Here is a 57,211-nt window from a genome sequence, read left to right as displayed (position 1 = left end):
CCGATCGCGGTCGTCCGCCCGGCCCGGGCGCCGTCCGCGTCCCCCGCCGGCCGCGTCCGCCTCGGCTCCTCCAAGAAGGCGGCCCCCACGCCGACCGCGAGGAAGCTCATCCCCGCCGCCGCGAAGCTCGGCAGGGAGTACGCCGTCGCCGGCACGAACGCCGGGAAGAGGGCGTCGGCGCGGGCCACCACGGGGTCGGCGGCGAGCAGGCCGCCGATCGCCGGGCCGAAGACGAAGCCGAGCGCGAACGAGGCGCCGACGAGCCCCAGCGCGCCCGCCCGCCGGTCCCGCGGCGTGATGTCGGCGACGTACGCCTGCGCGGCGGCGATGTTGCCGCCCATCGCCCCGGCGAGCGTCCGCGAGGCGAACAGCGTCCCCAGCGCCGCGGCGGTCCCGAACCGCGCGCCCGACTCGCCGGCGTAACCGAACGTCACCCACGCGACGCCGGCGGTCGCCAGCGACGCGAGGAGGACGGGTCGGCGCCCGATCCGGTCCGAGAGCCGGCCGAGCGTGGGCGCCGCGAGGAACTGCGCGAGCGAGTACGACGCCGCGAGCAGGCCGATGAAGGCGTCGCTGACGCCGAAGGATCTGACGTAAAATGGGAGGATGGGGATCACGATCCCGAAGCCGACGAGATCGATGAACACGACGCCGATCACGACCGCGAGCGCGCGCCGCGGGTTGGCGACGGCGGGGGGATGCGGCGGGCCGTCGCCGGTTTCCGCCGCGACGTCGGCGTCGTCGAGGGCGTCTGCTTCGATCGACGCCGAGCCGGCCTCCGGGTGTGTCACGGTGGCGAGACGCCGCGAAGGAACTTAAACCGGGCTACAGGTGGCGCTCGATGACGCGCTTCGCGGACTGTCCCTTCTCCTTCCAGCCGTACCCCTCGTCGTACACGTGGCGCTTGGCGTCGACGAGCTCCTCGGGGGTCGACTCCTCGAAGCCGCCGCGGTCCCACGCGCCGGACTCGCGGAGCCACTCGACGACGTTCTCGCGGGTCTCGGGCCACGAGAGCCCGACCATCTCGTACCACGCGACCATCGCGAAGACGGCGTTGTCGTGGCAGCCCGGGACGGAGCCGTACTCGTAGACGGTCCGCATGGGGTCGCGGGTCGGCTCGGAGACTAGCTCCTTGAACTCGGCGGCGGTGAGCAGCCGGAGTCGGCCCCCCTCCTCGACGACCCGCTGTTCGCGCTCCAAGGCGTCGAGCGCGGCCTTGTGGAGCCCGCCCCACTCGCCGTGGACCGCCTCGCGCAGCGTGGACTCGGCCATCCCGTCGGGCTCGGCGGTGAGGACGGTCAGAAGATCCGTGTACGCCTTCTCGATGGTCGGCCAGCTCACGCCCTCGAAGTCGCAGTCGGAGTCGTGGAGGCTGTTGGTCGTCCGACAGCCGGGACACGGGTAGCGGAACGTCGGCACTGAGTGGGAGTGCGCGGCCGCGGGAGTTAGGGTTTTCGCGACGGTTCGGCGCGGTCGGCGCCCCGCACTGCCGCCGCCGCTCCCGTCCAACGCGACCGATCACGAGGTTCCGAAACGTTTACTCGCCGGCCGACCGCGGTTTCAGACGGTATGACAAAAGTGAGCGTCATCGGTGCGGCGGGGACCGTCGGGGCCGCGGCCGGCTACAACCTCGCGTTGCGCGACGTCGTCGACGAGCTCGTCTTCGTCGACATCCCGGACCAGCGCGAGACGACGATTGGGCAGGCGGCCGACACGAACCACGGGATCGCCTACGACTCGAACACGACCGTCCGGCAGGGCGAGTACGCGGACACCGCCGGCTCGGACGTCGTCGTGATCACGGCCGGGATCCCGCGGCAGGAGGGGCAGACCCGGATCGACCTGGCGGGCGACAACGCGCCCATCATGGAGGACATCGGCTCCTCCGTCGCCGAGCACAACGACGACTTCGTCACCGTCACCACCTCGAACCCGGTCGACCTGCTGAACCGCCACCTGTACGAGGCGGGCGACCGCGACCGCCACAAGGTGGTCGGCTTCGGCGGGCGGCTCGACTCCGCGCGCTTCCGCTACGTCCTCTCCGAGCGCTTCGATGCGCCCGTGAAGAACGTCGAGGCGACGATCCTCGGCGAGCACGGCGACGCGCAGGCGCCCGTCTTCTCGAAGGTTCGCGTGGACGGTCGCGACCCCGCCTTCGACGCCGACGAGAAAGAGCAGATCCTCGCGGACCTCCAGGAGTCGGCGATGGACGTGATCAGCCGGAAGGGCGCTACGCAGTGGGGTCCGGCCACCGGCGTCGCGCACACGGTCGAGGCGATCCTGAACGACACCGGCGAGGTGCTCCCCTGCTCGGTCGTGCTCGACGGCGAGTTCGGCTACGAGGACACCGCGCTCGGCGTTCCCGCGAAGCTCGGTTCGAACGGCGTCGAGGAGGTCGTCGAGTGGGACCTCGACGAGTACGAGGCCGACCTGCTCGACGAGGCCGCCGAGAAGCTCTCCGAGCAGTACGAGAAGATCGCCTGAGGCGCGGCGGACGCCGAGTCCGACGCCGCAGTCCCGTTCTCGTTTTTCGATCGATCCGCGGACCGTTGACTGTCGATCTGATTTATAAGTAGCCCTGAGTGTCGGTGGTGATCGATCGGAACTCAGGATCGCGGTGGCGCGCGCCTCCGAGTGGCCGCCCGTGGCGGCCACGAGGAGCGTGCGCGAGGGAGGAGCGAGCGAAGCGAGCGACGAGGTTGGGGAGGTGTGAGGCTGCGGTTGCTGTGCGGGATGGGACTCAAAGGGGCAGTCGCCGGCGGCTTTGCCGCCGGCTGCCAGAGGCGCGAAGCGCCTCGCTGCCGCGAGGGCGAAGCACGGCGACGCAAGCACTGCAAGGAGCGAGCGTAGCGAGCGACTGAAGCGCGCAGCGAGCCGCGCGAGCCCTCGAGGCTGGGGCTTTGGAGATGTTCACCGACGATCCGCAGCTGTCCGCTTATAAACGAGCGACTCCGTGTTCCCGTCTCACTTATTCGCCGTCGGCGTCCGCGAGGAACGCCACGTCGCCGGCGATGACCGCGCTCGCGACGACCGCCCCGCCGACCAGCAGCGCGACGACGAGCGTCGTCAGCGTCGCCGTGAGCGCGCTCCCGCCGACCGCGACGCCGACGAACGCGCCGACGGACCCGCCGACGCCGCCGGCGATGATCGCGAGCGTCTGTGCCTCGCTCATAGCTGTCGGTTCCTCAACACTCCTAATAAGCGTTCGCGTCGGGCTCTCACGGGTGATAACGCGGGTGGCCCCTCACCACGGGCCGCACGCGTCCGCCGCTCAGCGCGGGTACTGCCGCCCGAGGTCGAGGTCGCCGCCCCCATCGCTGTCGCCGTCATCCTCCTCGCCTCCCTCGCCGTCCGCGCCTCCTTCGGCTCCTTCGCCTCCCTCACCGCCCGGGCTCACGCTGCCGGTCCGGTAGCCGGCCATGTCGAGGGTGACGTAGTCGAAGCCGAGGTCGGAGAGGTGTTCGTGGACCGCGTCGGCGAACGCCGGATCGAGCGCGCGCTCCAGCTCGTCCGGGGCGATCTCGACGCGCGCGAGCCCGTCGTGGTCGCGGACGCGGAACCCCTCGAACCCCCACTCGCGGAGCACCCGCTCGGCCTTCTCCACGCGGGTCAGCCGCGCCTCGGTCACCTCCAGCCCGGTCGGGATCCGCGAGGAGAGGCAGGCCATCGACGGCTTGTCGGCGACCGACAGGTCGTACGCCTCGGCGATCTCGCGGACCTCCGCCTTCGAAATTCCGGCGTCCAGCAGCGGCGAGAACACGTCCAGCTCCTCGACCGCGCGCAGGCCGGGGCGGTGCCCCTCGCCGGGGTCGTCGGCGTTGGTCCCGTCGCAGACGGTGCCGATACCCAGCTCCTTGGCCGCATCGTACATTCGGCCGAGCCGCATCGTCCGGCAGTGGTAACAGCGGTCGCCGTCGTTGGCGACGAAGTTCGGGTCGTCGAGCTCGGAGAACGTCACGGTCTCGTGGCGGATCCCGATCTCGCCCGCGACTCGATTCGCGTCGTCGAGCTCCGCGGCCGGCAGGGTCTCGCTCCGCGCCGTGCACGCGACCGCGTCGTCGCCGAGGGCGTCGCGCGCGATCGCGGCGACGACCGCGGAGTCGACGCCGCCCGAGAAGGCGACGAGGACGCCGTCGCGCTCGCCGAGGGCGTCGCGCGCGGCCGCCGCCTTCGCCGCCGTCTCCGGGTCGAGTTCGTCCCCGTCGGCGGCGAGGGTGTGGTGGCTCATGGCCCCGCGTTCGGGGGCGGCGGGAAAAAGCGCGTCGGCCGCGGCTCGAAACCGATCCGCCGACCGGAATCCGCTCGTCCAGGTCCGATGGCGACCCCCCATCCTTTTGCGCGTTGCCGCGATAGCCGCGAGTAGATGGAGCTGGAGGCGATCCCCGGCGTCGGGGCGAAGACGGCTGACGCGCTGCGCGAGCTCGACGACCCGGCCGGGACCGTCGAGTCGGGCGACGTCGCCGCGATCGCCCGCGCGCCCGGCGTCAACGAGGCCCGCGCGGCCCGGATCGCCCGCGGCGCGATCCGCCGGCGACACGGCGACGACGGCCGCGTGCTGGCGACCGACCGCGCCCGCGAGGTGTACCGGGAGGCGATCGACCTGCTGCGCGAGCGCACCGTCACCGACTACGCCGCCAAGCGGCTGGAGACGTTCTACCCGAGCGCCTCGGCCTCGCGGATCGACGAGGCGCAGTCGTTCGTCGAGGCGGCGGTCGAGCGCGACCCCGACCCCGCGGTCCGCGAGGCGCTCGCCGGCGTCGAACCCCTGACGGACCCGCCGACGGTCCGGGTGCGCGACCGCTGTCTCGCGACCGCCGACGCCGAGACGCTCGCCCGCGCTGAGTCCGCGGTCCCGGAGCTCTCGGTCGAGACCGTCGAGAACGCCCGCGACGTCTCCGAGCTCGCCCGATCGTACGCGACCGTGATCGTCTTAGACGAGGAGTTCGCCGGGCTCGACGTCGAGGGCGACGTCCACGTCCGGCCGGACGCCCTCGACGAGCCCGCGGAGACCGTCCCCGAGCGCCTGCTCGCCTTCTTCGCCGCGAACCGCGAGCGGCTGGAGGCGGCCGCGGCGGTCCACGAGGCGGCAGCCCTCTCATCCGCCGCGGACACGGACGCCCTCCGCGACGCCCTCGCGCGGCTCGACGACGACGGGACGATCGTCGGCGACGAGGAGCTGGAGCGACTCACCGCCGCCGTCGACGACCTCGACGCCGCGGTGTCGACCGCGGAGTCGGTCGCCGACGACCGCCTCAGGGAGGCGATCCGCGAGCGCGACGTGACCATCGAGGGGACCGACTTCCTCTCCTTAGTCGAGCAGGGCGCCCGCGTCGACTCGCTTCTGGACCGCGAGCTGGCCGACGAGTACGACGAGGCGATGGCCCGCGCCCGCGAACACCTCGCGGACGCGCTCCGCTTGGAGCCGGAGGAGGCGGAGCTCGCCGACCGCGTCTTCGGCGACGACCCCTCGTTCCCGGTCGACCACGACGAGAGCGCCGTCTCGCGGCTCCGCACCGAGCTCGCCGCGTCGCGCGACCGGCGGGCCGCCCGGCTGAAGGCGGAGCTGGCGAGCGACCTCGGCGACCTCCGCGAGCCGGTGGAGGCGCTCGTCCGCGACGCCCTCGAACTCGACGTCGAGCTCGCGATCGCGCGGTTCGCCCGCGACTTCGACTGCGTCATGCCCGAGGTGGTCGGGCCGAACGCGGGCCCCGACGGCGACGCGGGCTTCCGGATCGAGGGCGGCCGCTCACCCCTCCTCGACGTCGACTTCGCCGACGCCGAGCCGGTCGACTACGCCGTGTCGGGCGCGACGCTCCTCTCCGGCGTCAACTCCGGCGGGAAGACCTCCACGCTCGACCTCGTGGCGCTCGTCGTCGTCCTCGCCCAGATGGGGATGCCCGTGCCCGCCGCGTCGGTGACCGTCGAGCGCTTCGAGGAGGTCCACTACTACGCGAAGTCGCAGGGCACCCTCGACGCGGGCGCGTTCGAGGCGACGCTGCGCGACTTCGGCGACCTCGTCGAGGGCGCCGACGGCCGACTCGTCCTCGTCGACGAGCTGGAGTCGATCACGGAGCCCGGCGCCTCCGCGAAGATCATCGCCGGCATCCTCGAAGCGCTCGACGGCCAGGACGCGACCGCCGTCTTCGTCTCCCACCTCGCCCGCGAGATCCGCGACGCCGCCGACTTCGACGTCGCCGTCGACGGGATCGAGGCCGAGGGGCTCGTCGACGGCGAACTGCAGGTGAACCGCTCCCCGAAGAAGGGGCACCTCGCGCGGTCGACGCCGGAGCTCATCGTCGAGAAGCTCGCCGGCGACCGCGACACCGACTTCTACGGGGACTTACTGGAGAAGTTCTGAGCCGGGAGCCCCCTCCGGCTCGCCGGCGACGCGGCCGCGCCTCGCCGGGTGCCGCCCTCAGTCGTCGCCGAGCTCCGCCGTGACCGTGATCTCGACGTCGAGCGGCGCGGGGAGCCGGGACACCTCGACGCACGTCCGCGCCGGGTACGGCGCCGAGAGGAACGACCGGTACGCCTCGTTCACCGCGTCGTAGTCGTCCATGTCGGTGAGGTAGACCGTCGCCGACACGATCGCGTCCGAGGTGGTCCCGGCCGCCTCCAGGATCGCGGCGACGTTTTCGAGCGTCTGCGTCGTCTGTTCGGCCACGGAGTCGGGGGCCTCGCCCGTGTCGGGGTCCACGCCCGTCTTCCCGGAGACGTGGACCGTATCGCCGGAGACGATCCCCTGCGAGTACGGACCGAGGGCCTCCGGCACGTCGTCTGTCGTGATCTCTCGCATCGCTCGGAGCGACGGCGCGCCGCGGTATCAAGGTGCGGGTCGCCGCGGACGGACGGCGGGACGACCCGTGCGGAGAGAGGAGCGTTCAGTCGTCGTCCGCGGCCGCGGGCTTCCGGCGGTCGTCGCGCGGCCCCGCGATCTCGACGTCGGGGAGCAGGTCGCGCAGGTACCGCCCGGTGTGGGAATCCTCCTCGCGGGCCACAGCCTCCGGGGTCCCGCTCGCGACGAGCTCGCCGCCGCCCTCGCCGCCCTCGGGCCCGAGGTCGACGATGCGGTCGGCGTTCTTCACCAAGTCGAGCTCGTGTTCGATGACGACCACCGTGTTGCCGCCGTCGACGAGGCGGTGGAGCACGTCGATCAGCTTGCGCTCGTCCTCCTTGTGGAGCCCCGTCGTCGGCTCGTCGAGCAGATAGAGGGTGTCGCCGGTCGCCTTCTTTCCGAGTTCCTCGGCGAGCTTCACGCGCTGGGCCTCGCCGCCGGAGAGCGTGGTGGAGGGCTGGCCGAGCTCCATGTAGCCCAGCCCGACGTCCTTCAGCAGCTTCAGCCGGCGCTGGAGCCCCTGGTGGCTCTCGAAGAAGTCGTACGCCTCGTCGACGCTCATGTCGAGCACGTCGGAGATGGTCGCGCTCTTATACGTGACGTCGAGCGTCTCGTCGTTGTAGCGCGCCCCGCCGCACTGCTCGCAGGGGACGTACACGTCCGAGAGGAAGTTCATCTCGATCTTGACGGTTCCCTGACCGCCGCACTCCTCGCAGCGCCCGCCCTTCACGTTGAACGAGAAGCGGCCCTTCTCGTAGCCGCGGCGCTTCGAGAGCTTCGTCTCCGCGAACAGCTCACGGACGTAGTCGAACACGTCGGTGTACGTCGCCGGGTTCGAACGGGGCGTCCGGCCGATCGGCGACTGGTCGATGAGCCGCACCGTCTCGACCCCCTCGATCCCCTCGATCGCGTCGTGCTCGCCGGGGTCGACGGAGGTGTTGTCGTTCATCTCGCGGGCGAGTCCTTTATAAAGGACGTCGTGGACCAGCGTCGACTTCCCGGAGCCGGAGACGCCGGTGACGGTCGTCAGCGTGCCGAGCGGGATCGACACGTCGAGGTCCTTGAGGTTGTGCTGGCGGGCGCCCCGCACCGTCAGCTCCCCGTCCGGCTCGCGGCGCTCCTCCGGCACGGGGATCTCCTTCCGGCCCGCGAGGTAGTCGGCGGTGACCGACTCGTCGGCCGCGACGATGTCGTCGAAGTCGCCCTGCGCGACCACCTCGCCGCCGCGCTTGCCGGGGCCGGGCCCCATGTCGATGATCTCGTCGGCGCGGCGCATCGTCTCCTCGTCGTGCTCGACGACGACGAGGGTGTTCCCGAGGTCTCGGAGCCCGGTGAGCGTGTCGAGCAGGCGGTCGTTATCGCGCTGGTGGAGCCCGATCGACGGCTCGTCTAAGACGTACAGCACGCCGACGAGCCCGGAGCCGACCTGCGTCGCGAGCCGGATGCGCTGGCTCTCGCCGCCCGAGAGCGTCGACGCCTCGCGGTCGAGCGTGAGGTACTCCAGACCGACCTCCTCCATGAAGCCGAGCCGCGCGCGGATCTCCTTCAGGATCTCCTCGGCGATCGTCGTGTCGCGCTCGCCGAGCCGCGCCTCCATCCCCTCGAAGTGCGCGCGCGCGTCGGCGATCGACATCCGGTTCACCTCGGTGATCGGGGTGCCGTCGACGAGGACGTGCCGCGACTGCTCTTTCAGGCGGGTGCCCTCGCACTCCGGGCACGTCGTCACGGCCATGAACTCCTCGATGTGGTCGCGGGCGCGCTCGGAGTCGGTCTCGACGTGACGGCGCTCTAAGTTCGGAATGACGCCCTCGAAGCGCTCGGTCTTCTCGCGGGTCCCGTTCTTCGTCGTCCACTCGAAGTGGACGAGGTCGTCGGTGCCGTAGAGGAACTGCCGCCGGATCGCCTCGTCTAACTCCTCGAAGGGCGTCTCCAGCGAGACGCCGAAGTGGTCGGCGACGTTGTCGAGCTGGCGGGAGTAGTAGGTGCGGTCGTAACTCCACGGCTCGAACACGTGCTTGAGGGGTTTGGAGGGATCCTCGATCACGAGGCCCTCGTCGACCTCCTTGGTGGAGCCGATCCCCTCGCACTCGGGACAGGCGCCGTACGGGCTGTTGAAGGAGAACGAGCGCGTCTCGATCTCGGAGAACTGGAAGTCGGAGTTGGGGTTGCCGAGCTCCTCGGAGAACTCCACGACCAGCCGGTCGTCGCCGTCGGCGTCCTCGGCGAGCGACCCGGTCGAGCGCGTGTTGGAGGCGAAGGGGACGTCCTCGGGCGGGTCCGGGACGATCAGCTTGAGCGCGCCGCCGGCCTCCTCTAAGGCGGTCTCGACCGAATCGGTGATCCGCGAGCGGGCGTTGGGAGAGACGGTCACGCGGTCGACGATCACGTCGATCGTGTGGTCGTAGTTCTGGTCGAGCTCGGGGTCGTCGAGCGTCAGGTCGACGGGCTCGCCGTCGACCTCGACGCGGGCGTACCCGTCGCTCACGAGCTCCTCGAACAGGTCCTCGAAGGCGCCCTTCTGGTCGCGGACGACCGGTGCGGCGACCTTCGCGCGGGTCCCCTCGGGGAGTTCGAGGATCTGCGCCACCATGTCCTGGGCGGACTGCTCGCCGACCTCCTCGCCCGTGACGGGGTCGTACTGGGTGCCGATCCGGGCGTACAGCAGGCGGAGGTAGTCGTGCAGTTCGGTGACGGTCCCCACGGTCGAGCGCGGGTTGTTCGCGGCGTTCTTCTGGTCGATGGAGATCGCGGGCGAGAGTCCCTCGACGGCCTCCACCTGCGGTTTGTCCATCTGTCCGAGGAAGTTGCGGGCGTACGCCGACAGCGACTCGATGTACCGGCGCTGTCCCTCGGCGTACACCGTGTCGAACGCGAGCGACGACTTCCCCGACCCGGAGAGCCCGGTGACGACGGTGAACTCCTCGCGCGGGATCCGGACGTCGAGGTCCTTGAGGTTGTGTTCCTCGGCGCCGCGGACCTCGATGTAGTCCTTGCTCATTTCGTCCGCTCTTAGCGTGCGCGCGCGGGAATACTCGTCGGTCGCGGCGGCGCTCGGTCGGTATCGACCCCCGCGCCGGTCAGGGCTCGATGACCCTGGAGGGCGGCGAGAGGTTCCGGCGCCCGCCGAACGTGACGAGGAACAGGACCCCCACGCCGACCCCGTACGCCGCCATCAGCGGGAGGGTCGCGAGGATCATCGTGATCACGTCCGCGGGGGTGAACACCGCCGCGAACAGCATGATCCCGACGGTGACCTCGCGCCAGCGCTCCCGGAAGACGCGGTAGGGGACGCCCGCGTTGTTCAGCAGGATCATGAGGATCGGGATGTCGGCGAGGAAGCCGATCCCGATCGTCGTGTAGACGACGAGCCAGAGGAAGTCGCTCACTTGGTAGGTGATCACCATGTCCGCGAGCCGCGCGTCGGTCACGAGCCAGCCGATAAGCCCCGGCGCGATGTAGGCGTAGCCGAGCGCGAAGCCGCCGAGCAGCCCGCCGAGCAGCGCGCCCGCCCAGAGGTACACCTTCCAGATCCGTCCGGCGACGAAGCCGCGGTCGCGCAGGGCCGGCCACGCGTAGTAGAGCGCGACCGGGAACACCGCGACGATCCCGAGCAGGATCGAGAACTTCACCATGAAGATCAGCGCCTCGACGGGGTGGAGCGTGATGATGTTGATCCCGCCCTCGATCTCGGCCGGAACACGCGACTCGAGGTCGTTGCGCACGGTCGCGAGGCCGCCGAGGTACAGCCACGTGAACGCCGCCGCCATCACGCTCCCGAAGACGGCCACGAGCCGGAACGACCGCGAGCGCAGCGAGTCGAAGATGAACTTCAGGTCCGTGTAGTAGCCGCCGATGTCGTCTTCGGCCTCTTCCTCCTCGCCGTCGGTGAGCTCGGAGAGGAACGTCGAGCTCGCGCGGGAGGTCCGATCCTGCATCGTGCCCACCAGGCCGCCCTGGCCGCCCTGACCGCCGGCGCCGCCCGCGTCGCCTGCCCCCCCGTCGCCGCCCGATCCGGTCGCGTCCGCGTCGTCGCTCTCGTCGCCGTCTTCTCCGTCCCCGTTCACCTCGTCGAAGCGGTCGAGGATCGCCTGCGCCTTCTCCGGGTCGTCGTCGTCGATGGCGGCCTGCGCGAGCGAGAGCGACTCCCCCTCGTCCATCTCCGCGAAGGCGGCCGCGGGCGCTGCCCGCACGCCGGCGGCGTCGAGCTCGCCCACGTCGATGGCGGCCGGGTCGCCGTACTGGTACCCCGCGCTCGTCGTGTCGAGGTCGGCGTAGACGGCCCAGAGCGTCGCGACGGCGACGAACGCCAGCGCCCACACGGCGGCGTAGATCCCCGCGGCGGTCGCGGGGTCGACGCCGAGGCCGGCGCCCGGTTCGAGGAAGCGCCAGTCGCTGTTGGCGAGCCGGAGGAGGTCGTTGAACGCGGTCCGGCCGCCGTACTCGTAGAAGGCGTACACGAGCCCGCCGCCGAGGACGGCCGCGCCGCCGACGACGTTCCAGTGGTTCCGCGCCGCGCCGAGCACGTCGATGCGGTCGGAGCTCCGCTGGGCCGTCACGACGAGCTTCGCGAGGTAGAGGCTGAAGCCGTAGAGGGCGATCAGCGGGAACGCCCACATCAGCTGCGTGAACGGGTCCGGCGGCGAGAACACCGCGCCGAAGACGAAGATGGCGACGACCGCGTAGCGCCACTTGTCGCGGAACGTCTCGTACTGGACGATCCCGGAGTACGAGAGCCCGGTGATGAGCAGCGGCATCTGGCCGGCGAGCCCGAACGACAGCGAGAGGAAGACGATGAACTCCGTCCACATCACGATGGAGTAGGTGGGCTGAATCCCGGCCTCCAGCCCGAAGCCGGCCAGGAAGGAGAACATGATCGGGAAGAAGGCGTAGACGCCGTAGCCGACGCCGACGGTGAAGAGGCCGCCGCCGAGGAGGGCAATCCCCGCGAGCTTCCAGCGCGGGATCGGCGACTGCGGCCACGCGCCGCGGGCGCGGAGCTCGTCGCGGGAGACGTAGATCAGCGGCGGGATCGCGGTGATCGCGCCGACGATCAGCCCGATCTTCGCCTGCAGGAGGATCACCTCGAACGGGGTGGTCGCGATGACGTCGGCCTCGGCGGCGACCGCGGGCGACATGTTCGACTTCGTGACGGTGTACAGGAACTCCCAGACGTACACGCGGAGCGCCCAGAACGTCGCGAGGAAGCCCAGCAGGAAGACGACGAACACCTTCTGAAGGTCCTTCTGGATCGACCGGAGGAACGCCTTCGCCGACTCGCGTCCCTCCGCGAGCGACTGCTGGGTATCCTCGTCGAGGGCACTCGCCATACGGGAGTGGAAGTCCGTCCCCGTTATCAACCTTTTCGACCCGCCTCGCGCGCCGCGAGCCCCGGTCGAGCTCGGCTCCATCCGAAAAGGCCTATAATCACCCGGTCGCGTAGGTGAAGTGAATGGACGACTCGGACCGGTCGCGCGACGAGCCATCGGCCCCCGAGGACGACTCGGTCGCCGACGACGCCACCAGCGACGGCGGCGGCACCGACGCGGACGGGGACGAGCCGGACTCCGACGGGGCGGACCCCGTCGAATCCGAGGTGTCTCCCGAGGTCACGCCCGAAGTCGACGGCGCCTCGAGCGCGGATGAGGCCGACGATGCGGACGCTTCCGGCGAGGACGAGGTCGGCGCTGAAGACGACGCCGACGAGGCGGACAACGCTGACGACGCCACCGGTGAGGCGGGCGACGAAGCCGCGAGCGAGGACCCCGACGACCCGCCCTTCGTCCCCGACGACGCCGACGCGGCCGCGGAGAGTCTCGGTGACGGCGGGACGGCGGCGACGGCGGGGGACGCGGCCGCCGCCGGCGCGGTCGAGGACGCGACGGTCGCGGACGACGGCACCGACGACTCCTTCGAGGGATTAGACGCGCCGGAGTCGGACGAGGAGATGCCGCTGGCGGCCCACATCGAGGAGATGATGCGGCGGCTCGCCGTCGTCTTCCTCTTCGGCGGGCTCGCGACGCTCGTCGTCGTGACGGAGTCGACGGAGCTCATCAACTACTTCTGGAGCTACCACATCCCCGAGCCGACGATGAATCGCCCGCGGCTGTACGGCCCCCTCGAACTGCCGCTCACGCGGCTGAAGGTCGCCGGGCTCGCGGGCGTCGTCGTCGGGCTCCCGGCGTTCGTCTACCAGACGTACCGCTTCATGAAGCCCGGCCTCTACGAGAACGAGCGGCGCTACTACCTCGCGGCTGTCCCGACGAGCCTCGTCCTCGGCGGGATCGGCATCGCGTTCGCGCACTTCCTCGTGTTGCCCGCGATCTTCTCGTATTTCACCACCTATACCTCCGACGCCGCGACGATCGCGTTCGGGCTCGCGGAGACGTTCAACCTCATCGTCATCATGCTCGCGTTCATGGCGATCGTCTTCCAGATCCCGCTGTTCATCATGCTCGCGATCATGATGAACCTCGTCACCCGCCAGTGGCTGGAGGCGAAGCGCCTGCTGTTCTGGGGGGCGTTCCTCGGGATCGCGTTCCTGTTCAGCCCGGACCCGACCGGGATGGCGCCGATCATCGTGACGCTCACGATGATCGTCCTCTACGAGGGGACGCTCGCGGTGCTGCGCTGGACCGGGAACTGATCGGGACGCGTCCTCGGATTTTCAACTAGACGGCTCTGTTGACGTGCTCAATTGGTGATCTGTTCTCAGCGTTCTGCTGAATAGAGGGCGCGAATCGTTCACTCCGTCCTTTCCGACCACTGAGGATTGGGACAACATTTTATTAAAAGTGAATCGGGAGCACAAAGCATGCAATCTAAGTCAGAGATACTGAATGAAATGGAGACAGTAGAGCTAGATAGCGAGATTATTTGGAATGGACGAAAACACGCCCAAACAGTTACAGAAGTCTCCGAAAATTCATTCGAAGTTGAGGGGAACCGAGGAGGTCATTATCGGTTCTTCCTCACAGGGACTGATGCTCCGTACCTCAGGAACCTAAACAGCAGTCGAGAGTATGATGTGGATGAGTTCCTAATCGTCCGCTGACTACATCCTCTGTATCGCGCACGCAGTTTGTATCAGATTATAAGGGTCTCACCAGAGCCAAATAACCCGCTCCGCGACCGTGCGGCAGGAGCCGTCATTCGAAGAACGGACGGCGACTGGTCCGGAGCGGGCGGGCCCCGGAGCTGAAGCGGCGCCCTTTTCCGCCGACTCACGCCCCGGGGACGCCGAACGCGCCGACACCGAGACCGAACACGGAGTTGACGACGAACAGGACGACGAGCGCGGCGACCCACGCGCCGCCGCCGACGATGGCCGCTTTGACCCACCCGCCGGGGTACCGCCAGTTGATTACGCCGACCCACACGACCAGCGCGACGAGCGACCCGACGAGCGGAATCCACGACGTGAGCGCCCAGCCCAGCGCGCCGAGCAGGGCGGTGACCACGGCGTGCCCGTAGTCGTCGACGTCGACGACGACGCGCGCGCTCAGGTAGATGGCGAGCCCACCGACGAGGAGCGCGACGACGAACGACACTATCGAGCCGACGAACGGGATAGCCATGAACCGAGACATCGGAGAAGCCACATAAAACCGCGGTCGCCGACGGCCGAACCGGTCGTCGCTACGCGTCGCCGAGCAGTTCGACGAGCAGCGCGTTCTGCGCGTGCATCCGGTTCTCCGCCTGGTCCCAGACGAGGGCCCGGTCGGACTCGAGCACGTCGTCGGTGACCTCCTCGCCGCGGTGCGCGGGCAGGCAGTGCATCACCTTCGCGTCGGTGCCGGCGAGCAGGTCGGCGTTCACCTGGAATCCCTCGAAGGCGGCGAGCTTCTCGTCGCGCTGGTCCTCCTGTCCCATCGAGATCCAGACGTCGGTGTAAACCACGTCCGCCCCGTCGATCGCGGCCTCCGGATCCGTCGTCGGCTCCACGTCCAGCCCGAACTCCGCGGCGCGGTCGAAGACGGCGGGGTCCATCCCGTAGTCGGCGGGCGTGGCGACCCGCACATCGACCCCGGCCATCGCCGCGCCGACGACGAACGACTGCCCGACGTTGTTGCCGTCGCCGACCCACGCGACCGTCGCGTCCTCGCCGACCGTCTCGCGGATGGTGAGCAGGTCGGCGAGCGTCTGGCAGGGGTGCGCCTCGTCGGTGAGCCCGTTGATCACGGGGCAGTCGGCGTACTCCGCGAGCGTCTCGACGTCCCCGTGGTCGAACAGCCGGGCCATCACGCCGTCGACGTACCGACCGAGCACGCGCGCGGTGTCTTTCAGCGGCTCGCCGTGCCCGAGTTGGATGTCGTCGGGACCGAGGAACATCGCGTGGCCGCCGAGCCGCGTCATCCCGGTCTCGAACGAGACGCGGGTGCGCGTCGAGGGCTTCTCGAAGATCATCCCGAGCGTCGCGTCGCCCAGTCGGGGATCGGTCTCGCCCGCCTTCATCGCGGCGGCGCGGTCGAGCAGGGCGTCCAGTTCGGCGGGCGTCACGTCGTCGATGTCGAGGAAGTCGTCGGTGGCGAGTGGCATCGTGTGTGGTGTGTGAGTGTGGTCCGTGGTGTCGTTCGAAAACGGGTGCGTGTGTCGGGGTGGTCGTCGGAGCGTTCGTTACAGTCGCTTCCGACAGACGTCGGTCAGGACGGTCACGGCGCGGTCCAGCTCGGAGAGCGGAAGCCGCTCGTCCGGCGCGTGGTCCAGGTCCGAGTTCCCGGGGCCGTAGGTGACCATCGGGCAGTCCCACGCGGCCGCGAAGAGGTTCATGTCGCTCGTCCCGGTCTTCCGGAGCAGGCGCACGTCGCCGCCGGCGCCGCGGATCGCGACGCGGAACGCCCGCGCGAGGTCAGTGCGAGGGCTCTCCATCACGGGCGGCATCGGGTCGCCCCAGTGGACCGACCCGGTCGACAGCTCCGCCTCCGCGAGCTCGTGGATTTCGTCGACGGGGCGGGAGGGCGGGACCCGCAGCTGGACCTCCATCGTCGTCTCCACGGCGAGCCCGTCGTCGCTCAGGCCGCCATCGATCGAGATGGGCTTCGTCGTCACCTGGTCGAACACCGCGGTCTCCGGGTCGTCGGGCGTGAACGCCTCCTCGACGCCGTGCCACCAGTCGATCGCGTGCTGGATCGCGTTCGGCTCCGGCCGCGAGGAGTGGCCCGACTCGCTCGTGTTCACGTACGTCCCCTCCAGCAGGCCGCGGTAGCCGAGCGTGATCCCGGCCCAGCCGGAGGGTTCGCCGTTGATCACCGCGTCCGGCGCGTCGCGGTCGTCGATGAGGTGTCGGGCGCCCCCGGAGTCGACCTCCTCGCGGACGACGCCCGCGAAGGAGACGCCCGTCTTCACCGCCGCGACCGCCATCGAGACCAGCGGCCCCGTCGCGTCGACGGTCCCGCGACCCCACAGCACGGGCTCGCCGGGCTCGCCGACGCGGACGTCGGACGGTTCCGGCAGTTCGCCCTCGGGGGGCGCCGGCCTCACCTCGACCGGGATGTCGCCCGGGACCGTGTCCACGTGCGAGGTGAGGAGGACGGCGTCGTCGGCGGGCGCCCGGACGTTCCCGACGTCGTCGATCCACGCCTCCCGGCCGTTCGCCTCGAAGAAGTCGACGAGCCGCTCCGCCGCCCGCTCCTCCTCGCCCGACGGCGAGGGGATCGACACCATGTCGTACAGCAGCTTCCGGGCCGGCGTGTCGCAGGCCGCGGGGTAGCCGCCGCCGGCGACGACGTCGGTCCCGGCCGCGGACGACTCGGCGGCCGCCTCCGTCTCGCCGCCGGTTTCCGACTCCGCGTCGCTCTCGCGCCCCTTCCCGGTCGCCATCACCCGATCACCTCCGCGAGGGCGTCCACGACCGCGTCGGCGTGCTCGCGCTCGATCGTCAGCGGCGGCAGCAGGCGCAACACGGTGCGGCCCGCCGGCAGCGCGAGGATCTGGTGGTCGATCGCGAGGTCGCGAAGCAGGCGGTTCGACCCGCGCTTCACCTCGATCCCGATCATCAGCCCGTCGCCCCGCACGTCGCGGACGTCGTCGCCGAGGCGCTCCTCGACCCGCCCGCGGAGGTACGCGCCGACCTCGGCGGCGTGATCCGGGAGGCCCTCGCGCTCGATGACGTCGAGCGTGGCGCCCGCCGCGGCCGACACCACGGGACCGCCCGAGAACGTCGAGCCGTGGTTCCCGGCGTCCTCGGCGATCCAGTCGCGACACAGCGTCGCGCCGATCGGGAGCCCGCTACCGAGCCCCTTCGCGGTCGTGAGGATATCGGGTACCACGTCGTGCTTCTCGGCCGCCCACAGCGACCCCGTCCGGCCGAGCCCGGTCTGGATCTCGTCGAGCACCATCGCGGCCCCCGCCGACTCGGTCGCCTCCCGGACCGCCCGCAGGTACTCGGTGGCGGCGGGGTTGATCCCGCCCTCGCCCTGGAGGGGCTCTAAGATCACCGCCGCGGTCTCCTCGTCGACGGCCTCGCGCATCGCGTCGGCGTCGCCGTACTCGACGAACTCCACGCCGCCCGCGAGCGGCTCGAACCCCTCCTTGTACTTCTGCTTCCAGGTGGTCGCGAGCGCGCCCATCGTCCGGCCGTGGAACCCCTGCGTCGTCGCGATTATCTTCTCGCGGCCCGTCGCGTGCCGGGCGAACTTCAGCGCGGCCTCGTTCGCCTCCGTGCCGGAGTTACAGAGCCAGACGTCGTCGACGTCGCCGGGGCCCGCCTCGGAGAGCCGCTCGTACAGCGCCGTCCGCGCCGCGTGCGGGTACGACGCCTGCACGTACATCAGCTCCTCCAGCTGGCTCGTCGCGGCGTCGACGACCTCGGGGTGGCAGTGGCCCACCGGCGTGCAGGCGTAGCTCGCCCCGAAGTCGAGGTAGTCGGTGCCGTTCGTATCGGTGACGTGGACGCCGTCGCCCGAGGCGATCTCGATCGGTTTCTCGGAGAAGACGAAGCCGCTCATGCGTCGACCGCCTCCGTCTCCTCCGCGTCCCCGTCGTCGTCCGGGTCGGCGCCGTCGTCACCGCTGCCGCTCCCGAGCGCCGCCCGCTCGATCGTCGTCCCCGAGCCGCCGAGCGCGGCGACGATGGGGTCGTCGACGTTGGCGTCGGCGACGACGACGCGCCCGGAGCCGCCCGAGAGCGCCTCTTTCGCGGCCATCACCTTCTTTCCCATGAACCCCTCGGCGGCGGCTTCGACCGCCGCCAGCTCGTCCGGCGTCGACGCCGACTCGATCAGCGTGTCCGGGTCGTCCGGGTCCGCGTAGACGCCGGCCACGTCCGTCAGCAGGACGAGGTCCGCGCCGAGCGCGCCCGCGACCGCGGCGGCCGCCCGGTCGGCGTCGGCGTTGACCGGGGTGACGCCGCCGTCGCTCTCTTTCCCCTCCATCGGGGGCGAGACGACGGGGGTGTAGCCGTCGGCGAGGAGCCCGGTCAGCAGATCGGCGTTCACCGACTCGATCCGGCCGGAATGCTCGCCGCGGCGGATCTTCTTTTTCCCGTCCTCGACCACGCGAACCGCCGACTTGCGGGGCCCCGAGAGGAGCCCGCCGTCGACGCCCGAGAGGCCGACCGCGTCGACGCCGGCCTCGCGGAACCGCGCCGTCAGCTCCGTGTTGAGCTTGCCGGCCATCGCCATCGTGAACGCCTCCATCGCGTCGGCGTCGGTGAACCGACCCGTGACGCCGGAGGCGCTCTCGACGTACTCCGGCTCCATACCGAGCCGCTCGATCGTCTCGTCGACGACCGTCGAGCCGCCGTGGACGACGACGACCTCACGGCCGTCGGCGCCGAGGTGGGCGACGTCGCCGACCGCGCCGGCCGGGTCGACCGCCTTCGCGCCGCCGATCTTGACGACGACGGGCGGCTCCTTGGCGGAATCTGACTGATCGTCGCTCATGGCGATCCCACCGGGTGGAGTCCCCCGAACTCGAGGCCGGCGGTCTCGGGCAGTCCCAAGGCGACGTTCGCCGCGTGGACCGCCTGGCCCGCCGACCCCTTGGTCATGTTGTCGATCGCCGAGAAGACGACGACGCGCCGGTTGCCGGGGTCGAGCTCGAAGCCGACCTCGCCGTGGTTCGTGCCGGCGACCGACTTCGGCTCGGGGTAGCGGTAGACGCCGCCCCCGCCGGAGACGATCCGCATGAACGGCTCGTCGGCGTACGCCCCGCGGTACGCTTTCCACAGGTCCCCCTTCGAGACGGGCTCGTCTGGGAAGACGTGGCAGGTCGCGCTCGCGCCGCGCACCATGTCGACCGCGTGCACCGTGAAGGAGACGTCGAGCCCGAGGTACGCCTCGATCTCCGCCTCGTGGCGGTGGCCGGTCGGGGCGTACGGGCGCACGACCCCGGAGCGCTCCGGGTGCGAGGAGGCCGCGCCGCCGCCGGCGCCGCCCTCCGAGGAGCCGACCTTCACGTCGACGACGACCTCGCCGGTCTCGGGGCCGAGCGCGCCGGCGTCCACGAGCGGCTTCAGCCCGAGGATCGTCGTCGTCGCGTTACAGCCGCCGCCGGCGATCAGGTCGGCGCCGGGGAGGTTCTTGCGGTTGATCTCGGGGAGCGCGTACTCCGCGCGCTCCAAGTACTCCGGCGACTCGTGGCCGTCGTACCACTCGTCGTAGGCGTCGGCCTCGGGGAGCCGGAAGTCGGCCGAGAGGTCGACGACGGTGTCGGCGACCTCGAAGTACTCGTCGATGCGCCCCATCGAGACGCCGTGCGGCGTCGCCGAGAAGAGCACGTCGACGGACTCCAGGTCGTCTGGATCGGAGAAGCGCAGGTCGAGCCCCCGCAGGTTCGGGTGCGACCGACCGACGGTCATGTTGTCCGCCGACCGCGACGTGGCCTGCACCACGTCGAACGCGGGGTGGCCGGCGAGGATCCGCAACAGCTCGCCGCCGGTGAACCCCGTGCCGCCGACGACGCTGGCGGTGTACGTCTCCGCGGGCGTCATGTCGTCGGCGCTCATGTGTGCGCCTCCGCGGCGTCGTCAGCGTTCTCGACCTTCGCCTCCAGCCAGTCGACGACCCTCGCGGGGACGTCGACGTCGGTGGCCGAGTCGAGCGCCTTGAACTCGACCGTGTGGTTCACCTCGTGGACGGTGTACTCGCCGGAGTCGGTGCCGCCGACCTCCATGAGGTCGACGCCGAGCATTCCGCCGCCGACAGCGTCGGAGGCGCGCTCGACCAGCTCGGTCGCGCGGTCGTCGAGGTCGAACGCCTTCGTCTCGCCGCCCTTCGCGGCGTTCGTGAGCCAGTGGTCCGACGACCGGGTCATCGCGGCGACCGGTTCGCCGTCGACCGCCAGCGCGCGGATGTCCCGGCCGGGCTTGTCGACGAACTCCTGAATGTAGAACACCTTGTGCTCGTAGTGGCCGAGCGTCTCCTTGTGCTCTAAGATCGCCTCGGCGGCGTCGCGGGTGTCGATCTTCGCCATCAGCCGGCCCCACGAGCCGACGACCGGCTTGAGCACGCAGGGGTAGCCGAACGACTCGATCGCCTCCAGCGCGGCCTCCTTGGTGAACGAGACCTCGGTCGCCGGGGTCGGAACGTCGGCGTTCGCGAGCGCGAGCGAGTTCTTCGCCTTGTCGGCGCAGACGTCGCCCGTCTCGGGCGAGTTCACCACCGGGACGCCGTAGCTGTCGAGGAACTTCGTCGCGTACAGCGATCGGCTCGTCGACAGGCAGCGGTCGACGACCAGATCCAGATCGCCGACGTTCGCCGTCGTCGACTCCAGCCCGAACCGCTCCTTGCGGACGTCGATCTTCTCGACGTCGTGATCCCGGTCGCGGAGCTCGTTGAGCAGGAGCTTCTCGTCCTTCCGGATCCGGGAGTAGAGGATCCCTACGCGCATGTCGACCACTCGGGAGTCGCGGCCGCGGCGATCGTCGCCATCTACTCGCCCCAGTCCTCCTCGAGTTCGGGGGCCTCCTCCAACACGACGGGGTCCAGCGAGATGACCTCGAGCTCGGTCCCGGTGACCGGGCTGTCGATGATCTCGCCGACCTCGACGTCGGCCGGAAGCTCGATCTCCTCGCCCGTGATCGGGTCCTCTGCCAGCAGCGTGTCGGTGTCGCTCGTCATCGTGGCAGACACTCGACCGCGAACGGTGATAAAGGCTTCGAACTTATTGGATAATTTACATAAAACGGATCGGCCGCTAACGGAAGTAGTTCGTCGAAATCGAACCGTATCGAGATCGGATGTCAGATCTCGGTAGTAACTGTGTCCCCTTACGGGGACGGTCGTCGGCGTCGGTCGGGTCGGCGTCGGTCGAGACGCCGCCGATCGAGCCGGGGGCCGCCCGGCGGTCGTCGCGGCTCAGACATAGCGATCGACCTCCGCATCCAGTGCCTCGCTCGCGGCGGCGAGCGCGCCGCGCTCCGCCGCCAGCGCACCGCGGTCCTCCTCGATCTCCGACTCGACGACGACGAGTTCCTCGGCGACCGCTTCGGGGGCCGGCCCCCCGGCGGAGTCGCGGCTCGCCACGCTGGCGGCCGGATCGAGCGCCGACTCCACGTCCTCGCGGCTCACGTACGCGGAGAGGGGCTCGCCGGTCACGTTCCGAGCGGCCTCGTCAACTTTTGCGGCCGCCGCGGCCGGGGAATCGGCGTCCGAGACCGTCTCCGCGGCCGTCGCGACGATCTCGTGGGCCGTCCGGAAGGGCATCCCGCCCGTCGCGAGCAGGTCGGCGACGCCCGTCGCCGTCGAGAACCCGTCGCCCGCGGCGTCCGCGAGCGCCGCCTCGTCCCAGTCGGCGGTCGCGACCGCGCCGGCGGCGACCTCCGTCGCCTCCCGCACGTCGTCGGCGATCTCGAACACGCCCGCGTGAGCGCGCTGGAGGTCGCGGTTGTACGCGCGCGGGAGCCCCTTCAGCAGGCTCAGCGTCCCCGTCGCCTCGCCGATCGCGTCGCCGGCGACGCCGCGGGTCAGCTCCAGCGTGTCGGGGTTCTTCTTCTGGGGCATGATCGAGGAGGTGGACGAGTACGCGTCCGACAGCTCCACGAACCCCTTGTTCGAGAAGACGATTAGGTCCTCCGCGAGCCCCGACAGCGTCGTCGCGAGCGTCGCGCACGCGGTCGCCCCCTCCGCGAGGAAGTCGCGCGCCGACGCCGCGTCCGTGGAGTTCCGGACCGTCCCGTCGAACCCGAGCAGCTCGGCGGTGCGGTCGCGGTCGACGTCGAACGGCGTCCCCGCGAACGCGGCCGCGCCGAGCGGCGACCGGTTGACGCGCCCGTACGCGTCGAGCAGGCGCTCGGTGTCGCGGGCGACGCCGCCCTCGTAGGAGAGCAGGTAGTGCGCGACCGTCGTCGGCTGGGCCGGCTGGAGGTGCGTGTAGCCGGGCATCACGGTCTCGGTGTGCTCGCTCGCGATCTCGACGAGGGCCTCGCGGAGCGCGATCGTCGCCTCGGCGGCCGCGAGCAGGTCCTCGCGCAGCCGGTACCGGATGCAGGTCGCCACCTCGTCGTTGCGCGAGCGGGCGGTGTGCATACGTCCGCCGTCCGGCCCGATCCGGTCGATGACGGCCGTCTCGATCGCCTCGTGGACGTCCTCGCCGTCGGACAGGTCGCCGTGACCTGCGGCCTCCACGTCGTCGAGCGCCGCGAGGATCTCGCCCGCGACCGCGCCGTCGACGATCCCTTGTTCGGCGAGCATCACCGTGTGCGCGCGGTCGACCGCGAGGTCGGCCTCGAAGATGGCCGCGTCGGCCGCGAGGCTCGACAGGAACTCGCGGGCGGGGCCGCCGCTGAAGCGGTCGCGGCGCACGGCGGTGCCGCTCTCGCTCCCCTCGTCGCCCGCGTTCGCGTCGGCGTCCGCCGCCGCGCCGGGATCGTCGTCCATGTGTCTACTCGTCGTCTCCCGACCCGTCGGTGGCCAGTTCGGGCTTCGACACGGACGCCTTCACGTCGTTGGCGAGGCGCTCCTGGAGCCCGTGGTACTTCGCGACGCCCGTGGCGTCCTCCTGTGCGATGCCGGCGACGTCCTCGGTGTTGAACGAGGCCATCTCCTCGGAGTAGACGGCGTACTCGGAGTCGCGGGCGACGACGCGGCAGTTGCCGCCGGAGACCTTCACCGTCGCCGTGCCGGTCACCACGTCCTGCGTCTCGTCGACGAACGCGTTCAGCGCGTCGACGACGGGCGCGAACACGAGCCCCTGGTACGCCTTCTCGGACCACTCCTGTTCGATCCCCTTCTTGAACGAGCGCTCGTTCTTCGTGAGCACGAGGTCCTCGAGCGCTTGGTGGGCCGTCAGCAGGACGGTCGCGGCCGGGTGTTCGTAGTTCTCGCGCACCTTCAGCCCGAGCATGCGGTCTTCCATCACGTCCGTGCGGCCGATGCCGTAGCCGCCGGCGTACTCGTTGAGGTGCTGGATGAGCGGGACGGGGTCCATCGCCTCGCCGTCGACGGCAATGGGGACGCCCGCCTCGAAGGCGACCTCGATGGTGGTCTCGCCCTCCGGCTCCGCGGTCCACTCGTAGATGTCCTCCGGCGGCTCGTAGTTCGGATCCTCCAGCTTCCCGCCCTCGACCGCGCGCGACCAGATGTTCTCGTCGATGGACCAGACGCCGCCGTCGCCGGCCTCGACGGGCAGGTCCTTCTCGGCCGCGTAGTCGATCTCCCACTCGCGGGTGAGGCCGAGCTCGCGCACGGGGGCGATCACTTCGAGATCGGAGCCGCGCCAGACGGCCTCGAACCGGAGCTGGTCGTTCCCCTTCCCGGTGCAGCCGTGCGCGATGGCGTCACAGCCCTGCTCCTCGGCGACGCCCAGGATGGCCTCGGCGATGACGGGGCGTGCGAGCGCGGTCCCGAGCGGGTAGCCCTGGTACGTCGCGTTCGTCTTCACCGCGTCGAAACAGAGGTCCGCGAACTCCGCTTTCGCGTCGACGACGTGGAGGTCGAGCCCCAGCGCCTCGGCGGTCTCCTCGGCCTCGTCGAACTCCTCGGTCGGCTGGCCGACGTCGACGTTGACGCCGATGACCTCGTCGTAGCCGTACTCCTCTTTCAACAGCGGTACGCAGACGGTCGTGTCGAGTCCCCCACTGAACGCGAGTGCAACGGTTGCCATTACCGGAGTACACTGGGCTCACGCCCTTAAATTCACCGGTTTAGATGTTGGAACGAACTGCCGGAGCCGGCGCTACGGACGGACGTAGCTGTCACTCTACGAGACGAAACGGCGCGAACGCGACGAGGGATGAAGATTACTGGCCCGAGGGGGCCCGTCGTCGCGCCGCGCCGGAAGCCGGTCGCGGCGGTCGGACGCCTCGTCGCGGTCGCGGGGCTCGTCGGCCTCGGAAAAGGGCGGCGTCGAGACGAGCCTCCGCGTTCATCGCCTGTACGTAGTTCCGTTCCGGGATAAAAACGTTCCGCACCGGCCGCCGGATCGCAAGGCTTGCCGGGCGGGCGGCGGGGTCGGTGGTGGCGTTCTCCGAGAGTCCGGCGGCGCCGGTCGCCGGACGTCCCGATCGGCGCCTACAGGGCCTCTCGATACGCCTCTAGCGTCCGCTCGACGTCCTCCTCCGTGTGCGCGTAGGAGGTGAACTGGCACTCGAACTGGTTGGCGGTGAGGAAGACGCCGTTCTCTTTCATCTCCTGCCAGAACACGCGCTCCCAGCGGTCGGTCGCGGCGCGGGCGACGTCGGCGCCCGTCTTCGGACACGAGTCGTACCGGGCGCAGTCGGGGTCCTGCCGACAGCCGCCCGCGCAGCAGGCGTCCGGGTCGTCGGGCGCCTCGCGGGTGAAGATCGTCTTGAACATCGAGTCGGTGCCGACGACGGTGTACTCGGGCGCCCGCTCCGCGCAGATCTCGGCGATCCCCTCGCGGAGCTTCCGGCCGAGCCGGTCGACGTGCTCGTACACGTCGTTCTCGGCGGCGTACTCCAGCCCGGCCTTTCCGGCGGCCATCGTCACCGGATGCCCCGAGAAGGTGCCGGACTGGAACACGTCGCCCGCGGGCGTGAACCCCTCGACGATCTCCGCTTTCCCGCCGATCGCGCCCACCGGAAACCCGCCCCCGATGATCTTGCCGAACGTGGTGACGTCGGGCGTGACGCCGAACTTCGACTGCGCGCAGCCGAGGCCGCCGACGCGGAATCCGGTGATCACCTCGTCGAAGATCAGGAGCGCTCCGTGGTCGTCACACAGCTCCCGGAGCGTCTCGTGGTAGCCGTCGATCGGCGTCACGATCCCCATGTTGGCGAGGATCGGCTCGACGAGGACGGCGGCGATCTCGTCGCCGTGCTCCGCGAACACCTCCTTCGCCGCCTCCGGGTCGTTGAACGGGACCGGGAGGGTGTGTTGCGCGAACTCCTCGGGGATGCCCGCCGTGGAGGGGTGTGCGTCGCCCGGCGACCCCTCGACGAGCGTCGACTCCTGGGCGCCGTGATAGCCGCCCTGCATGACGACGATCTTGTCGCGGTCGGTGTGGCCGCGCGCGAGCCGCACCGCCGACACCGTCGCCTCCGTCCCCGAGTTGACGAACCGGATCGACTCGACGCTCGGGACGTGGCGCGCCACGAACTCGGCGTGCTCGACCTCGATCTCCGTGGGCGCGCCGTACATCGGCCCCTCCGCGACGTGCGACTGGACCGCCGCCTCCACCGGGTCGGGCAGGTCGTGGCCGTACAGGAGCGGGCCGTACCCCATCACCCAGTCGACGTACCGGTTGCCGTCGGCGTCGATCACGTGGCCGCCGTCCCCGCGCTCGACGAAGAACGGGTGCGGCATCGTCGCGCGGACGGAGGAGTTGACCCCGCCGGGCATGACCGACAGCGCGCGGTCGTACAGCCCCCGGGAGCGCTCGTGGTTCATGCCCGACGGTTGGGTCGGAGGGGTGAAAGTAGTTGCCGACCGGCGGCGAGACCCCCCGTCGGACCGTCGACGCTCGCGCCGGGGAGTGTCGCGGCTCGCCGCCGTGGCGTCGCCGAAAAAACGGCCGTCGAAACCGGTCGTTCGCTACTGCGACAGATCGGGCGTCCGCGCCGGTGCCGACCTACACCGCCTCCGGGCCGGTCGCGCCGGTGCGGACCTGCAGCGCGTCCTCGACCGGCATGATGAACACCTTGCCGTCGCCGGGCTCGCCGGTCTTCGCGGCGTCGGCGATCGCCTCCGCGACCTCGTCGGCCGGGATGTCGGCGACGACGATATCGACTTTCACCTTCTGGTGGAGGTCGACGGTGAACTCCTCGCCGCGCCACTGGCCCTTCTTCGCGGGCTGGCTGCCGCGGCCGGAGACGTTCGTCACGGTGAGCGAGGGGGCGTTGATCTCCGCGAGCGCCTGTTTGATGGCCCCGAGCTTGTCGGGGCGGACGACCGCGGTGACCATCTTGATGTCCGCGCCGGCCTCCTCGCCGCCGTCGGCGCGCGGGGAGTCGTTCGTGGTGTCGACGACGGAGGGGCCGCCGTCGGTCGCGACGTTCGCGCGGCCGAACTCGGGGTACGTCTCGACGCCGTGCTCGCTGACGTCGAGGCCGTCGCGCTCGTGTTCGGAGGTGACGCGGGCCTGTCCGACCGCCTTGAACGCGCCGAAGACGACGGCGGTCGCGGCGACCGTCCACGCCGTGATGGCGACGACGCCGATCACCTGCGAGACGAGCACGTCGACGGAGAAGCCGTTGATACTGACGAACGGGAGCGCGATGACGCCGATGACGCCCGCGGAGCCGTGGACCGGGAAGACGGCGCAGACGTCGTCGATCTTCATCTTGTCCGAGACGAACTCGAAGACGAGCGGGAGCTGGAGGCCGCAGACGAGCGCGACCAGGATGGCGCCCCACCAGGTTGCCAGGTTCGCGATCCCGGTGACCGCGACGAGTCCGGCGAGCACGCCGTTGGCGACGTACAGGGTGTCGACCTTCTTCGTGAGGTACACCGAGCCGAGCGCCGCGCCGACGGCGCCGGCGCCCATGCCGAGCGTCGTCGTCAGCGCGACGCGACCGACGGCGGCGTAGCCGCCGAGCGCGAGTTCGCCGGACTCGGTGACCGAGAACACGGTCGCGGTCGTGCCGACGTTGAAGCCGTACCAGCCGAACGCGAGGATGAGGGTACCGAGCACCGCGAACGTCATCGAGTGACCGGGGATGACGTTCGTGGAGCCGTCCTCGGCGTAGCGGTCCATGCGCGGCCCGAGCATGTACGCCGCGGTGAGCCCGGCGATGCCGCCGACGCCGTGGACGATCATTCCGCCCGCGAAGTCGGTGAAGCCCAGCCCGGCACCGCCGAGGAAGCCGCCGCCCCAGGTGATGCCCGCCACGACCGGGTAGATGACCGCGGAGATGGCGATCGTGTACGCCACGTACGCGCGGAGCTTCGCGCGTCCCGCGACCGCGCCGGAGACGATCGTCGCCGCCGTCATCGCGAAGACGGCGCCGAACAGCCAGCTGTTGATCCAGCCGCCGTCGCTGAGGGCCGAGGCCGGGGAGAACCCGCCGCCGCCCGCGACGCCTTCGATCCCGAAGCCGACGAGGAAGTACACGAGGACGCCGATGCCCCAGGTGAGCAGGTTCTTGGTGAGCTGGTTCGCGACGTTCTTCGCACGCACCTGCCCCGCCTCGAGCATCGCGAAGCCGGCGTGCATGAAGAAGATCAGGAAACAGACCATCGCGACCCACATCAGGTTCACGCCCTCCGCGAGGACGCTCGGATCGACGCTCGCGAGTACGCCGGCCGTCACGCCTCGGTCACCTCAACTGAACATACGTCTTTCGAGCCGCTCGTTTCGTTCGCGTTCATGTGCTGAATCACGTTTCGACACCGGGGAACAAGAACATATAAACGTTCGAGTTGGGTTTCACAAAAAATAGGTTTGATAATACGGTGTCTGTCTGATATAAGGACGGATACATGGTGTATAAGGACATATTTCTGAGAGAGATTCCGCAATCTTTGCGATCGAATCGGACGGACGTTTTATAAAATGCCTGTCATTAGTCCTCGGATCGGCCGATTCGGGGGCGCGCGGCGCCGGGCGCGGCCGCTTCTGGCGATTTTTGCCACGCCCATCCGCGGTCGATCCCGGCGTTGCGGCGTCAAACGGCCGATATCGGGAGGCTTCGGCTTTCCGCGAGGAAGTTTACGTTCGTCAACCGGATCCGCGGTCGGGTTCCGGATCTGTGATCAGGGCGGTCTGTCAGCGTTCGAAGTGGGAATCGAGGGCGCCGATCCGGGGCTGGACCCCGCTACTCCGGCTTCAGCCCCTCGCCCTGCACGCGCATCACGGCCTCCCCGTCGGCGAGGTTCGGCGCGTCGACGAGGCGGACGATCCGCTTGTCGCCCTTCGACTTGCGGAGGTACATCCGGAACGTGGAGGCGTGACCCAGGATGTTGCCGCCGATCGCCTGCGTCGGGTCGCCGAAGTAGGAGTCGGGGTTCGACGCGACCTGGTTGGTGACGAGGATGGCGGTGTTGAACAGGTCGCCGATCCGCATCAGGTCGTGGAGGTGCTTGTTGAGCTTCTGCTGGCGGTCGGCGAGCTCGCCTCGGCCGACGTACTCGGCGCGGAAGTGGGCGGTGAGCGAGTCCACGCAGACGATCCGGATCGGCCACTCGCTCTCCTCGTGTTCGCCGGCGAGCTCCTTCGCCTTCTCCGCGAGCAGGATCTGGTGGTTGGAGTTGAACGCCTTGGCGACGTGGATCTGGTCTAAGAACGCCCCGACCAGCTCTTCCATCGCCTCCTCGTCGCTCGGGGTGCCCTCGATCTCGCGCCGCTCCATCTCGTCGGCGAGGATCTCGTCGTCGAGCCCGCGGACCATGTCGTCGATCCGCTCCGGACGGAACGTGTCCTCGGAGTCGATGAAGATGCAGCCGCCGTCGAGACCGCCGTGCTCGGGCGGGAGCTGGACGTTGACGGCCATCTGGTGGGTCACCTGCGACTTCCCGGACCCGAACTCCCCGTACACCTCGGTGATCGACTGCGTCTCGATGCCCCCGCCGAGCAGGTCGTCGACCTCGTCGATCTGCCAGGAGAGCTTCCCGATCTCCTCGCGGCGTTCGAGCACGGTCGCGCCCGTCTCGAAGCCGCCGACGTCGGCGGCGTCGCGGGCGGCGTTGATGATGTCGCTGGCGGACGACTCGCCGATGTCCGCGGTGTTCGACATCTCGCCGGGGCTGGCGACGGCGATCGACTGGTAGCTCTCGAACCCGTTCTCGACGAGCTTGTCCGCGGTCGCTGGGCCGACTCCGGGGAGGTCCTCGAGTTCGTCTTCAGGCATGTACACGACCCTTGTTCGCCATCCGGTATAAAGACTGGTTTACACCCGAGTGAAAGTGAAATGAGCGCCGGCGACGCGCTCGGCGATGTGTCGGCTTCCTCCGTAAGGGTCCGGGCGGAAACGGGTCGTCTACCCGCGGGCGAAACTGGTCGGTCGGGCCGATTCGGCCGGTCAGAACCCCACGCGGCGGACGTATCCGAGCTCGCGGATCTCGACGAGGAGCTCACCGGGGAGCTCCGCGTCGGTGATCACGTACAGCTTCGGGTCATCGGTGAACTCGGGGTCCTCGCTCAGCACCTGCCGGATCGAGACCCCGTGGTCGGCGAGGATGCCGGTCACCTCGGCGACGATCCCGGCCTCGTCGGCGGCGGCGACCTCGATGGTGAGGACCGTGAGGTCGAGGACCGGCGCCAGGTCCATCAGGCTCGGCACCGACGAGATGTTGGTGAAGATGCGCTTCAGCTCGGGGTCCTCCAGGATGGCGTCCGTCGTCGAGTCGACCACCCGCCGGTCGACGTCGAGCTCGCGCGCGATCCCGGTGTACGGGATCTCGATCCCGCCGGAGACGACGCGGCCCTCCTCGTTGACGGAGAAGCCACGCTCTAAGAACAGCCGGATGACGGCCTGCTGGCTCGGTGACCCCTCGAACTTCTCGAGGATCTCGTCGAACATTCGTTGCTACGGATCCGCGCCGTGAGGGGTTAAAAAACGGGGTGTCGTCGCGGCGGTCAGCCCGCCATCGCCGAGTAGACGCCGCCGAGAACCGCGCCGTAGACGACGTGGCCGACGAGGCTCTCGACGCCGACGTTCGGCAGCGGCGGCGCGCCCGGGAACCCGACGGCGACCAGCCAGATCGGCATCACGACCACGGCGAGCGCGACCCAGACGAGGAGTCCGTACCCCGCGCCGGCGCCGAGGCTCGCGCCGATCGATTCGCCGAGACCCGGTTTCAGGCCCGCGACCGCCGCGAACCCGAGACCGATGATCGCCCCGTGGGACATGTGGATCACCCAGCCGAGGGCGCCAGCGGGACCCTCGATGCCGTACATCGCCGGGATTCCCATCTGGAGCACGCCGGGCGTCATCATCGACATCATCGCGCCGAAGACGAGCCCTCCGACGAGGCCGCCGGCCACGCCGGCCTGCCAGTGTCCGGAGTCGGTCGATACGTCGGTCGCCGTCGCGGTTTCGGTCGCCATATCGATCCTGCAGCGCCGAAAACCGGTAATGGATGCCGGTAATGTGTGGTGGCTGCGCACATATCCCAAACGAATATATACGTACTGAAACGAATTCGACGGAGCAGATCGTCGGCGCTCCGCGTCTCCGAACCACTTTCGCTGCGGCACCCAACCCCTTTTAGCCGATGGCGACGAACCTCGGCCCGTGTCAGAGTCGCCGCATCTGCGGTTCTTCCCGTACGAGGAGCCGTACCCGAACCAGCGCGAGGCGATGGACAGGATCGCCAACGCGCTGGACCGCGGGCAGGACGTGCTGTTCGAGGGGGCGCCCGGGACCGGGAAGACCCTCTCCGCGCTCGTGCCCGCCTTGGAGCACGCCCGCGAGCACGACCGAACGGTCGTGATCACGACCAACGTCCACCAGCAGATGCGGCAGTTCGTCGAGGACGCCCGCGCGATCACCCGCTCCGAGCCCATCCGCGCGGTCGTCTTCAAGGGAAAATCGTCGATGTGCCACATCGACGTCGACTACCAGGAGTGTCAGACCCTCCGTGACACCACCCGCGAGATGGTGGAGACGGAGAACGAGGTCCGCGAGCTGGAGGCGCGCCAGCGCGAGCTGCTCGCCGAGAGCCGCGAGGGCGACGCCGGGGCGGCCGAGGCCCGCGAGTCGATCATGGACGAGCTCGACGAGCTGGAGTCCGCGATCGACGAGTACGAGGCCGCGAACGTCTGCGCCCACTACCGGAACAACCTCGTCGAGGACACCGACGAGTTCTTCGGGTGGCTGTTCGAGGACGTCCGCACCCCCGAGGACGTGTACGCGTACGCGGACGAGCGCGAGCTCTGCGGCTACGAGCTGCTCAAGGAGGGGATGGAAGGAGTCGACCTCGTGGTGTGCAACTACCACCACCTGCTCGATCCGAACATCCGCGAGCAGTTCTTCAGGTGGATCGACCGCGACCCCTCGGAGATAATCACCGTCTTCGACGAGGCCCACAACGTCGAGGACGCCGCCCGCGACCACGCCACTCGGACCCTCACCGAGACCACCCTCGACTCCGCCGTCGAGGAGCTCGCCGACAACGACGACTCCCGCGCCGAGGCGGCCGAGAACGTCGTCCGCGCGTTCCGCGACGCCCTGATCGAGACGTGCGACGACGCGCTCGGGTTCGGCGACCGAGAGTCGGTCGGCGAGAACTGGGAGGACCTCTCCATCGCCAACGACGACCGCCGCGACGACCTCACGCTCGCGTTCCTCCGCAACTACGAGGGGAAGGGGATCGACACGGAGACGGAGCTCGCCGTCCAGCTCGGACAGGCGTTAGACGAGGAGTACGAGCGCCGCTACCGCGACGGCGAGACGACGACCCGGACCGAGTGTCAGACCCTCCAGGTCGCTCGGTTCGTCTCGACGTGGATGGACGAGGGGACCGAGCTCGGCCAGTACCCGGTCGTCTCCGTGCGCCGCGACGGCGCGACCGACGAGGTGTACGGCCGCGCGGAGCTGTACACCTGCATCCCGCGTCGCGTGACCGAGGCGCTGTTCGACGAGGTCGCCGCCTCGGTGCTGATGAGCGCCACGCTCCGCCCCTTCGACGTCACGGAGGACGTGCTCGGCTTAGAGGACACCGCGTCGCTCGCGTACGAGATGGCCTACCCCGAGGAGAACCGGCGGACGTTCGCGGTCGACACGCCGCCGCTGTTCGCCTCCGAGCGCAACGACCCGGAGACCCAGGAGACGGTGGCGTCGCTGCTGCGCGACGCGATCCGCTTCACCCCGGGCAACACGCTCGCCTTCTTCCCCTCGTACGCCGAGGCCGAGCGCTACCACGAGCGGATCGGCGGGGCCGCGGGGAGTGGCACGACCGCCGACGTCGGCGCGGGCGGCGGGCTCGCGGCCGCCGACCTCGGCTCCCTCTACCTCGACGGCCCCGGCGAGGACGAGGAGGAACTGCGCAGGCGGTTCGTCGAGAGCGACGGCGCCACGCTGTTCACCTCGCTGTGGGGCACGCTCGCGGAGGGCGTGAGCTTCGACGCCGACGACGCCCGGACCGTGGTGGTCGTCGGCGTCCCCTACCCGCACCTCTCCGACCGGATGGAGGCGGTCCAGGACGCGTACGACCGGGCGTTCGCCGACCGCGACCGCGCCCGCGACCCCGGGTGGGCGTACGCCGTCGAGATCCCGACGATCCGCAAGACGCGGCAGGCGCTCGGCCGCGTGGTCCGCGGGCCCGACGACTTCGGTGTCCGGATCCTCGCCGACCGCCGGTACACGTCAGCGGACATGGGGAAGTACTCGGTCCGGAGCGCGTTCCCGCCGGAGGAGCGCGAGGAGCTCCTCGATCTCGACCCGGAGAAGCTGAAGTTCGCGATGCTGAACTTCTACGGCGACCACGACGCGTACGGTGGGGCGCCGCCGGAGCCGTGAGACTGTGAGGCCGCCGCGTCGGGCCGCGAGGCTGCGGGGCCGCCGCCGCGCCGATCCACACCGGACGTCGGCTACCCCGGCATCGTCGCCAGCAGGGCCGTGATCCCGAACAGCACGATCGTGAGCAGCGTCGTGATCACGGCGTGGATCACGGTCATCCCGACCACGACCCGCCGGGGCTGGTCGTAGCTCCACGCGAACATCGCGCCGTCGACGAGGAGCGCCGCCGGGACGAGGAGCGCTTCGGAGACGGCGAACGCCCCGCCGACGACGCCGATCACCGCGGGGAGCGGGCCGACATAGAGGGCGCGGCGCGGGTCGACGTCGCCGAGGACGTTCCGGGCGGCGAGGTGTGCCGTCACGGAGAGGAACAGCGCGAACAGGAGCGTCGTCCCCAGCACCGTGATCGGCGTCACCGTCTGTAGGAGCATACCCGGGCTACGGGACGCCGGGTAAAAGTGATCGCGGGATCGGCTCCGTCGGGACGACGGAGCGGTCTCGGGGTCGGGTCGAGGGGGACCCCCGTCAGGCGAGCAGCCCGAGGCCGTTCAGTTCCTCGACGATCACGTCGACGGCGGCCGCCGCGTCGTCCGGGCTCGTCCCTCCGGTGACGACGAGCTTCCCGCTGCCGAACAGGAGCGCCACGACGTCCGGCTCGTCGAGCCGGTAGACGAGCCCCGGGAACTGCTCCGGCTCGTACTCGATGTGTTCGAGCCCGAGCCCGATCGCGATCGCGTTGAGGTTGAGGCTTTCGCCGAGATCGGCGGACGTGACGATGTTCTGGACCGTGATCTCCGGGTCGTCGATCGGGATGTCGAGCGCGCGGAGCTCGTCGAACACGATCGCGAGGCTCTCGTGAACGGCGTCGATGGAGTTCGCGCCCGTGCACACGATCTTCCCGGACCGGAATATCAGTGCGGCCGATTTCGGGTCCGTGGTGCGGTAGACGAGTCCGGGGAACTGCTCGGGGTCGTAGTCGGCGCCCTCCAGGTCCATCGCCACGCTCTGGAGATCGAGCTCCTGCCCGATCCCCGTGGAGGCAACGACGTTCTCTATCGTGATCGTCTCCTTCGGATCGGCCATTACTACCAACACGATCGGTTGAGTCATTTAAAAAGGTGCGTGGTCGGAACCGCTATCCTCTTGCGAGCGGCTCCCCGACTCCGGGGCGTGTACTGGCTCGAACTCGCCGGAGAGACGGACGCGTTCGCCGCCCGCGAGGCCGCGACCGCGGCGACCGGCGTGGAGCTGCTCGCACCCGGGATCGCGAGCGCCGGCAGCGTCGGTCTGGACCGAAGCGGATCGGGGGTGGCCGACGGGGGCGACGGCGCCGCGGTCCGCCGGCTCGCCTACACCCGCGCCGCCCACGAGGCGGTCGCCCGCACGGACGCCGACCTCGACGCCGCCGTCGCCGCGCTGAACGCGGCGCCGCTCGACCGCTCGGGGACGGTCGCGGTGCGGGCCCGCAACGTCCGGAACACGGCGACGGTCTCGACGACCGACGCCGAGCGCGCCCTCGGGAGCGTCCTCGTCGACCGCGGGTTCGACGTCGACCTCGACGACCCGGACCACGTCCTGCGCGCGCTGTTCGCCGCGGGCGAGCGCGTCGCCCACGACGCGATTCCCGGCGCCGACGGCGGCGACGCGTCGGTCTGCGCGCTCGGCTGGGTCGCCGCCGAGGCCGCCCGCGACTTCGCCCCGAAGCCGACCGACCGCCCGTTCTTCCAGCCGGGAAGCATGGCGCCGGCCGACGCCCGCGCGTACGTCAACCTCGCGGGCGCCGCGCCCGGACGGACCCTGCTCGACCCGATGTGCGGCACCGGCGGGCTTCCGCTGGAGGCCGGGCTCGTCGGAAGCGACGCGATCGCCTGCGACGCTCAGCGGAAGATGGTCCGCGGGACGCGGGAGAACCTCCGGGAGTACGTGGGCGGAGGGCCCGAGGCCCCGCCGGGCGACGGGGGCGCCCCCGACTGGCACGTCGCCCGCGGCGACGCCACCGCCCTCCCCCTGCGCGACGACGCGGTCGACGGCGTCGCCTTCGACGCCCCGTACGGCCGCCAGTCGAAGATCGCCACCCACGACCTCGCCGACCTCGTCTCGGGCGCGCTCGCGGAGGCTGCCCGGGTCGCGCCGCGCGCGGTCATCGTCGCCGACCGAGACTGGCGCGGGCCGGCGCGTGCGGCGGGCTGGACCGTCGACGCCGCCTTCGAGCGCCGGGTTCACCGGTCGCTCACCCGGCACGTGCTGGTACTCGACCGGGAGTGAACGCGCCGTGCGCGATGGCGCGAGAGTCGCGGGCGCGATCGGCGACGACGACGGTGCGTGTCCGGCCCGAAATCGGCCCGTTCGCACCGCCCCGAGAGTGAACGTCCGGTCGGAGAGAACCGGTGTCTGAGCCTCGTAGCCGACAAGTTTCAGTTTCACCGCCCCTGCGGGCAACGGTTAAGTGGACGGCCTGTCGTGGTGTTCACATGACCGGGGACGCCGGCGGCGACATGCTCTCGTGGGACGAGTCGGTGTTCCGCGACGAGTCGGTGTTCGAGATCGACCACGTCCCCGAGACGTTCCGCCACCGCGAGAGTCAGTTGGAGAGCCTGAAGTACGCGCTCCGGCCCGCGGTGCGCGGGTCCCGTCCGCTCAACACGATGGTGCGCGGCCCGCCCGGCACCGGGAAGACGACCGCGGTCCAGAAGCTGTTCGGCGAGCTCGGCGCCCGCACCGACGTCCGCACCGTCCGCGTCAACTGCCAGGTCGACTCGACGCGGTACGCCGTCTTCTCGCGGCTGTTCGAGGGCATCTTCGACTACGAACCCCCCTCCTCCGGGATCTCCTTCAAGAAGCTGTTCGGCCAGATCACCGACCGGCTCGTCGAGGAGGACGACGTGCTCGTCGTCGCCTTAGACGACGTGAACTACCTCTTCTACGAGAACGAGGCCTCCGACACGCTCTACTCGCTGTTGCGCGCCCACGAGGCGCACTCCGGCGCGAAGATCGGCGTCATCGTCGTCTCCTCCGATCTGGGCCTCGACGTGATCGACGACCTCGACACCCGCGTGCAGTCGGTGTTCCGCCCGGAGGAGGTGTACTTCCCCGTCTACGACGCCACCGAGATCTACGACATCCTCTTCGAACGCGCGAAGCGCGGGTTCCACGACGGCGTCATCGGCGACGCCGAGCTGGAGCGCGTCGCCGACCTCACCGCCGAGAGCGGCGACCTCCGGGTCGGGATCGACCTGCTCCGCCGCGCCGGGCTGAACGCCGAGATGCGCGCCTCGAAGACGATCGCCGAGGAGGACGTGGAGTCGGCGTACGACAAGTCGAAGCACGTCCATCTCTCGCGGTCGCTCCGGGGGCTCTCGGAGTCCGAGCGCGCCCTCGTCCGCGTGCTCGCGGAGAACGACGGCGAGCGCGCCGGGACGGTGTACGAGGCGTTCCGCGACGAGACGGAGCTCGGCTACACCCGCTACTCCGAGATCATCAACAAGCTCGACCAGCTCGGCGTGATCGAGGCGGAGTACGCCGACGTGGAGGGACGCGGCCGGTCCCGCGAGCTCTCCTTGGCCTACGACGCCGAGGCGGTGCTGGACCGGCTGGAGTAGCCCGACGCCGCGGTGGCCCGCCGCCGCGACCGGCCGAACCCTCTCCGGCGACGCCGACGCCTTTTCAATCTCCCCCGTCGAGTCGGGGGTATGAAGACGAGCGGCGGGAGCGACGCGGCGAAGCGACGCGCCGGCGAGTCGGCGGCGGCGACGGTCGACGACGGCGACGTCGTCGGGCTCGGGACGGGCTCGACCGCGGCCCACGCGATCCGACGCCTGGGCGACCGGGTCGACGCCGGACTGGACGTGCGCGGCGTCCCGACCTCGTTCGCGAGCCGCGAGCTCGCCGCCGACCGGGGGATCCCCCTGCTCGACCTCGACGAGGCGGTGGGGCCGGACGCGCCCGGGATCGACGTCGCGATCGACGGCGCGGACCAGGTCGCGGTCGGCGACGGCGACGAACCATCCCCCGGAGCCCTGATAAAGGGCGGCGGCGCCGCGCACGCCCGCGAGAAGCTGGTCGACGCCGCGGCCGACCGCTTCCTCGTCGTCGCCGACCCCTCGAAGGAGGCGCCCGTCCTCGACCGGCCGGTCCCCGTCGAGGTGTTGCCTGCCGGTCGCTCGGTCGTCGCCGAGGCGGTGCGCGCAGCCGGCGGCGAGCCGACGCTCCGCCGCGCGGAGCGGAAGGACGGCCCGGTCGTCACCGACAACGGGAACCTCGTGCTCGACTGCGCGTTCGGCGAGATTTCGGCGCCGTCAACGCTCGCGGCGACCCTCTCCGCGACGCCGGGCGTCGTCGAACACGGGCTCTTCGTCGACCTCGCCGACGAGGTCCACGTCGGGACGGACTCCGGGGTTCGGGTGCTCACGCGCTGACACCGCCGGTGCGCGTCGCCGTCGGCGATCCCGGTGGACGCGCCGCTCGGCGGTCGGCGGTCATCGCGCGGTCGAAAAAATCGGGTCGAGAGTCGCGTCCGCCTTAGAGGTCGCGCGGCTGGACCGTCTTGCGGTCGTTGGCCTCGGCGCGGCGCGCGGCGTCTTCGAGCAGCTCGTCCACTTCGTCGTCGAGCGCGTCGTAGAAGTCCGAAGCGACGTTCTTGTCGTCCAGGGCTTCCTTGACGGCCGCTTTGACAATAAGGTCTGCCATGCGATCGGTGGTATCCATCGACAGTTAATAAGAGTTCCTGAATTCGACCGCGAGGGGCTCCCTGCGGCCCGTTCGCGAGGGGGTGCCGGAACGCTCCCTTATAAGCTTTGTGAGACCGGTCGGTGAGCGGGGCCGCTCGTCCGCCGCGGACCGATAGGTTCGACCCGTTCCGACTCCGACGGTGACGCATGCGCGACACGCTCGAGGCGCTCGACGCCGGCGACATCGGCGTCGCGGAGGCGGAATCGCGACTCGCGGGCTACGCGACGACGGCGGCCGGCCGGTTCGACGCCGCCCGCGAACACCGGCGAGGGATCCCCGAGGCGGTCCTCGCCGAGGGGAAGACGCCGGCGGAGGTCGCGGCGCTGACGGCGACCGCGGTCGAGACGACCGGCCGCGCGCTCGTCACCCGGGCCGACGCCGAGGACGCGGCGGCGATCCGGACGGCGATGGCGGATCTCGACCTCGACGCTCCGGACTCGCCAGCCCCGACCGTCGACCGCGACGAACGGGCCGGGACGGTGGTCGTCCACGCCGCCGACTTCGACCCGCCAGCGCTCGACGCGACGGTCGCGGTCGTCGCCGCCGGCACCGCCGACGCGGCGGCCGCGGGCGAGGCGGCGGTCGTCGTCCGCGAGATCGGGGCGACCGTCGACCGCGTCGACGACGTCGGCGTCGCGAACCTCGACCGGATCTTAGACCAGCGCGAGCGGATCCGAGAGGCCGACGCCGTCGTGGTCGCGGCGGGCCGCGAGGGGGCGCTCCCGACGGTCGTCGCGGGGCTCGTCGCGGCGCCGGTGATCGCGCTCCCGGTGTCGACGGGGTACGGTGCCGGCGGCGAGGGCGTCGCCGCGCTCCAGGGCGCGCTCCAGTCCTGCTCGGTGCTCACGACGGTGAACGTCGACGCCGGCTTCGTCGCCGGCGCGCAGGCGGGGCTTATCGCCCGCGCGGTCGACGCGGCGCGAGGCGACTGACCGCCCGGGCCGGCGTCGGAGTCACCCGACCTATGACGGGCGTTTATACGTGGCTTTCCGGAAGCTGGCGGGGGTGAAAAAGGGTATTTGTTCGTCCAATCCCTAGGGCCCCCGCCGGTGAACACCGGTACCGAATGCCACGCTGTGACCACTGCGGGTCGCACGTCTCGGACCGCTTCGCACGCGTCTTCGCGGACGAGCACGGCGACCTGAACGCCTGTCCGGACTGTTCCGCGAACGCCGGGATCGCCGAGGTCTCCCGGGAGCGCGCCCGTACCGGGGACTGAATCGGTCGATCCCGCCGGAGCCGAGACCGGCAGCTATTCCTCGCGCCCGCGCCGACCGGACGCCGTGTCGACGCCGAGTCAGGACGCGCCGCACTGCGTCTACGTGATCGAGTGCGCGGACGGGACGCTGTACACCGGCTACACCACCGACGTGGAGCGGCGCGTCGCCGAGCACGACGCCGGCGAGGGCGCGAAGTACACCCGCGGGCGGACGCCCGTGACGCTGCGACACGTCGAGTCGTTCGACTCGAAGTCCGCGGCGATGTCGCGCGAGCACGCGATCAAGTCGCTCACGCGGGCGGAGAAGGAGGCGCTGATCGAAGCCGACGGCGACTGAGTCGCGAGGGCCGATCCGCGGGGGATCGGTCGGCTCCGCTCGGCTCCCGCTACTCCACCAGCCGCTCGATCTCGGTGACGAGGATGCCGCTCGCGCCGACCGCCTTCAGCTCCGAGATCGTCGCGAACACGTCGCGCTCCTCGACGACGGCGTGGACCGCCACCATCCCGTTCCCGTTCTCGTCGGCCTCGACGTCCATCACCGTCGGGCCGCCGAGCCCGGGGATCACGTCTTTCACGTCGTCGAGCCGCTCTTTCGGCGCGTTCATCATCAGGTAGCGCCGGCCGTCGGCCGCGAGCACGGACTCGAAGGCGGTGCGCACCTGCGCGACCTTCGCGTCGTCGACCACGTCGGGGCGGGCGAACAGCCGCACCGAGGAGGCGAGCACGTCGTCGATCACGGCCAAGCGATTCACCTTCAGCGTCGTCCCCGTCGAGGTGATGTCGACGATGGCGTCGGCCATGTCGACGTGGGGCGTCAGCTCGGTCGCGCCCGTCACGGTGACCACGTCGGCGTCGACCCCCACGCGGTCGAGGTAGTCGCGGGTGACGCCCGGGAACTCGGTGGCGATCGTCCCGCCCGCGAGGTCCTCCACGGTCGAGACGTCGCCGTCCTCCGGCGCCGCGAGGACGAGCTTACAGGAGCCGTATCCCAGATCGAGCAGGTCGACGAGGTCGCCGTCGGCCGCGGACGCGGCGTCGTCCGCCACGCCGCCGGACTCCGCCGCCTGATCGAGGCCCGTGATCCCGAGGTCGGCCGCGCCGTCCCGGACGTACTCGGGGATGTCGGCCGCGCGCGCGAACAGCACCGTCACGTCGGGGTCGACGGTGTCGGCGTACAGCTGACGGTCGGCGGTCTCCTCGACGTGGAGTCCCGCGCGCTCCAGAAGCGAGAGCGTCGGGTCGTGCAGGCGGCCCTTGTTGGGGACGGCGATGCGCATACCGAGAGCGTCGCGGGGAGGCGGGGAAACGTTTTCGTCCGATGGCTCGGTCGCTGCGAACCCGGTACCGACGGCGGATCCGGGTACCGGACGAACCGCGTGCGAGTTAGCGCGCTAATATACTCTATCTTATATACTTATAAAACATTATGAATGACGTATGAGTACAAAACCCACCGACGCGAGACGCCGAACCGGAGGCCGCACCGACGGGCTCGGACCGACGAGACGAGCAGTTCTCGCCGCCGGTGGGGTAGTCGCGCTCGGCGGGCTCGCGGGGTGTTCCGGCCTCGACGGACTGGTGGACCGCGCCGGCGAGCAGGTGCTCGGGACGACGGTCTCCACGCCGGCGGCGTTTTACGCCGGACGGCCGCCGGGAGACGAGCGAGCGGGTAGCACCACCGACGGCGAACGCAGCGACCGGGCGCAGGTCCTCCGCACCGGCCCGGTCGGGGTTACGTACGTGCCGGCGACAGCTCGGGCCGATTCCCGGGAAATCGAGCTCGAAGGATTTTCGGTCAGCGGGGCGACGAAAGCTCAGGACTACAACTCCTCGCGTTCGAACAAACCCAGCTCCGAGTGGTGGGGCGGCCCGGACGACGACATCGTCGACGACGACGATGACGCGGACGGTATTCTGGACGTCGAACTCGAGCTGCTGGGCCACGTCGTGACCGCACAGGACGCCGTGGAGCGACGCGCCCCGGACGAAGCGAAACGCGCCCTCGATGGGTTCATCGAGGACACCGAGACTGCCCTCAGACCGAAACTCGACAAATGCGGGACCGGCGTCTGTGAGACCGTCCGTGAGAACTCGGACATTCGGGCGCAGGGCGTTCGGATCGCACGTCGAGCCGTCGACGACGCGAACTGGGCCGTGGCGGTGCGAGAGCTCGCGGGCGTCGAGGAGATCGTCCTCGGAGACATCGAGCGGCTCGACGACGTACTCGTCGAACGTCGCCCCGGGCGACCGCGGTTCATCGACGTTATCGAGTACCTGCGAGACGCGCCGACCGTCGGCGAGCGCTTCACCGTCTGCCTGCCCGACGCCGGTCTGCCGGGCGATCTCGGCTCGCTCGCCGAGGAACTCACGCCGGGACGCGTGCTCAGCTACTTCGCCGCGTCGTACGAGGAGGGCGGACGACACACGCCGTTCCACAATAAATACCGTCCGCAGTTCGGGATCGAATACGACGACGAGGGCTGTATCCAGATCGACGGTCCCGTGTCGCTCCACCGCGACCTCGCCTGTCAGACGATTCTCTCGGCCGAACTCGACACGTACCGCACCGAGAACCGGGGTATCGTCGGCTACAGCACCGAGGGCGGCGCCGTCGTGAGCGGCGCGCCGGCGTCGGCCGACACCGACGGAAAGTGCGTCTTCGTCGCGGCCGACGGCACCCTCCGCGAGCCCGAGACGCTCGACTCGTGGGGCGAGATCATCTTGGGCGAGGACAGGGATATGGTGATGCCGGGAGACGGCGACGTGTCGGTGAGCCCGACGCTCGTCTGTCCCGTGGCCGTGACGCCGGCAAACTGCCCGTGTCCGTTGCCCGGGCTGTTCTACGTTCGGCGGATCGTCCGCGACGATCAGCTCGTCTTCGCCGGCGGGTGGATCCTCGACGAAGGCGCGCTGTACGAGGATTCGGTGACTCTCCTGTTCGACGAAGGACCGACCGAGGTCGCGAGCGTGACCCCCGACGACATCGAGAGCGACGACTTCGACGACCGCGTCGTCGAGGGGTTCTCCCGCGACCGGAGCCGATACGGGTCGGCGATCGGTAGCGCTCGGGTACAGGGAACCGAGATGAATAAGGCGGAACTGATCGAGGCGATGGCGTCGCACGCGTTGACGCAGACCGACGAGGGGCGGAAGGGGCTCAACGCCGTGAACGTCAAGGTACTCGGCAGACAGGGAGACGATGACGGCGACGAGGGGCCGACCTACGCGAGCGCGACCGCCTTGGACGCCCCGCTCGTCCATCTGGCCGGATCCGGAGAGCGATCGCCGAACGAGAATATCGGGTTGTTGTCGCGAGGGAGCGATAAGAAAGACATTCGCAGAGGGATGTGACCGCTCGCACGGGACCGCGCCGCCGTCGATCCCCGCGCCGCTCAAGTGCCTCCGCCGCCAACGACCGGTATCGTGAGTGACGCCGACTCCCCCCTCTCGGAGGACCGCCCGACCGTCGACCGCCCCCTCCGCGTCGACGCCCCGTTCGAGCCCGCGGGCGACCAGCCCGAGGCGATCGAGCAGTTGGTCGAGGGGTACGAGTCGGGCGCCGACAAGCAGACCCTCCTCGGCGTGACGGGGTCCGGGAAGACGAACACGGTCTCGTGGGTCGCCGAGGAGCTCGACCAGCCGACCCTCGTCTTGGCCCACAACAAGACGCTCGCGGCCCAGCTGTACGAGGAGTTCCGCGAGCTGTTCCCGGACAACGCGGTCGAGTACTTCGTCTCCTACTACGACTACTACCAGCCGGAGGCGTACGTCGAGCAGACGGACACGTTCATCGACAAGGAGATGTCGATAAACGAGGAGATCGACCGCCTCCGCCACTCGGCGACGCGCTCGCTGCTCACCCGCGACGACGTGATCGTGGTCGCCTCGGTCTCGGCCATCTACGGCCTCGGTGATCCGCAGAACTACCGCGACATGGCGCTCCGCTTGGAGGTCGGCGAGCAGGTCGGCCGCGAGGAGCTGCTCGCTCGGCTCGTCGACCTGAACTACGAGCGCAACGACGTGGACTTCACGCAGGGCACCTTCCGCGTGCGGGGCGACACCGTCGAGATCTACCCGATGTACGGGCGGTACGCGGTGCGCGTGGAGCTGTGGGGCGACGAGATCGACCGGATGATCAAGGTCGACCCGATGAAAGGCGAGGTCGTGAGCGAGGAGCCCGCGGTGATGCTCCACCCCGCCGAGCACTACTCGATCCCCGACGACAAGCTGGAGCAGGCGATCGCGGAGATCGAGGACCTGATGGAGAAGCGGGTGAGCTACTTCGAGCGGCAGGGCGACCTCGTCGCCGCCCAGCGCATCGAGGAGCGCACCACCTTCGACGTCGAGATGCTCCGCGAGGCGGGCTACTGCTCGGGGATCGAGAACTACTCGGTCCACATGGACGACCGCGAGTCGGGCGACGCCCCGTACACCCTCCTCGACTACTTCCCCGACGACTTCCTCACCGTGATCGACGAGTCCCACCAGACGATTCCCCAAATTAAGGGGCAGTACGAGGGGGACAAGTCCCGGAAGGACTCGCTGGTCGAGAACGGGTTCCGGCTCCCGACCGCCTACGACAACCGCCCGCTCACCTTCGAGGAGTTCGAGGGGAAGACGGACCGAACCCTCTACGTCTCCGCGACCCCCGGTGACTACGAGCGCGAGACCTCCGACCGGATCGTCGAGCAGATCGTCCGGCCGACCCACCTCGTCGATCCCAAGGTGGAGGTGACGGAGGCGACCGGACAGGTCGAGGACCTCTTAGGGCGGGTCGACGAGCGGATCGAGCGCGACGAACGCGTGCTCGTCACCACCCTGACGAAGCGGATGGCCGAGGACCTCACGGAGTACTTCGAGGAGGCCGGGATCGACGTGGCGTACATGCACGACGAGACGGACACCCTCGAACGCCACGAGATCATCCGCGACCTCCGGCTCGGCAACATCGACGTGCTCGTCGGGATCAACCTGCTCCGCGAGGGGCTCGACATCCCGGAGGTGAGCCTCGTCGCTATCCTCGACGCCGATCAGGAGGGATTCTTACGCTCGACGACGACCCTCGTCCAGACGATGGGCCGGGCCGCCCGCAATGTCAACGGCGAGGTCGTCCTCTACGCCGACCGGATGACCGACTCGATGGAGGCTGCCATCGAGGAGACCCAGCGCCGCCGCGAGATCCAGCTGGAGTACAACGCCGAGCACGGCTACGAGGCGACGACGATCGACAAGCCGGTCGGCGAGACGAACCTCCCCGGCTCGAAGACGGACACCTCGGGAGTCAGCGTCGGCGACGTGGAGAGCGAGGACGAGGCCGAAGCGCAGATCGAGGCGCTCGAAGAGCGCATGGACGAGGCGGCGAGCAACCTGGAGTTCGAACTCGCCGCGGACATCCGCGACCGGATCGCCGAGCTCCGCCGCGCCTTCGAGCTCGACGCCGACGACGGGGGCGTCCCCGCGCCGATGATCGACGAGTAGCCCGCCGGTCGAATCCGATTATCACGCGTCGCGAGCGCGACGGCTGGGTTTTTATTCGCGACCGTCAGAGCCCGTCACATGTATCGCCGCGCGGTCGTGGCCGGCGCCCTCACCGTCGCCACCGCGGGCTGCGTCGACCGCCTCCACGACCTCGCGGCGTCGACGCCCCGGGACCTGGGGGTCCGGAGCCGCTACGTCGACGGCAACCCGCTGATCGACGGGCAGAGCGTCCTCGACCGCCCCGCGGAGATCGTCACCCACGCCGCCTCCTTCCGGTCGAGCGCGGCGGCGAGGAACGCCCTCCGTCCCGACGCCGCGGAGGCGCGAGCGTTCGTCGACGCGACCGCCTTCGTCGACGACGGCGGGGAGGCCGTGTTCGTCGTCGCCCAGCGGCTCACGGCGCCCGAGGTCGAGCTCCGCCTCGGCGCGGTCAGCCGCACCGGCGACCGATCGCTCCGGATCGCCGTCGACCGCGTCGGCGTCCGCGGCGACGTCGAGACCGACGAGCCGGTCGTCAAGACCCTCCTGATCCGACTGACGGACGAGCGGGGGCCGCCCGAGCGCGTCGTCGTCTCGATCGACGGCGACCGCGCCGGCGTGACCGTGTAGGCCCGTCTCGGTGTCGAGGGCGATCCCGTCTCGGTCCCGCGATCGTTTTGTGTCTCGGCGGTCTTCCGGTCGGTATGATCGCTCTCCGTCGCCGCCTCCTCGGTCTCGCCTTACTCGCGGTCGCCGCCGTCGCGTTCGCGGGTGCGGCCGCCGTCGCGCCCGCGATCGTTCCCGGATCGGCGACCGCGTCCGGCGACCCCGACCTCGTCGTGCCCGCTCCGCGATCGCTTCTGGCCGCTCCCGCGCTCCTCGCGGCGGGGTCGGTGCTGGTGGTCTCCGGCGCGGCCGCGCTCGCCGACGCCGACCTCTCCGCGCGCGCGGCCCTCCTCGCTCCCGCGCTCGGCGCCGTCGGCGCGCTCGCGCTCGGCACGGGGATCGGCGCCGACTTCGGAGCGCCGCTCGCCGCGTTCGCCGCGTCGGACGCGCTCGCGACGCTGACCTCCGGTCCGCCCGCCGCGGTCGCGGCCGGCGCCCTCGCCGGCGGCGCGGTGGCGCCCGTCGTCCGCGCCGCGACCACGGAGGACACCCTCTCGCTGCTCGTTGGCGCGGTGCTGCTGCTCGCGTCGGTCGTCGCGGTTCCCGATTCGGCGCTCGCGCTCGTCGCCGGGGGCGTCGCCGGCGTCCTCGCGGTCGGCGCGCTCTGGGCGGTCGATCCGGTGAACTGGCGGCCCTGACGGGCCGGATTCGTTCGAGGCCGACTCCGACCCTAGTTCCCCGGGCACTCGCTCTCGGCCTCCAGCTCGACGTCGCGGTCGGCCTCGCGGGTCTCCTCCTCCTGCCGGGTGAGGTCGACGTTGTTCGAGTCTCACGTCTCGTCGGTCTCTCGCTCGCGTCCGGCTCCGGGTTCGTGCTTCTCGCCGAACTGCTCGGCGGAGTCATCGTGATTAGACTAGTGCGGGTGCTTGACGCCGCCAGTTGGGCACTGTAGCGACCACCCGTAACCGGAGATTACCGCTCAATCCCCGTCTCGGTACCGCCCATCCGTGGATCGGAGGAACGACTCCGCCCGTCTCGTATGAAAGTGAGTTTGTTATACTGCAATTCTGTTGGTAATACTTATGATGGTGGAGTCTGTGTGGTCCGATACGGTTCACACGGCTACACTCACGTTACGCTGTAAGACCGTCTCCCGAGCGACACGACTGCGGTCGGACTCACCAGACTGATGATAGACAGTGGCAGAGGCAATTCAACGCAATCGGTCATGTTTGAGATGACCAACGATGAGTGAAAGCGAAAACGCAAACACGAACGCGAGTACAGCCGCAGATATAGAGACGGACATCTTCTCGGAGAGAAAACAGCTGAAGCCCTACGAGTACAGCGAGTTTCTCGACTACGTCGAGGCGATCCGGAACAGCTACTGGGTACACACGGAGTTTAATTTCGACGGAGATGTCCAAGACTTCAAGGTCAACACGACTCCTGCTGAACAGACCGTTATCAAGCGGACGATGTTGGCTATCGCGCAGATCGAGGTGCAGGTGAAGACGTTCTGGTCGGATATCTACGAGGAGATGCCCAAAGCCGAGGTCGGGAATGTGGGTATGACCTTTGCGGAAAGCGAGGTGCGCCATATGGACGCCTACAGTCACTTACTCGACGTCTTAGGAATCACGGACGATTTCGAGCAGGTAACTGAGGAGCCAGCGATCAAAGAGCGGATCGAGTATCTCGATGAGTATCTGGAGAAGAGCGAGAGTGGTGATGAACGAGAGTACGTGATGAGCATCCTGCTGTTCAGTACGTTCGTCGAACACGTATCGCTATTCAGCCAGTTCCTCATAATGACGAGCTTCGACAAGCACGAAAAGAAGTTCAAGGGGATAGCGAACGCTGTCGAAGCAACCAGCAAAGAGGAGCAGATTCACGGTCTGTTCGGGATTGAGCTGGTGGAGACGATCAGAGAGGAGAACCCGGACCTCTTCGATGACGACTTCGAGGAGGACGTCCAAGAGGCCTGTCAGCAGGCCTACGAGGCAGAGCTGGAGATTCTGAATTGGATATTCGATGACGGCGAGCTCGAGTTCCTTCCCAGGGCGCACGTCGACGCGTTTCTGCGAGACCGGTTCAATCAGAGTCTGGAAAACGTCGGCGTGGAACCGATATTCGAGACGGACGACGACCTGCTTGAAGAGACGCGCTGGTTCGACGAGGACATTATGATGACCAAGGATAACGACTTCTTCAGCAAGCGGTCGACCACGTACAACAAACACACGCAGAGCGTTACCGCCGAGGACATGTTCTAACAATGGCACAAACAGAACTCGACAGAGTTGTCGAACAGCATAACGAACCGTTCTACTGGCTGAACGAGGACAGTAGGGAGTTTCTCAGAGAGGGATACCTGCTTGAGGGCGTCGAAGCGGAAGAGAGAGTCAGACAGATAGCGGAGCGCGCCGAAGAGATTCTAGGCGAGGAGGGATTCGCGGACAAGTTCTACGAGTACATGAGCCGCGGCTTCTATAGTCTCGCCAGCCCGGTGTGGTCCAACTTCGGACTGGACAGAGGCCTTCCTATCAGTTGCTTCGGCAGCTACATGGCGGATAACATAGAGAGTATTCTCTACACCCAAGCCGAGGTGGGTGAGATGACCAAGCAGGGCGGGGGAACGAGCGGGTACTTCGGTGAGCTGCGGCCGCGAGGCAGTTCGATAACGAACAACGGCAAGAGCAACGGGAGTTACAGTTTCACAGAGCTGTTCGATACGATAATCAACGTCATCAGCCAGGGCGAAACCCGACGAGGGCAGTTCGCCGGCTACATAGATGTCGAACACGACGACTTGGAAGAATGGCTTAACATCAAAACCGAAGGTGACCCGGTACAGGACATCTACTACGGCGTCATCATCGGTGACGACTGGTTTCAGGCGATGATCGACGGCGACGAAGAGAAGCGAGAGACTTGGGCGGATATCATCGAGACCCGGATCAATATCGGCGTTCCGTATATCATCTTCCGGGGGAACATGAACGAGGGGAAGCCACAGGTCTACAAGGACAAAGGTTACCAGATTAACGCGTCCAACCTGTGTACCGAGATAGCGCTGCCGGCCACGGCGGACGAGAGCTTCGTCTGCTGTCTCTCAAGTATGAACGCTCTCCACTACGACGAATGGAAAAACACCGATGCGGTGGAGACTCTGACGCGATTTCTGGACGCGGTGATGGAGGAGTTCATCCAGCGCACGGAGGGAGTACAGTTCATGGAGCGGGCCGTGCGGTTCGCGAAGAGGCACAGAGCGATAGGGATCGGCGTCCTCGGGTGGCACAGCTACCTCCAGAGCAACATGATCCCCTTCGACAGCATGGAGGCGATGGAGAAGAACGGGGAGATATTCCGGACGATCAAAGAGCGGAGCTACGAGGCGAGTGAAGCGCTTGCGGATGAGTTCGGGGAGCCGGAGGTTCTCGAGGGCTACGGCAGGCGGAACACGACGACGATGAGCGTGGCTCCGACGAAATCGAGCAGCGTCATCCTGGGTCAGGTCAGTCCGAGCATCGAGCCGCTGAAATCGAACTACTTCGTGCGAGACGGTGCGAAGCTAAAGTCGACGCAAAAAAACAGATTCCTTCAGGCGATACTGGCGGAGCGGGGGGAAGACACGCGCGAAGTCTGGGACAGCATCGCAAACAAAGACGGGAGCGTTCAACATCTCGAGTGTCTGACGGACGAAGAGAAAGAGGTGTTCAAGACCTTCGCCGAGATACCGCAGATGGCGATCATCAATCAGGCAGCACAGAGACAGAAACACATAGACCAAGCACAGAGCGTGAACATCTCGATCGATCCGAGTGAAGTGAGCGTCAAGGAGATCAATCAGCTCTACATAGAAGCTTGGAAGAAAGGAGTCAAGAGCCTCTACTATCAGCACAGCGTGAATGCCGCACAAAAATTCAGTCGAGATATTCTCGAGTGTAGAGCCTGTGAAAGCTGATCGCTACTCGTAGCGGCTCGCCTACCGTCTCAGTCACTCCGTCTCCGACTCCAGATCGATGTCCCGGTCCGCCTCGAGGTAGGCGTCTTCGGCTCTGGGAACGTCAGCGACCCGTGCGGCGGCGCGATCGTAGTTCCGGCGAGCTTCTCCGTCGACGCCGTGTGGCAGCCGCGAGTCGGGCTTACGTCCCCGGCCGCTCGCTCTCGGCCTCCAGCTCGATGTCCCGCTCGGCCTCGCGGGTCTCCTCCTCCTGACGGGCGAGGTCGACGTCGCGAGCCGTGTCCGCGTCGCGGGTCTCGTCGGTCCGCAGGTCGCTGTCGGCCACCGTGTCGAGCTGTTCGAGGGCGCTCTCGATATCTTCTAACCCGAGGAGCTTCTCCGTCTCCTCGTCGAACTCCTTCCCCTCTAACCCCTCCATCTGCTGGACGTCGGAGCCGGAGAGCGCCTTGCCGTAGCGGCCGACGAGGCTGGTGAGCTCCTGCGGGAGGACGAACGTGGTGGACTCGCCCTTTCCGATCTCTTCGAGGGTCTCCATGCCGCGCTCGATGATGGCGCGCTCGCCCATCGATTCCGCGGAGCGAGCCCGCAACACCGTCGAGATCGCGTCCCCCTGCGCCTCCAGGATCTGGCTCTGCTTTTCCCCCTGCGCGCGGATGATGTTCGACTGTTTGTCCCCCTCGGCCTGTTCGATCGCCGAGCGGCGTTCCCCCTGCGCTTCCAGGATCATCGCGCGGCGTCGGCGCTCGGCGCCGGTCTGCTGCTCCATCGCGCGCTGGACCTCCTGTGAGGGGCTCACCTCGCGGACCTCGACGGCCTCGACGCGGATCCCCCACTCGTCGGTCGGCTCGTCTAACTCCTCGTTGATGCGGTCGTTGATCTGGTCGCGTCGGGAGAGCGTGTCGTCGAGCTCCATGTCGCCGAGGACGGCGCGGAGCGTGGTCTGCGCGAGGTTCGAGACGGCGTTCTTGAAGTCGTCGACCTCCAAGAAGGCCTTCTTGGCGTCCATCACCTTGATGTAGACGACCGCGTCCGCCGTCACCGGCGAGTTGTCCCGCGTGATCGCCGACTGGCTCGGCACGTCGATCGTCTGCGTCCGCATGTCGAACGCGTACGTCCGCGAGACGAACGGCGGGATGAGGTGGACGCCCGGCTCCAGCAGCTTCCGGTACTCGCCGAACACCGTGAGCGCCTCCTTCTCGTAGGCGTCGACGATCTCGACCGCGCTGACGACCGTGACGGCCGCCAGCAACACCGCGAGCGCCGCGACGCCGAATACGAGGCTCTGGCTGAGGAGGGCGAAACCGACGAGGAGGGCGGCGCCGAGCGCCGTGTACTGCCAGACGGCGTCCGGGATACCCCCCACCGCGTCCTCCAGCTCGAGGGCGTCGCCGCGCGGACCTTGAGTTCCCATAACCTGAGTTACGGTTCGACGCTGTTAACGGTTCGCACGAGCAGGCCTCGAGGACGACGAGCGGCCCCGAACGCCCCCGAGTGGCCCGAGTAGCCCCGAACGACGCCGGCGTCTCCGAGAAACCGGTAACGCCACGTCCATGCGACCGTTTTTAAATAGGTAGCGGGCACACCTCCACGTATGCCATCCGACGAGGACCAGCCCGACCGCGAGTTCCGCACCCGAAGCGTCCACGCCGGCTCCGATCCGGACCCGGCGACCGGCGCCCGGGCCACGCCCATCTATCAGACGACCTCCTACGAGTTCGAGGACGCCGACCACGCCGCTCGGCTGTTCGCCTTGGAGGAGGCCGGAAACGTCTACTCGCGGATCATGAACCCGACGAACGCCGCCCTCGAAGAGCGGATCGCCTCCCTCGAGAACGGGGTCGGCGCGGTCGCCACCGCCTCGGGGATGGCGGCGTTCGACCTGGCGACGTTCATGCTCGCGTCCGCGGGCGACAACGTCGTCTCCTCGTCGGCGCTGTACGGCGGCACCTACACCTACCTCACTCACTCCGTCGAGCGCCGGGGAGTCTCGACGCGGTTCGTCGACCCGCTCGACTACGAGGGGTACGCCGACGCAATCGACGAGGACACCGCCTACGTCCACCTCGAGACCATCGGGAACCCGGCCTTGGTCACGCCGGACATCGAGCGGATCGCCGACATCGCGCACGACCGCGGCGTCCCGCTGTTCGTCGACAACACGTTCGCGACGCCGTACCTCTGCCGTCCGCTCGACCACGGCGCCGACCTCGTCTGGGAGTCGACGACGAAGTGGCTCACCGGTAACGGGACCACCGTCGGCGGCGTCCTCGTCGACGGCGGCTCCTTCCCGTGGGGAGAGTACCCCGAGAAGTTCCCGGAGATCGCGCAGGATAACCCGGCGTACCACGGGATCAACTACGTCGACGCCTTCGGCGACGCGGCGTTCACCTTCGCGGCGGTCACCCGCGGACTCCGTGACCTGGGGAACCAGCAGTCGCCGTTCGACGCGTGGAACACGCTCCAGCAGACGGAGTCGCTCCCGCTCCGGATGGAGCGCCACTGCGAGAACGCCGGCATCGTCGCGGAGTACCTCGACGAGCACGCGGACGTCGCGTGGGTGAACTACCCGGGCCTGGAGAGCCACGAGACCCACGAGGAGGCAAGCGAGTACCTGGAGGGCGGCTACGGCGGCATGATCACATTCGGGCTGGAGGGCGGCTACGAGGCCGCGAAGGGGACCGTCGAGAACGCCGACCTGGCGTCACTGCTCGCGAACGTCGGCGACGCGAAGACGCTCGTCATCCACCCGGCGTCGACGACCCACCAGCAGCTGACCGAGGAGGAACAGGAGGCCGCCGGCGTCACCGGCGACATGGTGCGGCTCTCCGTCGGCATCGAGGACCCCGCGGACATCGTCGCGGACCTCGAGGCGGCGATCGAGAGCGCGACGGCGTAAACCGGACTCGGCGTTTTTTGACCGTTCTCGGGGTCTACAGGTCGTCCGCGTCGAACTTCCAGAGCCCGACCAGCGGCGGCGCGACCGTCCAGAACACGAGCATCGACGCCGCCGAGATCTGTCTGTTGACGGTCTCGCCCGAGAACAGCTGCTCCGCGAGGAACGCGTTCGACAGGATCTCGACGCCGGTCGTCGGGTTCGACACCCGGAGGAACGTCCTGACCTGCTCCGTCGACACCGGCAGCGGGTCGACGATCCCGCCCGCGGCGCCGAGGAACTGCCCGGTGACGGCGCCCCACAGCAGCACGAACAGGACGTAGATCGAGACGCCGCCGATCAGCGCGCGCCGCTGCGTGGACGCGGCGGCCGAGCAGCCGACCGCGATCGCGACGAAGACGACGCCGAGCACCGCGGCGAAGACGGTGAACCCGAAGTACGAGCCGGCGTTGAACGCCGCGATCCCTCCGGTCTGCGCGAGCACGGCCAGCACCGCGGCGGGCAGCAGGAACCCGACGAACACCGCGACCGACAGCGCGGCGCCCCGGCCGACGACCTTCCCGAAGACGACGTCGGCGCGCGAGTGCGGCAGCGAGAGGAGCAGCTTCAGGGAGCCGGACTCGCGCTCGCCGCTCACGGCGTTGTAGCCGATCACGACCGCGACGAGGGGGACGAGCGTCGTCACGAGGAACGGCCTGACGAAGAAGCGGAGGAGCAGCTCCGTCGCGAACTGCTCGCCCTGTCCCGTCGGCCTGATGACGAACGCGAAGACGGCGACGAGCAGCGAGAACAGCGCCACGAGGGCGATCATCCCCCGCGAGCGCACCGCGTCCTGGAAGTCCTTCTCCGCGATGGCGGCGAGGGTCATCGGTCCACCTCCTCGTCGGCGGCGTCGGTAGCGCCGGCCGCGTCGGCGCCCTCGCCTCCCGGGTCCGCGCTCGGCGAGTCGCCCTCCGTGTACGCCAAGAAGAGGTCCTCCAGCGACGCCTCCCGGGTGTGGAAGTCGGCGACGTCGACACCGGCGTCCTCCAGCGCGGCGATGACGCGCGTCTTCGCGCCGTCGGCGCAGCTCACGACGAGCGCGTCGCCGTCGCGGTCGACGCGGCTGACGCCCTCGACCGCGCGGACAGCCTCGACGGCCGCGTCGCCCGCCCCGTCCGCGTCGGTCGCGTCGCCCACGGCGATCTCCAGCGTCTCCTCGCCGCCGACGGCCTCGCGGAGCCCCTCGACGGAGTCCTCGGCAACGAGCTCGCCGTCGCGGAGGATGCCAACTCGGTCGCAGACGGCGTCGACCTGTTCGAGGATGTGCGAGGAGAAGAAGACGGTCGCGCCGCGGTCGGCCTCGCGTTCGACGATCTCTCGCATCTCCTTCGCGCCCGCGGGGTCGAGCCCCGAGGAGGGCTCGTCGAGGACGAGCAGGTCGGGCTCGCCGACGAGCGCCATCGCCAAGGCGAGCCGCTGGCGCATCCCCTTCGAGTAGCCGCCGGCCTTGCGGTCGGCGTCGTCGAGCAGTCCCACCCTCTCTAGGAGGGCGTCGGGGTCGTCGTCGGCCTCTTTCGATCGGACAGCGAACTCGACGTGTTTCCGCCCGGAGAGCCGGTTGTACACCGAGAATCCGTCCGGGAGCACGCCGGTCCGCCGCCGGATCGCGACCCCGTCGCTCGTGGCGTCCCGTCCGAGCACGCGCACCGTGCCCGCGGTGGGGCGGACGAGGTCGAGCAGCATGTCGATCGTCGTCGACTTGCCGGCGCCGTTCGGCCCGAGGAACCCGTACACCTCTCCCTCTCGCACGGTGAGGTCGAGGTCACGAACGGCCGTGACGTCGCCGAACTCCTTCCGCACGCCACGCAGCTCGATGGCGGTCATACCCCTCCGTTCCCGCGTCTCCCGATAAAGGGTTGCGGGTCGGTGCGAGGAGCCGTCGGCGGGAGTCGAAACTGACGGTTCGCCCGCAATAGAAAACATATATAAAAAATATGACTATTATTTGAATATTATTACGTTCACTTCGACGGGAGATCGCCTTCGGTTTGACTTTCACAAACCGCAAGACTGCAACGCCATTAGAGGCGCCCGCAAATTTTAATTGGTCGTCCTGACCATGTCAACCGGGATGGTTCCGACACCACTCCAAGCAACTGTTCAGTTCACGCACAGTCCATTACTGACATTCATAATTGGGTTGATAATCGTCGTCGCGCTGCTCGTGTGGTTGGATCTCCCGGCGTTCGTCGGGCTGATCATCTCGGCGTTCCTGGTCGGCGTGGTGAACACGGTCTTCATCGCGGACTTCACCGCCGCCGACGCGGGCAGTCAGGTCGCGACGGCGTTCGGGAACGGCATGGCCGGGATCGGGATACCGATCCTCATGGCCGCGGTCATCGGGAAGGGGATGTTGGAGAGCGGCGCGGCCCAGCGGATCGTCCGCGGGTTCCAGAACGCGCTCGGCGAGGACAACTCCGACGTGTCGCTGCTCGGGAGCAGTTCCGTGCTGGCGATCCCGGTGTTCTTCGACAGCGTGTTCTACCTGATGGCGCCGCTCGCGCGCTCGATGCGGGCGCGGGTCGGCCGCGACTACACCCTGTTCATCGTCGTCGTCGGCGCGGGGGCCGCGACGACGCACGTGTTCGTTCCGCCGACGCCCGGCCCGCTCGCGGTCGCCGACGAGGTCGGGAGCAACCTCGGGACGACGATCGTCATCGGGCTGGTGACCGCCATCCCGGCGGCGATCATGTCCGGACTCGTCTACGGCCGCTGGATCAACAACCGGCTCGACATCCCGCTGCGGGACACGATGGCGACCTCGACGGAGGAGCTGCAGGAGGTCGCCGACCGGCCGACCAGCGAGCTGCCGGGCGTGCTGGAGTCGCTGGCGCCGATCCTGCTGGCCGTCCTGCTGATCGCGTCCTCGACCGCCGTCAACACGTTCCAGGAGGTCGCGCCCGCGCTGGCTTCCCTACAGCCGTTCACGGACTTCCTCGGAAACAAGAACGTCGCGCTGACCATCGCCGCGCTCGCGGCCGCGTACACGTTCTACCGCTACGACACCATGACCCGGAGCGAGTGGAGCGACGAGCTCACCGAGGCCCTGAAAAGCGGCGGCAACATCGCCGCGATCACCGCGGCCGGCGGGGCGTTCGGCGCGCTGCTCGCCGCCTCCGGGATCGGCGACTACCTGGCCGGCGCGCTCCAGGAAGTGGGGATCGGGCTGCTCGTCACGGCCTGGCTCATCGCCGCCATCGTCCGTATCGCCCAGGGGTCAGCCACGGCCGCGATGCTGACCGCCGCGGGGATCATGGCGCCGCTCACCGGGCAGCTGACCGTCAACCCGGCGTACCTCGTGATGGCCATCGGCGCCGGCGGCAACATCTTCTCGTGGTTCAACGACTCCGGCTTCTGGCTCGTCAGCGAGATCGGCGGACTCACCAAGGGCGAGACGCTCCAGACCTGGACCGCCCTCACGACGATCATCTCGGTGACCGGGCTCGTGACCGTGCTGATCGTCTCCACGGTCCTCCCGCTCGCCTGACGGGTCGGGCGGTTCGACTCGTTTCGAACGGCTCCGCTACGCGCCGCTCTCGGGCGGCCACGCCACGCCGCGCTCCGCGAGCAAATCGGCGAAGGCGTCCTCGTCGAGCACGGGCACGCCCTCGCTCTCGGCGTCGCTTCGCTTCGATCGCCCCGGATCCTCGCCGGCGACGAGGTAGTCGGTGTTGCCCGACACGCTCGACGTGGCGTTCGCGCCGTGCGCCTCCACGTGCGCCTGCGCCTCGCTCCGCGTCGTCGACAGCGACCCGGTGAAGACGAACGTGAGCCCGTCGAGCGCGTCGCCGGACTCGACGTCGACCGACTCGGGCTCGACCCCGCGATCGCGGAGCCCCTCGATCGCGGCTCGGTTCTCCTCGGTATGGAAGAAGTCGCGGATCGACTCGGCCACTTCCGGACCGACGTCGTCGACCTCGCGCAGCGCCGCCTCGTCGGCGTCGAGAATCGAGTCGAGGTCGCCGAAGTGCGCCGCGAGCGCGCGGGCGGTCGTCGCGCCCACGTCGGGGATCCCGAGCCCGGCGAGGAAGTCGTCGAGCGGCGGCTCCGTCGTCGCCTCCAGCTCCGCGACGAGGTTCTCGGCGCTCGTCTCTCCCCACCCCTCCAGCGCGGCCAGATCCTCGACCGTCAGGTCGTAGAGGTCCGGCAGCGACTCCACGAGCCCGGCCTCGCGGAGCTGCTCGACGCGCTCGGGGCCGAGCCCCTCGACGTCGAGCGCGTCCCGCCGAGCCCAGTGTTCGACCGCTCGCTCAAGCTGCGCCGGACAGCCCAGCCCGCCGGTGCAGAAGGCGAGCGGCCCGTCGCGCTCGACGGGGGCGTCGCATATCGGACACGCCTCGGGGAACTCGTAGGTCCCCTCGGAGCGCTTCTCGACGACCTCCGGGACGTACGGGATCACGTCGCCGGCGCGGTAGATCCGCACGCGGTCGCCGACGTTCACGCCGAGCGCCTCGATCTCGGCGGGGTTGTGGAGCGTCGCCCGCGACACCGTGACGCCGCCGACGTCGACCGGGTCGAGCTCGGCGACGGGGGTGAGCCGCCCCGTCCGCCCCACCTGCACGGTGATCCCCTCCACCGTCGTCGTCGCGGTCCGCGGCGGGAACTTGTGGGCGAACGCCCAGCGCGGCGCCCGCGACGTCGACCCGAGCGCCTCGCGGTGGGCCCGGTCGTCCACGGCGATCACGACGCCGTCGATCTCGTAGTCGAGGTCGCCGCGATCGGCCATCAGGCGGTCGCGGTACTCGATCGCGCCCTCGATGTCGTCGACGCGCTCGACCCGGTCGGCGCGGCGGAGCCCGAACGCGTCGAACGCGTCGAACTCCGCCCAGTGGGTGTCGGGGCGATCCGGGGGGTCAGACTCTTCATCACCGGTCTCCCACGCCAACACGTCGAAGAAGAAGACGTCGAGCGGGCGCTCGGCGACGACCGCGGGGTCGAGCTGGCGGAGGGTCCCGGCCGCGGCGTTGCGGGGGTTCGCGAACGGCTCCTCGCCGCGCTCGATCAGCGCCTCGTTGTACGCGTCGAACGCGTCGCGAGGCATGTACGCCTCGCCGCGGACCGCCAGCCTCTCCGGCGGGTCGCCGCGGAGCCGGCCGGGAACGGACCGGATCGTCCGCACCTGCTCGGTGACGTCGTCGCCCTCGATCCCGTCGCCGCGGGTCGCGGCGCGGGCGTAGACGCCGTCCTCGTAGATCACCTCGACGGAGAGGCCGTCGAACTTCGGCTCGCAGACGTACGCGACGTCGTCGGGGTCGAGCCCTTCGGCGTCGAGCCCGCGTCGGACGCGCTCGTCGAACTCGCGGACCGCCTCGGCCTCGGTCGCGTTGTCGATCGATCGCATCGGCGCGACGTGCTCGACGGTCTCCAGCTCGTCGAGCGGCTCGCCGCCGACCCGGCGGGTAGGAGAGTCCTCGGTCGGGAGGTCGAACGCCTCCTCCAGCTCCTCCAGCCGCGCAAACAGCCGATCGTACGCTTCGTCGGCGATCAGCGGGTCGGCCTCGACGTAGTACCGGTGGTCGTGCTCCCGGACCGCCGCCCGGAGCAGCGACGCCTGCTCGGCGGCCTCGTCTGCGGAGAGCTCCGCGACCGGCTCGAAATCGGTCGGCGGCGCCTCGACGTAGGGGTTCTCGTCCGGGTCCGCGTGCCGGGGCGACGACCCGGATTGCGCGC

At 69.3% G+C, this 57,211-nt stretch carries 49 protein-coding genes (2 of these 49 only partly in view); 19 read left to right on the top strand and 30 right to left on the bottom strand.

Features of this window, described 5'->3' with window-relative positions; genetic code table 11:
- Nucleotides 1–791, bottom strand: the 5' portion of a protein-coding gene (locus tag FGM06_RS07050; protein WP_144798396.1) for an MFS transporter. Its footprint begins 619 nt before the window's first position; the window shows 791 of its 1,410 coding nt (coding positions 1–791); its start codon is at nt 789–791; its stop codon lies off the left edge, out of view.
- A gap of 34 nt (nt 792–825) precedes the next feature.
- Nucleotides 826–1,419: a DUF7474 family protein gene (locus FGM06_RS07045; RefSeq protein WP_144798395.1), complete on the bottom strand. Its 594-nt coding sequence runs from the start codon at nt 1,417–1,419 to the stop codon at nt 826–828.
- 150 nt (nt 1,420–1,569) lie between these two features.
- Between FGM06_RS07045 and mdh the strand changes: the two genes are divergently transcribed.
- The gene (gene mdh / locus FGM06_RS07040; protein ID WP_144798394.1) at nt 1,570–2,484 is read left to right on the top strand and encodes a malate dehydrogenase; all 915 of its coding nucleotides are present in this window, start codon (nt 1,570–1,572) and stop codon (nt 2,482–2,484) included.
- A gap of 484 nt (nt 2,485–2,968) precedes the next feature.
- Here the strand turns inward: mdh and FGM06_RS07035 are convergent, their stop codons facing one another.
- Nucleotides 2,969–3,172: a hypothetical protein gene (locus tag FGM06_RS07035; protein ID WP_144798393.1), complete on the bottom strand. Its 204-nt coding sequence runs from the start codon at nt 3,170–3,172 to the stop codon at nt 2,969–2,971.
- A gap of 99 nt (nt 3,173–3,271) precedes the next feature.
- Nucleotides 3,272–4,228 (bottom strand): ATP-dependent sacrificial sulfur transferase LarE, encoded by a 957-nt coding sequence (larE, locus tag FGM06_RS07030; RefSeq protein ID WP_144798392.1) that lies wholly within the window; start codon nt 4,226–4,228, stop codon nt 3,272–3,274.
- Between the two features lie 135 nt (nt 4,229–4,363).
- On the opposite strand from larE, the gene FGM06_RS07025 reads away from it, so the two are divergent.
- Nucleotides 4,364–6,358, top strand: a complete 1,995-nt coding sequence (locus tag FGM06_RS07025) for a MutS-related protein (RefSeq protein ID WP_144798391.1) — start codon at nt 4,364–4,366, stop codon at nt 6,356–6,358.
- 57 nt (nt 6,359–6,415) lie between these two features.
- On the opposite strand, the gene FGM06_RS07020 is transcribed toward FGM06_RS07025, so the two are convergent.
- The 3 genes from FGM06_RS07020 to FGM06_RS07010 form a co-directional block, all read right to left on the bottom strand.
- Nucleotides 6,416–6,796: a RidA family protein gene (locus FGM06_RS07020; RefSeq protein WP_144798390.1), complete on the bottom strand. Its 381-nt coding sequence runs from the start codon at nt 6,794–6,796 to the stop codon at nt 6,416–6,418.
- 85 nt (nt 6,797–6,881) lie between these two features.
- Nucleotides 6,882–9,833 (bottom strand): excinuclease ABC subunit UvrA, encoded by a 2,952-nt coding sequence (uvrA, locus tag FGM06_RS07015; RefSeq protein WP_144798389.1) that lies wholly within the window; start codon nt 9,831–9,833, stop codon nt 6,882–6,884.
- Between the two features lie 79 nt (nt 9,834–9,912).
- A complete protein-coding gene (locus FGM06_RS07010; RefSeq protein ID WP_144798388.1) occupies nt 9,913–12,162 on the bottom strand; it encodes a twin-arginine translocase subunit TatC in 2,250 nt (749 codons plus the stop codon).
- Between the two features lie 122 nt (nt 12,163–12,284).
- Between FGM06_RS07010 and tatC the strand changes: the two genes are divergently transcribed.
- Nucleotides 12,285–13,478: a twin-arginine translocase subunit TatC gene (gene tatC, locus FGM06_RS07005; protein ID WP_144798387.1), complete on the top strand. Its 1,194-nt coding sequence runs from the start codon at nt 12,285–12,287 to the stop codon at nt 13,476–13,478.
- 168 nt (nt 13,479–13,646) lie between these two features.
- A complete protein-coding gene (locus FGM06_RS07000) occupies nt 13,647–13,886 on the top strand; it encodes a hypothetical protein (protein ID WP_144798386.1) in 240 nt (79 codons plus the stop codon).
- Between the two features lie 169 nt (nt 13,887–14,055).
- Here FGM06_RS07000 and FGM06_RS06995 read toward each other — a convergent pair whose 3' ends face one another.
- From FGM06_RS06995 to FGM06_RS06925, 15 genes are all read right to left on the bottom strand, one after another.
- Nucleotides 14,056–14,409, bottom strand: a complete 354-nt coding sequence (locus tag FGM06_RS06995) for a hypothetical protein (RefSeq protein ID WP_144798385.1) — start codon at nt 14,407–14,409, stop codon at nt 14,056–14,058.
- 61 nt (nt 14,410–14,470) lie between these two features.
- Complete coding sequence (gene argF, locus FGM06_RS06990) at nt 14,471–15,370, bottom strand: ornithine carbamoyltransferase (RefSeq protein ID WP_144798384.1); 900 nt, start codon at nt 15,368–15,370, stop codon at nt 14,471–14,473.
- A 78-nt stretch (nt 15,371–15,448) separates the two neighbouring features.
- Nucleotides 15,449–16,651, bottom strand: coding sequence for a [LysW]-lysine hydrolase (locus tag FGM06_RS06985; protein ID WP_144798383.1), 1,203 nt, complete (start codon nt 16,649–16,651; stop codon nt 15,449–15,451).
- Entirely contained in the window at nt 16,651–17,778 is a 1,128-nt protein-coding gene (locus FGM06_RS06980) for an aspartate aminotransferase family protein (protein WP_144798382.1), read from the bottom strand. Before FGM06_RS06980 ends, FGM06_RS06985 begins: the two co-directional genes overlap by 1 nt.
- Nucleotides 17,775–18,713 carry an acetylglutamate/acetylaminoadipate kinase gene (locus FGM06_RS06975; protein ID WP_144798381.1) on the bottom strand — a complete coding sequence of 313 codons (939 nt, stop codon included), beginning with the start codon at nt 18,711–18,713 and terminating at the stop codon, nt 17,775–17,777. The genes FGM06_RS06980 and FGM06_RS06975 overlap by 4 nt, the downstream gene beginning before the upstream one ends.
- The gene (gene argC / locus FGM06_RS06970; RefSeq protein WP_394348612.1) at nt 18,710–19,777 is read right to left on the bottom strand and encodes an N-acetyl-gamma-glutamyl-phosphate reductase; all 1,068 of its coding nucleotides are present in this window, start codon (nt 19,775–19,777) and stop codon (nt 18,710–18,712) included. Before argC ends, FGM06_RS06975 begins: the two co-directional genes overlap by 4 nt.
- On the bottom strand, nt 19,774–20,661 hold the full coding sequence (gene lysX / locus FGM06_RS06965) for a lysine biosynthesis protein LysX (RefSeq protein WP_144798380.1): 888 nt from the start codon (nt 20,659–20,661) through the stop codon (nt 19,774–19,776). Before lysX ends, argC begins: the two co-directional genes overlap by 4 nt.
- A gap of 41 nt (nt 20,662–20,702) precedes the next feature.
- Nucleotides 20,703–20,891 (bottom strand): lysine biosynthesis protein LysW, encoded by a 189-nt coding sequence (lysW, locus tag FGM06_RS06960; RefSeq protein WP_092562686.1) that lies wholly within the window; start codon nt 20,889–20,891, stop codon nt 20,703–20,705.
- Between the two features lie 237 nt (nt 20,892–21,128).
- Nucleotides 21,129–22,649, bottom strand: coding sequence for an argininosuccinate lyase (gene argH / locus FGM06_RS06955; protein ID WP_241662537.1), 1,521 nt, complete (start codon nt 22,647–22,649; stop codon nt 21,129–21,131).
- Between the two features lie 4 nt (nt 22,650–22,653).
- Nucleotides 22,654–23,874, bottom strand: coding sequence for an argininosuccinate synthase (locus tag FGM06_RS06950; protein ID WP_144798379.1), 1,221 nt, complete (start codon nt 23,872–23,874; stop codon nt 22,654–22,656).
- Between the two features lie 407 nt (nt 23,875–24,281).
- Nucleotides 24,282–25,619 (bottom strand): glutamate-1-semialdehyde 2,1-aminomutase, encoded by a 1,338-nt coding sequence (hemL, locus tag FGM06_RS06945; protein ID WP_144798378.1) that lies wholly within the window; start codon nt 25,617–25,619, stop codon nt 24,282–24,284.
- Nucleotides 25,620–25,800: 181 nt separating this feature from the next.
- Nucleotides 25,801–27,480: an ammonium transporter gene (locus tag FGM06_RS06940; RefSeq protein ID WP_144798377.1), complete on the bottom strand. Its 1,680-nt coding sequence runs from the start codon at nt 27,478–27,480 to the stop codon at nt 25,801–25,803.
- A gap of 505 nt (nt 27,481–27,985) precedes the next feature.
- Entirely contained in the window at nt 27,986–29,017 is a 1,032-nt protein-coding gene (radA, locus tag FGM06_RS06935) for a DNA repair and recombination protein RadA (protein ID WP_144798376.1), read from the bottom strand.
- 171 nt (nt 29,018–29,188) lie between these two features.
- A complete protein-coding gene (locus FGM06_RS06930) occupies nt 29,189–29,689 on the bottom strand; it encodes an ACT domain-containing protein (RefSeq protein ID WP_144798375.1) in 501 nt (166 codons plus the stop codon).
- 56 nt (nt 29,690–29,745) lie between these two features.
- Complete coding sequence (locus FGM06_RS06925; RefSeq protein ID WP_144798374.1) at nt 29,746–30,216, bottom strand: histidine kinase; 471 nt, start codon at nt 30,214–30,216, stop codon at nt 29,746–29,748.
- A gap of 187 nt (nt 30,217–30,403) precedes the next feature.
- Here FGM06_RS06925 and FGM06_RS06920 point away from each other — a divergent pair, with 187 nt between their 5' ends.
- Complete coding sequence (locus tag FGM06_RS06920) at nt 30,404–32,629, top strand: ATP-dependent DNA helicase (protein WP_144798373.1); 2,226 nt, start codon at nt 30,404–30,406, stop codon at nt 32,627–32,629.
- A gap of 71 nt (nt 32,630–32,700) precedes the next feature.
- Here FGM06_RS06920 and FGM06_RS06915 read toward each other — a convergent pair whose 3' ends face one another.
- The gene (locus tag FGM06_RS06915) at nt 32,701–33,060 is read right to left on the bottom strand and encodes a DUF7473 family protein (protein WP_144798372.1); all 360 of its coding nucleotides are present in this window, start codon (nt 33,058–33,060) and stop codon (nt 32,701–32,703) included.
- Between the two features lie 94 nt (nt 33,061–33,154).
- A complete protein-coding gene (locus tag FGM06_RS06910) occupies nt 33,155–33,712 on the bottom strand; it encodes a TATA-box-binding protein (RefSeq protein ID WP_144798371.1) in 558 nt (185 codons plus the stop codon).
- An 87-nt stretch (nt 33,713–33,799) separates the two neighbouring features.
- Between FGM06_RS06910 and FGM06_RS06905 the strand changes: the two genes are divergently transcribed.
- The 3 genes from FGM06_RS06905 (at nt 33,800) to rpiA (ending at nt 37,044) form a co-directional block, all read left to right on the top strand.
- Nucleotides 33,800–34,894, top strand: coding sequence for a THUMP domain-containing protein (locus FGM06_RS06905; RefSeq protein WP_144798370.1), 1,095 nt, complete (start codon nt 33,800–33,802; stop codon nt 34,892–34,894).
- Nucleotides 34,895–35,100: 206 nt separating this feature from the next.
- Complete coding sequence (locus FGM06_RS06900; RefSeq protein ID WP_144798369.1) at nt 35,101–36,228, top strand: ORC1-type DNA replication protein; 1,128 nt, start codon at nt 35,101–35,103, stop codon at nt 36,226–36,228.
- 90 nt (nt 36,229–36,318) lie between these two features.
- Nucleotides 36,319–37,044 (top strand): ribose-5-phosphate isomerase RpiA, encoded by a 726-nt coding sequence (rpiA, locus tag FGM06_RS06895; protein WP_144798368.1) that lies wholly within the window; start codon nt 36,319–36,321, stop codon nt 37,042–37,044.
- Nucleotides 37,045–37,147: 103 nt separating this feature from the next.
- Here the strand turns inward: rpiA and FGM06_RS06890 are convergent, their stop codons facing one another.
- Entirely contained in the window at nt 37,148–37,315 is a 168-nt protein-coding gene (locus tag FGM06_RS06890) for a DUF1931 family protein (protein WP_004047560.1), read from the bottom strand.
- Nucleotides 37,316–37,503: 188 nt separating this feature from the next.
- On the opposite strand from FGM06_RS06890, the gene larB reads away from it, so the two are divergent.
- The 3 genes from larB (at nt 37,504) to FGM06_RS06880 (ending at nt 38,913) form a co-directional block, all read left to right on the top strand.
- Nucleotides 37,504–38,289, top strand: a complete 786-nt coding sequence (gene larB / locus FGM06_RS06885) for a nickel pincer cofactor biosynthesis protein LarB (RefSeq protein ID WP_144798367.1) — start codon at nt 37,504–37,506, stop codon at nt 38,287–38,289.
- Between the two features lie 134 nt (nt 38,290–38,423).
- Entirely contained in the window at nt 38,424–38,576 is a 153-nt protein-coding gene (locus FGM06_RS16010; protein ID WP_008847299.1) for a DUF7563 family protein, read from the top strand.
- A 64-nt stretch (nt 38,577–38,640) separates the two neighbouring features.
- The gene (locus FGM06_RS06880; RefSeq protein ID WP_144798366.1) at nt 38,641–38,913 is read left to right on the top strand and encodes a GIY-YIG nuclease family protein; all 273 of its coding nucleotides are present in this window, start codon (nt 38,641–38,643) and stop codon (nt 38,911–38,913) included.
- Nucleotides 38,914–38,962: 49 nt separating this feature from the next.
- Here the strand turns inward: FGM06_RS06880 and hisG are convergent, their stop codons facing one another.
- A complete protein-coding gene (hisG, locus tag FGM06_RS06875) occupies nt 38,963–39,853 on the bottom strand; it encodes an ATP phosphoribosyltransferase (protein ID WP_144798365.1) in 891 nt (296 codons plus the stop codon).
- Between the two features lie 160 nt (nt 39,854–40,013).
- On the opposite strand from hisG, the gene FGM06_RS06870 reads away from it, so the two are divergent.
- The 6 genes from FGM06_RS06870 (at nt 40,014) to FGM06_RS06845 (ending at nt 48,606) form a co-directional block, all read left to right on the top strand.
- Nucleotides 40,014–41,927 carry a hypothetical protein gene (locus FGM06_RS06870; protein ID WP_241662536.1) on the top strand — a complete coding sequence of 638 codons (1,914 nt, stop codon included), beginning with the start codon at nt 40,014–40,016 and terminating at the stop codon, nt 41,925–41,927.
- 72 nt (nt 41,928–41,999) lie between these two features.
- Nucleotides 42,000–44,054 (top strand): excinuclease ABC subunit UvrB, encoded by a 2,055-nt coding sequence (gene uvrB, locus FGM06_RS06865; RefSeq protein WP_144798364.1) that lies wholly within the window; start codon nt 42,000–42,002, stop codon nt 44,052–44,054.
- A gap of 78 nt (nt 44,055–44,132) precedes the next feature.
- Nucleotides 44,133–44,663: a hypothetical protein gene (locus tag FGM06_RS06860; RefSeq protein WP_144798363.1), complete on the top strand. Its 531-nt coding sequence runs from the start codon at nt 44,133–44,135 to the stop codon at nt 44,661–44,663.
- A gap of 74 nt (nt 44,664–44,737) precedes the next feature.
- Nucleotides 44,738–45,337 (top strand): hypothetical protein, encoded by a 600-nt coding sequence (locus tag FGM06_RS06855; protein WP_144798362.1) that lies wholly within the window; start codon nt 44,738–44,740, stop codon nt 45,335–45,337.
- 549 nt (nt 45,338–45,886) lie between these two features.
- The gene (locus FGM06_RS06850) at nt 45,887–46,915 is read left to right on the top strand and encodes a ribonucleotide-diphosphate reductase subunit beta (RefSeq protein WP_144798361.1); all 1,029 of its coding nucleotides are present in this window, start codon (nt 45,887–45,889) and stop codon (nt 46,913–46,915) included.
- Between the two features lie 2 nt (nt 46,916–46,917).
- On the top strand, nt 46,918–48,606 hold the full coding sequence (locus FGM06_RS06845) for a ribonucleoside-diphosphate reductase subunit alpha (RefSeq protein WP_144798360.1): 1,689 nt from the start codon (nt 46,918–46,920) through the stop codon (nt 48,604–48,606).
- Nucleotides 48,607–48,787: 181 nt separating this feature from the next.
- Here the strand turns inward: FGM06_RS06845 and FGM06_RS06840 are convergent, their stop codons facing one another.
- A complete protein-coding gene (locus tag FGM06_RS06840) occupies nt 48,788–50,017 on the bottom strand; it encodes an SPFH domain-containing protein (RefSeq protein WP_144798359.1) in 1,230 nt (409 codons plus the stop codon).
- A 180-nt stretch (nt 50,018–50,197) separates the two neighbouring features.
- On the opposite strand from FGM06_RS06840, the gene FGM06_RS06835 reads away from it, so the two are divergent.
- A complete protein-coding gene (locus FGM06_RS06835) occupies nt 50,198–51,502 on the top strand; it encodes an O-acetylhomoserine aminocarboxypropyltransferase/cysteine synthase family protein (protein WP_144798358.1) in 1,305 nt (434 codons plus the stop codon).
- 34 nt (nt 51,503–51,536) lie between these two features.
- Here the strand turns inward: FGM06_RS06835 and FGM06_RS06830 are convergent, their stop codons facing one another.
- The gene (locus FGM06_RS06830; protein WP_144798357.1) at nt 51,537–52,367 is read right to left on the bottom strand and encodes an ABC transporter permease; all 831 of its coding nucleotides are present in this window, start codon (nt 52,365–52,367) and stop codon (nt 51,537–51,539) included.
- Nucleotides 52,364–53,365 (bottom strand): ABC transporter ATP-binding protein, encoded by a 1,002-nt coding sequence (locus FGM06_RS06825; protein ID WP_144798356.1) that lies wholly within the window; start codon nt 53,363–53,365, stop codon nt 52,364–52,366. The genes FGM06_RS06830 and FGM06_RS06825 overlap by 4 nt, the downstream gene beginning before the upstream one ends.
- A gap of 247 nt (nt 53,366–53,612) precedes the next feature.
- Here FGM06_RS06825 and FGM06_RS06820 point away from each other — a divergent pair, with 247 nt between their 5' ends.
- Nucleotides 53,613–55,028, top strand: coding sequence for a GntP family permease (locus FGM06_RS06820; protein ID WP_144798355.1), 1,416 nt, complete (start codon nt 53,613–53,615; stop codon nt 55,026–55,028).
- 36 nt (nt 55,029–55,064) lie between these two features.
- Here FGM06_RS06820 and ligA read toward each other — a convergent pair whose 3' ends face one another.
- Nucleotides 55,065–57,211 carry the 3' portion of an NAD-dependent DNA ligase LigA gene (gene ligA / locus FGM06_RS06815; protein WP_144798354.1) on the bottom strand. It continues 7 nt past the right edge of the window, so 2,147 of the gene's 2,154 nt are visible here — the last part of the coding sequence; its start codon lies beyond the right edge, outside the window; its stop codon occupies nt 55,065–55,067.

The organism is Halorubrum depositum, assembly GCF_007671725.1.
Classification (GTDB): domain Archaea; phylum Halobacteriota; class Halobacteria; order Halobacteriales; family Haloferacaceae; genus Halorubrum; species Halorubrum depositum.
The sequence above is the reverse complement of the archived record's forward strand: the minus strand, read 5'-3'. Positions and strand labels throughout refer to the sequence as shown.

What these genes read in the sequence shown, in the direction of transcription:
- FGM06_RS07025 (WP_144798391.1), top strand. Translation starts at nt 4,364, where the DNA reads ATGGAGCTGGAGGCGATCCCCGGCGTCGGGGCGAAGACGGCTGACGCG.
- FGM06_RS06915 (WP_144798372.1), bottom strand. Translation starts at nt 33,060, where the DNA reads ATGCTCCTACAGACGGTGACGCCGATCACGGTGCTGGGGACGACGCTC.
- FGM06_RS06980 (WP_144798382.1), bottom strand. Translation starts at nt 17,778, where the DNA reads ATGAGCGGCTTCGTCTTCTCCGAGAAACCGATCGAGATCGCCTCGGGC.
- FGM06_RS06975 (WP_144798381.1), bottom strand. Translation starts at nt 18,713, where the DNA reads ATGAGCGACGATCAGTCAGATTCCGCCAAGGAGCCGCCCGTCGTCGTC.
- FGM06_RS06835 (WP_144798358.1), top strand. Translation starts at nt 50,198, where the DNA reads ATGCCATCCGACGAGGACCAGCCCGACCGCGAGTTCCGCACCCGAAGC.
- lysX (WP_144798380.1), bottom strand. Translation starts at nt 20,661, where the DNA reads ATGCGCGTAGGGATCCTCTACTCCCGGATCCGGAAGGACGAGAAGCTC.
- FGM06_RS06860 (WP_144798363.1), top strand. Translation starts at nt 44,133, where the DNA reads ATGTATCGCCGCGCGGTCGTGGCCGGCGCCCTCACCGTCGCCACCGCG.
- FGM06_RS06820 (WP_144798355.1), top strand. Translation starts at nt 53,613, where the DNA reads ATGGTTCCGACACCACTCCAAGCAACTGTTCAGTTCACGCACAGTCCA.
- larB (WP_144798367.1), top strand. Translation starts at nt 37,504, where the DNA reads ATGCGCGACACGCTCGAGGCGCTCGACGCCGGCGACATCGGCGTCGCG.
- FGM06_RS06985 (WP_144798383.1), bottom strand. Translation starts at nt 16,651, where the DNA reads ATGGCGACCGGGAAGGGGCGCGAGAGCGACGCGGAGTCGGAAACCGGC.
- FGM06_RS16010 (WP_008847299.1), top strand. Translation starts at nt 38,424, where the DNA reads ATGCCACGCTGTGACCACTGCGGGTCGCACGTCTCGGACCGCTTCGCA.
- lysW (WP_092562686.1), bottom strand. Translation starts at nt 20,891, where the DNA reads ATGACGAGCGACACCGACACGCTGCTGGCAGAGGACCCGATCACGGGC.
- FGM06_RS07020 (WP_144798390.1), bottom strand. Translation starts at nt 6,796, where the DNA reads ATGCGAGAGATCACGACAGACGACGTGCCGGAGGCCCTCGGTCCGTAC.
- FGM06_RS06890 (WP_004047560.1), bottom strand. Translation starts at nt 37,315, where the DNA reads ATGGCAGACCTTATTGTCAAAGCGGCCGTCAAGGAAGCCCTGGACGAC.
- tatC (WP_144798387.1), top strand. Translation starts at nt 12,285, where the DNA reads ATGGACGACTCGGACCGGTCGCGCGACGAGCCATCGGCCCCCGAGGAC.
- FGM06_RS06840 (WP_144798359.1), bottom strand. Translation starts at nt 50,017, where the DNA reads ATGGGAACTCAAGGTCCGCGCGGCGACGCCCTCGAGCTGGAGGACGCG.
- FGM06_RS06995 (WP_144798385.1), bottom strand. Translation starts at nt 14,409, where the DNA reads ATGGCTATCCCGTTCGTCGGCTCGATAGTGTCGTTCGTCGTCGCGCTC.
- rpiA (WP_144798368.1), top strand. Translation starts at nt 36,319, where the DNA reads ATGAAGACGAGCGGCGGGAGCGACGCGGCGAAGCGACGCGCCGGCGAG.
- hisG (WP_144798365.1), bottom strand. Translation starts at nt 39,853, where the DNA reads ATGCGCATCGCCGTCCCCAACAAGGGCCGCCTGCACGACCCGACGCTC.
- radA (WP_144798376.1), bottom strand. Translation starts at nt 29,017, where the DNA reads ATGCCTGAAGACGAACTCGAGGACCTCCCCGGAGTCGGCCCAGCGACC.
- hemL (WP_144798378.1), bottom strand. Translation starts at nt 25,619, where the DNA reads ATGAACCACGAGCGCTCCCGGGGGCTGTACGACCGCGCGCTGTCGGTC.
- FGM06_RS06870 (WP_241662536.1), top strand. Translation starts at nt 40,014, where the DNA reads ATGAGTACAAAACCCACCGACGCGAGACGCCGAACCGGAGGCCGCACC.
- FGM06_RS06950 (WP_144798379.1), bottom strand. Translation starts at nt 23,874, where the DNA reads ATGGCAACCGTTGCACTCGCGTTCAGTGGGGGACTCGACACGACCGTC.
- FGM06_RS06930 (WP_144798375.1), bottom strand. Translation starts at nt 29,689, where the DNA reads ATGTTCGACGAGATCCTCGAGAAGTTCGAGGGGTCACCGAGCCAGCAG.
- FGM06_RS07010 (WP_144798388.1), bottom strand. Translation starts at nt 12,162, where the DNA reads ATGGCGAGTGCCCTCGACGAGGATACCCAGCAGTCGCTCGCGGAGGGA.
- FGM06_RS06910 (WP_144798371.1), bottom strand. Translation starts at nt 33,712, where the DNA reads ATGGCCGATCCGAAGGAGACGATCACGATAGAGAACGTCGTTGCCTCC.
- FGM06_RS06925 (WP_144798374.1), bottom strand. Translation starts at nt 30,216, where the DNA reads ATGGCGACCGAAACCGCGACGGCGACCGACGTATCGACCGACTCCGGA.
- FGM06_RS07000 (WP_144798386.1), top strand. Translation starts at nt 13,647, where the DNA reads ATGCAATCTAAGTCAGAGATACTGAATGAAATGGAGACAGTAGAGCTA.
- argC (WP_394348612.1), bottom strand. Translation starts at nt 19,777, where the DNA reads ATGAGCGCCGACGACATGACGCCCGCGGAGACGTACACCGCCAGCGTC.
- FGM06_RS06850 (WP_144798361.1), top strand. Translation starts at nt 45,887, where the DNA reads ATGAGTGAAAGCGAAAACGCAAACACGAACGCGAGTACAGCCGCAGAT.
- FGM06_RS06845 (WP_144798360.1), top strand. Translation starts at nt 46,918, where the DNA reads ATGGCACAAACAGAACTCGACAGAGTTGTCGAACAGCATAACGAACCG.
- FGM06_RS06830 (WP_144798357.1), bottom strand. Translation starts at nt 52,367, where the DNA reads ATGACCCTCGCCGCCATCGCGGAGAAGGACTTCCAGGACGCGGTGCGC.
- mdh (WP_144798394.1), top strand. Translation starts at nt 1,570, where the DNA reads ATGACAAAAGTGAGCGTCATCGGTGCGGCGGGGACCGTCGGGGCCGCG.
- FGM06_RS07035 (WP_144798393.1), bottom strand. Translation starts at nt 3,172, where the DNA reads ATGAGCGAGGCACAGACGCTCGCGATCATCGCCGGCGGCGTCGGCGGG.
- argH (WP_241662537.1), bottom strand. Translation starts at nt 22,649, where the DNA reads ATGGACGACGATCCCGGCGCGGCGGCGGACGCCGACGCGAACGCGGGC.
- FGM06_RS06825 (WP_144798356.1), bottom strand. Translation starts at nt 53,365, where the DNA reads ATGACCGCCATCGAGCTGCGTGGCGTGCGGAAGGAGTTCGGCGACGTC.
- FGM06_RS06855 (WP_144798362.1), top strand. Translation starts at nt 44,738, where the DNA reads ATGATCGCTCTCCGTCGCCGCCTCCTCGGTCTCGCCTTACTCGCGGTC.
- uvrA (WP_144798389.1), bottom strand. Translation starts at nt 9,833, where the DNA reads ATGAGCAAGGACTACATCGAGGTCCGCGGCGCCGAGGAACACAACCTC.
- FGM06_RS06900 (WP_144798369.1), top strand. Translation starts at nt 35,101, where the DNA reads ATGACCGGGGACGCCGGCGGCGACATGCTCTCGTGGGACGAGTCGGTG.
- larE (WP_144798392.1), bottom strand. Translation starts at nt 4,228, where the DNA reads ATGAGCCACCACACCCTCGCCGCCGACGGGGACGAACTCGACCCGGAG.
- argF (WP_144798384.1), bottom strand. Translation starts at nt 15,370, where the DNA reads ATGCCACTCGCCACCGACGACTTCCTCGACATCGACGACGTGACGCCC.